We start from the raw sequence: 57,671 nt of genomic DNA on the forward strand, positions 1-57,671 counted from the left end.
AAGTAGTTGTAATAGGTTTGCCCTGACGCAGTTTCGTCGTAGACACAGCTACTTTCCCTATATGCAGCAAGGCTTTGCGCGCAATGTACGAAGACGGTTTCCCCTGTTTGACAGCAAATTTTTCCCAGACGCGTATTTTGGCTTGCGCGCACGCACGATAGCAAGAGATTTTTTCTTTCGCTGCTGGCCGGGGTTGGTGTTGACGTGGCTTTTGAGCGTGCCGTTTTACCCCACCAACTACCGGCGAAGCGCGGCGGCAAGTGAGGGACGAACGCGCACCGTAACCCTGGCCAGTCTTTAAGCTGTCGTTGCATTGTGCTGGCGGAACGCGAGCACACTAGCTGAGATGTGAGCACGGCGACGATGGTTTTTTTGTCGTGGCTGTGCGTTTGCTCTTGCGTGCCACCTGACTACTGGCGAAGCACAGCAGCAAGCGAAGAATGAGCACGCACCAATAACCCTGACTAATTCCTTGCGCATCGAAGCGCACACCTATAGCTTGGCAGACATGCAGGGGCGTAAGAAATAACGCCTCATTACGCGAAGTCGTCACACCAAGTGAAGCGCAGCGTAACGACTGGGGCGATTTTGCGTAATGCCGCGTTATGTTGAATGCCACAGGCATTTACCCCGGAATGGCTGTGCCTTTGACCTTGCGTAGCACTTCACTGACTGCCGGCGCAGCGCGGGTGCAAGCGAGGCATGAGCGCGCCTTCGTCTTCACTGACCAGGTTGTTTGTGTGCCGGAGCTGCACCGTTTGCAGATGGATTAGCGCTAGCCTGGCGCAGTGCTTGCACGTGCGCCCGTGGCTATTCGTTGGCACGGCTGGCAAGGACTGTGACAGGCGGATTAACGGCTTCTTACTCGTCTAATCTTCCGCTTCCTCATCGTCCACCCCGATCGCCTCCAGCAGCGTTTGCGCATCGTCGTCCATCTGATCCTCGGCCACCTTGCCTTGATCGCTTGGTGCCCGCTGCAATCGCGCCGGATGGGTCAAGGCATGCACGGCTTTCAATTTGCCAATCGCGACGTGCGTATAAATCTGCGTCGTCGAGAGTTCGGCATGCCCGAGGATGGCCTGGATGTAGCGGATGTCGGCACCGTTCTCCAGCATGTGGGTCGCCATCGCGTGCCGGAAGGCGTGACAGCCGCCGCTGGCAAATCCGGCGTATTTCATGTGCAGCTTGACCATGTCGGAGAGGCGGTTCTTTTCAAAGGCTTCGCCGTAGTCGGTGATGAACAGGTGCTGTTGCTCTTGGGCTGGCGCGAATTGTGGCCGCACTTCCTGTACGTAACGCGTGACCCAGGCACAGGCGCGTGCACCTATTGGAATGAGGCGGTCTTTGCGTCCTTTGCCTAGTCTTACCATCAGCGTGCCGCGCTCGGTGTCGATGTCATACAGACTTAAATGCATGAGTTCAGCACGGCGTACGCCGCTGCTGTACAGGGTTTCGAGTATCGCCCGGTTGCGGATGCCGGAAGGCGTTGCGATGTCGGCCTGGTTGAGGATGGTTTCAATCTCGGCCACGCTCATGAGGTGTTTGGGCAACTGGCGCGGCGGCTTGGGTAGCACCAGGTCAGACGCCGGATTGTGCAGAATGTGATTGTCCCTGGCTAACCATTTGAAGAAGGCGACCAGCGGATGCAGACGGGTGGCCTGGGTGTTGAAGGATAAGGGCTGGCCGTTGCTCTTGCGGTAGTGGTACAGATGGCTTTGGTAGCGTTGCAGGATAGGCCGGGTGATGTCTTGCGGCTGCTGCAGGCTGCGCTCATCACACCAGAGGATAAAACCATCCAAGGCTTGCTTGCGAATTTTGGCGGTTTGCTCTGACAGGCCGGTGACCAGCGTCCATTCGAGGAAGGCGTTTTGGTAAGCGCGCAAGTGATTGGCGCTAGCCGGATCGGGTACGTGGGGACGTGCTGGCGAGCTTGGTTTTTTGCGTAGTGCGCGCTGTTTCTGGCGGATGCCGCGTTCGCCCTTTTGTGCCATCGCCTTAGCCTGCTAAGGCTGCACTGGCAGCTAAGGGAAATGGTGCGGGCTGCTGGTACGACAAGACTTTGCCGTTAGGCTGTAGGGCGTGTATTTTTTCTTCAGCATCGATCACTTCTTCGCTCACCCGCATGGCTGTTGGCTCTTGTGCCGATTTTGCACTGCGCGAACTGCCCGCATCCGGGGCGCGTTGGCCCCGCGATGGGGGCGCGAACTCGCTTGTTTTACCCCGCGAACTATTCATCGTAGGTGCAGTGCTTGCTGCTGTGTTTGCACTAATCGCCAACTCCAAACTGGCCAGGTCGATCAAGCCCGGCACAAAGGCTTGCGCATCACTGCCCGCGCCGTCATACAGCAATTCATACTCGAAGCTTTGCCCCCGCTGGCCGCGATGTACCAGTAGATATTCCATCTGCACCAGACGCTCTAGGTGCAGGCGCAATTGCGTATCCGACAGGCCGGTGGCGTCCCGCGCTGCCTTGCGCGAGAAGCGCAGATCGGCACGCGCCAGACTTTTATTTTCACATTCGGCGCTGACGTACTGGTGGATCAATTTAAGTAAACGCCTGGTCTGCGGCGGCAATTCATCCAGGCTTCTGCCCAGCACTTCATGCGCGATCTGGTTGGCCAGCGCAATGTCACTGATGGCGACGTCGATGTAACGCACTTCCCGGTCGTTGCGTGTCGATGTCTTGATCTCGCGCTGGTGTTGGTGCAGGAAGGCGATGGTGTCGATTAAGGTGAGGTACTTTTCATGATCACGCCGTAGGCGTGTGCTCTGGTCTGGGAAGCTTAAGAATTGCGCGTAGGGATTGAGGACTTCTAGCGGCATGAGTAGGCGCTGGGCGTTTTGCTGCAAAGTGATCAGCTCTTCTTTCTCCCTTTTGGCGAGCATACCGTCCAGCGTGCGCTTTTGTCGCTGGATCTGGTGAATGGCGCGGGTCTGGTCGCGGCTTTCATCGACCGCCAGGACTAAACAGCGGTTGAGCAGTTCTTCATCAAGATCACGTGCCGTGGTAGTGAGCAGCAAGGCGACCGGGCCTTCTACCCGGTACGGTTGCGTCACCAGGTTACCTGTCACCGGGTCTTTGCCGGTACTGGCCATGGTGAGTTCGCCTTCCGACTGCAACAGCTTTAAGGCGTAGCTGGCACGGCTGGCGCCCTCTTCCTCGACGATGGCCAAGACCTTGTGCTTGAGATTGGTCTCGCCCATGTAAAACAAACTCTGCCCGGTCATGGCGCTGTATTTGATTTTGTCTTCCTTGGGGACGAAGGCTAAGACCGTATCCATCAGGCTGGTCTTGCCTGCGGCGGAAGACGATTGAATCACCACGCCCAGCGGACGCTCTAGCTTGCGCGAGATGCAGGCTAAATAACCGACTAGCTTGTTGGTTTCTTCGCCGATTAAACCGCAGGTGGCATAGTCCGCTAACAGGCGCGCCACTAAATCCGGGGCGCGCAATAAAGCTAAGGCAGCTTCCCGTTCGGCGGCATCCATCGTCACTGCCTCTGGTACTTTGGGCGTTAAGGCGGCCTGTATCTGCTGCTCTTGCAGGTTTTCTAGGGCGAGCAGTACACGCCCGAGGTCAGTCTTGAGGGTGCTCTCCGGCACGCGTAATTCTATCGCCGCTTGCGTGATGTAGCTGTGCCGGGCTCTAGCGTTGTACAGGTCTAAGGTGTCGACGTGGAAGGCGTCGCCGATGGAGGCTAAGAGATTAATTTTAAGCAGGTCATACGCCAGATTCTTGGCCAGGCCGCGCACGCGGTAACGCCGCTCTGCAAAGGCGAGGATGATTTCATTGTCGCGTACGTCGGCTTCCAGATTGGCACTGGGGGCTGGTGGCAAGGCCGCTGCGGGCAAGGCTGTGGCTGGCGGCGTAAGCACTGGTTCAGCAGCGAAAGAAATAAGCGGTGCAGGTGCTGCGCTGTCCGTTGGCGCAATGATCGATTCCGTCGCCACGTCCAGCACTGGCGATGTCTTACGCTCCGGTGCAACACCATTACCGAGCCACGCCGCCTGACGGATTAAGACACCTAAACTTTTAGCCGCTGGCTGCACTTTTAAAGCGTAGTCATTGGCGTCCATGCCTTTGGGGAAGTGGATGCGGTAGCAGGCGATGCCTTCTGCCATTAAGCGTTCGGCCAGCTTGGCACTGGCACGCTCACCCGCTTCATCACGGTCGTAGGCAATCAAGATGCGTTCGATATTATTTTCTTTAAACGCGGCCAGATGCTCATCCGTAAAACCTTCGGTGCCGTAGCTGGCGGTGACGTTGCGGTAACCGGCACACCAGAAAGTCATGGCGTCGATCAGGGCTTCGCACAGGATGATTTCTTTACTTGCTACCAGTGCTTGAACATTGAATACGCCGCGATGCGCCCCGGGCAAATATAAATGCGCGGGCGTGCCTTTGCGCAGGTCGTCGCGGATCTTGCGACCGTACATTTCTGTGACCTTGCCCGCTACATCGAGGATCGGCACCACGAGCGAACCGTTGAAATGTTCGTGGCCGCTTTCACGGTAGATGCCCAAGTTTTCTAGCCGGGTGCGGATCTCGGCACCGGCGACGCGGGTCTTGGCGGGCAGGCGTAAGCCCAGGCTGCGGTTGGCGTAGCCGAGCTGGAAATACGCAATCAAATCGGGATGGCTTAAGCCGCGTGCTTGCAGGTAGGCCAGCGCTTCGGGTGACTGCTTTAAGGTCTCATGGTAGTAGCCCACGGTTTGATTCAGCAGTGCGCAGTCGTCGGCATCGAAGGCGACCGGTGCGGGCAAGCTACGCACGCTGCTGCGGCTGTTGGTGGATTTTGCCGAGGATGCATTCCCAAGCTGAGCAGCTAAAGCAGGATCATCATGCAGCAGTTCCACCGCATGCCTAAAACTGATACCGCGCAGTTGCATGACCCAGGCAATCGGGTCGCCAGCGGCACCGCAGCCAAAGCAGTGCCACAGGTTCTTGGCAGGCGTGACCACCAGCGAGGCAGTGGCATCGTCATGGAACGGGCATAGGCCGATCTTGTCTTTGCCGGACTTCTTGAGCGTGATGCCTGCGGACTCGACCAGACGTTCTACCGAGACCTCATTTTTTAGCCGCTCTATCTCTGTTTCTGGAATGCGTGCCATAAATCGCCTTTGTGCTAAAAACCTGTCAAGGGGGTAAAAATAAAAATAACCAACATTGATAATTACTCTAATATGGAGTAATGTCAACTCTATTTTAAAAAACAGGGGGTATGCTATGAAGCCTAAACAGCTTGATTGGGTCGAATGTATGGCTTTGGGTGATAAAGAATTTTTTGTGGCACTGGGTAAGCGTGTCGCGCAATTGCGCAAGGAACGCGACCTAACACAGCAGGAATTAGCGACATTATTGGGTGTTGCACAACAAACACTCGCCCATTACGAAGGGGCTCGTTTGCGCATACCGGCATCGATGCTGCCGACACTGGCCACCATCTTTAAAATACCCGTGGACGGCTTGCTTAACCGCAATGAAGCCACACCAGGCAGCGGCAAGCGCGGCCCGGCACCGAAATGGCAGCAGCAAATTGAAGCCATTGCGCAACTGCCAAAAGCGCAACAGCGCTTTGTCTCGCAAATGCTAGATACCGTACTAGCCCAGGCGACACGCTGATGATGCAAAAGACGACTTATGAATTTGATTGGGATGACAGCAAGGCAGCATCCAATCTACGCAAACATGCAGTACGCTTTGAAGAGGCGATGGCGGTATTTAAGGCGTTGGTGCACTTAAAAGTTGAAGTAAAAAGTACCCCAACCCCGATCATTTATGCAGGAACTTTCTGACTACGGACGGAGTTTGGGCGTCCAGCAGCGAGCATGCGATTTGACACAGCAACACCGACGGCGGCCTCGGTTTTTTGCGCTTCGAATCTGCGCGCACGCAGTCGAGGACCGATGATCGATTTATAGCGTCCCATGGTCGTTTCGACCAAAGCACGCTGTCCATAACCAGTGGCTTCTTGCCAAGCCAACCGACCCTCTGTATTGATCATGTCAAGATGGCGATTACGCTGACTTGGCGAACGCGATTGAGTACCAGGAACGGCGGTTTTACGGGGTGGGATAACCACCGCAATATCGTCACCATATTGCGCGATCGTTTGATAAGTGGGCGCGCCATCATAGGCACCATCGGCAGTGACTTTGTCGATTTGTTCGTCGACCTGATCCAGTAGTGGCCCCACTTGAGATGGGTCATCCGTATGCTGATCGGTGAGGATCTGCGCGACAATCATGCCTGCATCGACATCGACGGCCAGATGTAGTTTGCGCCAGCTACGGCGCGACTTCGCGCCATGTTTTTCTTCCAGCCATTGTCCTGCCCCAAAGACCTGCAAACCTGTGCTGTCGATGAGCACATGGAGTGGCCCCTTTGGTGCGGATGGTGACTTCGTTACCGTCAGTCCGACCGCCCGTCTGCTGACCGTGGTGTGATCCGGTGCCGTGATTGTCAGGTTCATCAGTGTCAGCACGGAAGCCATTAACCCTTCGGTTTGTCGCAGGGCCATTTTGAAGGCGGAGCGCAGCATCAGACTCGTCTCAATGGCGCTATCCCGATAGCGAGCCTGACCATTTGGCCCTACGCTTTGCCACTGATCTAATGCTGCGTCTTCAATCCACAACGTCAGGCTACCGCGCCGCCGTAATCCTGCTTCATATTCCGGCCAATTCTGAACCTTGAACGACATCTTAGGTATATGATGACGGCGATCGTCGTTGTGTTTGTTGGGCATCGGGGCGATCAGTAAAATTGAGGCCGCATCGTAACATCACCGCTTTTCGAGTTTGAAGTGCACCAACGCCGTGGCGGCCTATTTTTAGATCCGGTCAATCCTATCGAATCAACCATTCTGTCGTCCGAGAAGTCGAATTCCCCATGCAAGTTGAAATGCCGCCATGTGACCACTGATCCGTTGCGGATCGCTTCAATCAATTCAGCTTTGCGCTTCTCATCGGACTCTTCCTCCAGCGCGCGTGTCAGAAAAAGATAGTTCCAACAGATGATCGCATTCTTAATGAGCCGTCGGCAGCCCTCCGCGATTTCCTGATCTTCTTTCTCGCTTTGAATGAACTCATGATTGTGGCCGAAGGAGATGGCCTTGGCAAATTTATGCGAGCCTTCGACCTTGTTGAGTTGCTTCTCAATGGACTGTCTAAGCACCGGGTCGTCAACGTATTTCAAGATAAAATGCGACTTCGGTAATTTTCCAAATTCCTTCAACGCCCGGTACAACGGATGTTGTTTGGAATACGAGTTCAAGCGTTTAAAAAGTTGTGACGCCGTCGCCACTTTCAACCGGATGGTCGCGATGAAACGCAAAACTTCATCCCACTGCGGTTCGATCAACTCATCGCGGATCGCGCGGTGCGGCAGGAGCGCGGCTTGTCCCTGCTCTTCGTAGAATTTACGATTTTTGAACGCGTATAACTGTTGCCGTCCAATGCCCTTGATGCGTGGCGCAAACACGAAGTTCAACAAATACATGGAGGCAAAGATGACTTCGGAATAACCATGCGTGTCGGTTGAATGGATGTCGCTCCTGATCACGTCGTTGTGCATCAAGCCGTCGATCACGTAGGCCGCTTCGCGCTCGGCGGACGTAATCACAGTGGAATGCCACAACAAATGGCGCGTGTCGATAAAACTGATTACGCTAACGCCTTTGTCTTTGCCCAGATATTTGAACGAGTAATTGGAATTTAACGAATCCACCGCGACTTCAAATTTCTGCCCATCACTGGAGGTATGCAGCATGTCGGGATGCTGTCGGTAGAGGTTGGGCAATTCCATCCGGTCGACAAACTGCAAGATGCGATCGTTAGCGCTATGAATATTCGCCAACGAAAAATACCAGTTGACCGCAGTGTCGAGCTCGTTTTCGTTGATCTTTTTCGATATCTGTGCGAGCTTCCTGTGCCCGATGTCGCAACCGTAACCGATGATGCCGGCGAAGAAAACTTTCTTGGGTGGTTTCGCTGGCTGGTATTTTGGTTGCCAGTGATTGAGTTCATCGAGAAAGCCCGTCGCTTGATCCACCGTAGCCAAGACTTCGAGAAGAGAAATGTACTTTCGCTCCGGGAAAAAGGTGGAGAGCGGCAGTGTTTCGACATCATCCAATTTTGGTGTGCTGACATGAAAACTACCGTCAGTGCGAAGGGCAAGCAGTGGATTTTCGCCAGCAGCAAAATGCGCATTGGTTTCCGCGTATTGCGCATCGAGTGCTTCATTGAGCGTTTGAAGCGTGGCGCGACAATCGATAAATTGCTCCAGTTGCGCGCGCCGCAAATACGCATCACGGTTTGCGTCCCAATCTGATTTCGGGATCAGGTAGTCATCCAGCGAGCGGTATTTTTCTGAGTGGAGCAGGTTCAAGGCGCCAGACTTAATCGCATCGGCGATCGCAATATAGAGAAGCACCTTGTAAAGCGAAATACGAAACTTTCCGTTCTGTCCGTTTACCGCCGCGCGCTCTTCACTGGAGAGAAACGTGACCGGTGCATGCTTGTCGATGGCACCGTCTTTCTGCTGGTAGTGCAGCACGGCCTCAAGTAATTCCGGCTTGCGGCAATACGGATCAAATTGCACTTGTCGGGGTCGATTTGTTTTAGGTGCAATAAGTGACGGTAGGAGATCGAGCACTGGCGTGGGGGTAGTTCTGTAAGTCAATGATTTCATTAAGGTTTCAGCTCGTTGTTTTTCATCGGTTATGTGGCGTCAAACTGTCGCCGGTTTTAGCTATTCACTGCATTTATCGTCGGTACCAGTGAAGGCATCAAATCTGCAGCGTAACGCTCCACTGGAAACCTAAAAACTCCCCGTAAATTGATACCGCTTAGGCGCGTCGGAGCGATCTTGGCCATAATGTCTGCCTCAATGATTTGCCGTCGATTTGCCCAGCGATTCACTACTCCCTGCATCTGCATCGTATTCCATGCCATTACGGTGTTGGCTAACAAACTCAAACCGTCGGCCACCGCCTGCATTTCATCTGCTCGCTTGGCCTGTGCCGGGCTGATGCGTCCTGTATAGATGGCACGCTTCAAAGCGTTGACTGCCTCACCACGGTTAAGTACCCGACGCAGTTCTTGCCTGAAGGGAGTATTCACAAAGTAGTCGGCCAGGAAAGCGGTGCGCAGTAATCGTCCGAGTTGAACACCCGCTTCATAGACTGGTTCACCACGGGCAGCAGAACCAAATCGCGCCAATGCCGCCACTGCACTGGCATTCCCATTCATCACCGATGCCGCCAAATGCACCAAAGTATCCCAATGTTTTTCAATTAAATCGATGTCGATGGACGCATCGCATACCGCAGCAATTTCAGCTGGAATATCCATGCCACGCGGCAAAAATAAATGGCGTTGTTTTAATTCTTTCAAACGAGGGCAAAGATCAAAGCCGACCAAGCGCGCCAGCATCATTGCAAAATCAGTGTAGCCGTGGGTATCCACTGCCAACTGACTGGTTTCCATTCGCTCCTGACGTAAGACCCCCTCAATCGCAACCCCAGCCTGACGCTCATTTAACACAAAAGGTTGGGCATACGAAATACCCCATCGGTCGCGCACATGAGAATAAATTCCAATGGAAGGCGTGTTGCGCCGGGGATCAAGTCTGGCTTGCCAAACGCGTTTGGTCGTCTCCATACTCATCATGTCCGAAGATGCCAGGTCTGATCGTCCCCAAGTTGCGGCAATCGGTTGACGTTGCATGAATTCCAGCACTGCGCTACAGGCCTGACTCAACCTGCGTTCGTCGCCTGCCCAGCGCATTGCTTGACGAATGCTGACGGCCGACAACTGCGGTATCATTCGCGCGCATTCGGCCGATGTTAGGCTGGTACCGTGTGCCAAGATGCCGGCGTAGACCATCAGCAGTTCTTCAGTCGAACGTGGTTCGCGTCCCAACATGATCCAGCTGAACCGAACCTGGGCATCCACTTGTAAAATAACCTCAGGTAACTGTACCTCGCCCAGCCGCTTGTCGAGCTGACTACGTAGCTCAATGACTTTAGGATCCTCATCTTCGGCAGGCATTGCCGTGAGATGCAGCTCATCATCAACACGTAGTTTGCCCTCTCTGGCGGCTTGTGCCACAGCCGCCACGCCAGCACGTACTCGGACAAGTAGCGGGGCTAAAAACGTGCTTGCCTTGGGCGGCAAATTTAACCGAGTATAGTGTCGTTTAGACTCCGCTGCCCAGCGTTCTGGTGTAAAAAATAGGCGCGCCCGTCCACGAAAAAGAAGACTGTGATTCACCCATACCGAGCCATTACGGATACAACGACGCAACGAAAATAAGGTGGCGACCTCTAATGCGCGCATCGCCTTGTCTCTGTCTTCACCTGTAATCGCCGATAACCAGACCCGCCCAAGATGAGGTACGTTCATCTCCGCTGGCAGCTCCCGCACTTTGTCAGCATACAATTTGAGAAGCGCGTTGAGAGCAGCGAGAACCGGATTTCCCTCGTCAGCTTGCCAGGGCAACTTACCAATTTCGGCCAACAAAGAGCGTACTGGTCGAATTCCATCAAATAGACGCTCGCGTACCAAGGAAGCACGGCTCGGTGGTTTGGCTTGTTCATTGAGTTGAACCAGTTCTATCACGCGCAAGCGCAACTGGTCATTGGTGAGGTCGCCCTGTGCAGTCAATCCAGCCAAATCTGCGATTAATTTTTTATAGAGCACTGCCCAGTTGACGGTATCAGGCACTTCATCTCTTGCCAAACGCCACAGATCCGTCACTCGGCGTTGAATCATCGAGATAGCCTGATCAGTGGTGGTAAATAAGCAGTAGCGCAGAAAACACGCCACTTCTACGGTCCGTCTGGGTTCTTTAATTCTGGCACCCACCGATGGCGGCCGATTGGCCAATTGACGAGCATACCTGCGCACGATGAGATCACTCAAGTCACCCAAGTGCTTGTGAATATCGAGACTGTAGAGCAGATTGAGCCGTTCAAACACTTGGGAAATCTGTACAGTCGAATGTTTGGCAGGGGCTTCCCATAACCAGCTTTGTTGAATTTGACCATCTGGACGAAATTGGGCCAAACTGTCGTGCCACTTATCCAACAAGGCACAGGGGACGGTTGTCGCAATGGTCGCGCCAGTTTCCGCTTCAAGCAAATTTAGTGCTGCGACGATCTGACTGCGCAATGCGCGGTCATGCTCAATGAGAAAGTGGCGGTCATACAGCCAGCGCCGGGCAAAATTAAGCAGTTGATCTTTGTCACTAAATCGGATGGCTTCATCGCGCAAGGCATGCACAAAGGAACGCCTCTGGTGATCAGTAGGCCAACCAAAGCCTAGCGTTTCTTGAGCGAGCTGTTGATGATCAAAAAATGTCCTGCCACGTCTGTACATGGCTTTAAGTGATGCCACCTCAGGAGGTGGTACGCCAAGCTCTTTGCCCAGGTGAATCCAGAGTGACGCAGGGACAACACGAATCGCATTGAGTGTACGCCCACTCAGACGTAAAAATCCGATATGCAAAGCAAGTCCCAATTTGTGGGTATCGCTTCGGCGCAGATTGATTACTTCGTGTTCTGAACGACTAAAAGTGAAAAACGCTTGTAACTCAAAGGTACTAAGTTCACGCGGAAGGTCCTTCAGACCCAGATACGTTGTTTACCAGCTTTGCATCGTTTGTCTCCTTCAATTTGGTAGGACACAATACGCTGAAAAACGACGAGCTGAAACCTTAATAAAATCATTGACTTACAGAACTACCCCCACGCCAGTGCTCGATCTCCTACCGTCACTTATTGCACCTAAAACAAATCGACCCCATCATACAACGATTCGATATTGATTTTGTAAAAGTGAGCCGTATTGCTAAATAACGGACATTGAACTGCATTGCATTGCGCCTGACGATGTCCGCCTGTCCCATCATCGAAATATTAAATCGAAATATTAATTACGTTACGGAGTAACACCATGGAAACCAAAGATTCACCAGTGCATATTTTTAATAGCCACATTGAAGCAGAGGAAGCCATACAGACACTCAGCAAAGCTGGCTTTGATATGAAAAATCTATCCTTGATCGGTAAGGGCTATCACTCCGAAGAACATCCTCTGGGGTTTTATACCTTAGGCGACCGGGTAAAAACTTGGGGTGGCAATGGCGCATTCTGGGGTGCTATCTGGGGACTGCTGTTGGCTCCTGCGGTGTTCTTTTTACCTGGCCTAGGTGTGATGGCGATGGCAGGTCCAATTGCAGCTGCGCTCGTGGGAGCGCTTGAGGGCGCTGTCGTTGTCGGTGGTGTCTCTGCTCTGGGAGCCGTATTAGTGAACATCGGAGTACCCAACGACCAAATTATTAAATATGAGACTGCGCTCAAAGTGGATAAGTATGTTTTGCTCATTCATGGCGATACCGAAGAAGTGGCAAAAGCGTATTCCATCTTAGCTAATTCCTCTTCCTGGAAAACCGCGTAATACACTGGAGAAGATCTATGCAGTTAGGCATGATTGGCTTGGGTCGCATGGGTAGCGATATGGCATTGCGGTTGATTCAAAAAGATCACCGCTGCGTTGTCTTTGACATACAGTCTGCTACGGTAGAAAAACTACAACGGCAAGGTGCGGTGGCCGCCGACTCGATTGCAACTCTGGTATCGCAATTAGAACAACCCAGAGTGATCTGGTTGATGCTGCCCGCTGGACTGGTTGATCAAGAGCTGGCGAGTCTGACACCATTACTCGACATTGGCGACATTATCATTGATGGCGGCAATTCATATTACCGTGACGATATTCAACGCAGCACTGCCTTGAGTTCACGCGGCATTCATTATGTTGATGTAGGAACTAGTGGCGGTGTGTTTGGCCTAGAGCGTGGCTATTGTCTGATGATCGGAGGCCAGTCTGGCATCGTAAATTATCTCTCCCCTATTTTTGAGTCACTCGCGCCAGGCGCGGCATCACACGACACTGCGAATGACCGGACAAAAAATGGGATATCCGAAGAAGTAGCGATCAACAATGAAAAAACAAAAGTACAGCCGAGCGTGGCTGTCTACATTGCGGATCATATGGTGCTGGCCATATCGTAAAAATGGTACAACGGCATTGAATACAGCTTGATGGCGGCCTATGCAGAGGGCTTAAACATTTGCATAACGCTAATTAGCGTGCCACGAACAATAACTCTACAGCACACCCAAGAACCGCGACAGATGCAGAAACGACGCCATTACTGTTGGCTCGCAAATAATATTGATCAGGGGTACCGTAAAATTTGGACTGGTTTATGCTGAAATCCGTAGGCTCTTTCGGTATTCGTTGGGATTGATTGAATCGAGGGACATCTTGATACGCTTTTCGTTAGACAAGTAGACATAGGCGTCAACGATCAGAATGAATTCCTCAATGGCAACATTCTGCCAGTCCCGCGCATAAAACAACTCTGTTTTCAATCGTGCGAAGAATCCTTCGCAGGCCGCGTTATTCGGTGAACACCCTTTACGTGAGATCGATCGAACCAACTTAGCGTAATGTGCCCTTCAGAGCCATCTAGGCCAGCGATAGTTAGCACCGCGAAATGCTTGCTGCTCAATTGCAAACGCTTTAACTGCGTCTTCAAGCATGTCAGCAACAAGATTGAGCAGATTTGGCTTTCTCCAATTGGAATCGATCAGAGCTTCACCGCCACCTGACTCAACGGCAGGTTGATAACGGTAAAACGTATCACTCGAAGAGCCCATTACTTTGCAGGCTCGGTACACGTTACCTAGTTTGGCATCAAAGTTGAGTAACCCAACCTTGTGTCTAATGACGTTTTGAGAAATAATATTGCTCCTATGTCACTTTCGCGCTGATTTAATAAAGACTCACACCGCTATCAAACCGAGTAATCTCTCGTTTTGCGAGGACCTACTGTAAGGCCAAACCGAGACTAATACACGTAATTTGCTAAAGCTACATGCGATCAAATTCTATTCTGGCTACTTCATAACACTCCCCAGCAATCTCCTCCAACGCTTTTCTATTCAATATTGTGATGTAACCGCGTCGACATTGGAGCAGGCCTGCACTTTGCAATTTTTTGGATGCGTCCGTAATACTTTCTCGGCGTGCACCTAAATTATTGGAGATTGCCTCATGCGTCACTTTCAATTCCTCGGAGGTCGAACGATCAAATCTATCTAAGATAAAACGGCACAGTTGTTATTCAATTGAGTAGTGCCTGCTACAAACGCAGTTTTGCGCCATTTGTGCAAACAAGACTTGCATGTAGCGCATCATAGTCCGTTGTAAAACGCCGCCACGGCGATATTCTTGTTTCATGACAGACGCTTTTAAGCGATATGCATAGCCCGCAGATTGCACGACTGCATTACCTAATGCGGTTTCCCCCATCAGTGCGGAAATACCTACCATACCTTCGTTGCCCGCCACGGAAATTTCTGTTGAGGATCCATCCAGTAAGATAAATAACAGCGATATGATCGCCGTAGTAGGAAAATATACGTGAGCTGAATTACACCCGTATTCAAAAAGACGTTGATGAACTGAGAGTTGGACGAGTTCGAGGTGGGGGGCAAGAACATGCAAATCTTCGTCACCGAGATTTTTCAAGATCTTGTTTTGACGAAACCCATCGATACTTGGTTTCACCATATTACAGCGCCGATCTGTTCGTTTTAATTCAAAAATATTGCGATTGATGAAGGAATTTTCGTCGCTGACAGCTTGTTTCATTTCCTACCTCTTTTCGATCAATTAAAGAACGCAAAAAATCGATGGTCTTTGAAGCCTTATGCTCAATTTATAAAGTTACTTCACTCGATTCTGTCCTGGAATAACGTTAAATTTTCGATTTCAGATGCCAATCTACCAAAAATTCCAGAGCAAATTAATTTGCTTCGCACAAGCGTGTTTGAAAAATTTGTTTGCAGTACTCGTAAATTCAAGATCGTTCTTCGGTGATGCAACTTCTTAGTTATCATTACTTTTGATACAGGGTAAAGGCAAATAAATGTCTTGTCTGTTCGCTAACGCACAGAGCTTTATGACGTGAGAGGGGTGGTTATCAGTAAATGATACGTAGTTAGAGTTCTACAATTCGGGTGTGATTAGCTAATCGCCTTTCTGCAATTTAAACATAACTGAATTCTGAATACTTTCTATCGTTTTGTCTTTGTACATTTTTTGCAGAACAGTAGTCAGACCGGGCACCAATGTTCTATGCTTTTTGTTGAGATAATGAAATACTGAAAAAGTAGTAAGTGGGGGCATTAATATGGTGGCGTTAGTTTGATTCATTTCACGCAGGGCTGCCAATCCAGATACACGATTTGCCACCACAATGTCCGACCTACCTAATAACATCTTCTGAAATGCTTGACGTATTTTAGGAGCAGGTTCTAGTTTCATTCCCACAGCGTTTTGCTCGATAATTTTTATTCCTCGAACATAACCTATTGTGTAGGGACGTAGACTATCCCAACCGTTTACTATGAAACGAATACCGTTAGTGAATATAACAATTTCGTAAGTAAGTAATGGTACCAGTACGACGAGAAGATTAGGGTAGTCGTTTTCCATGCCAAATTTACGATATAGCTCACCATCCATTTCACCGTTATTGGCACTACGGAGCGAGCGCTCGCCGGGTAAATAGTGGACTTTCAAGTTCCAGCCCAAGCTGCGATAAGCGGTTTCAAGAATTTTTTCGGCGACATACGTAGCAGGATCTGCGCAAATCAGAGTAGAAATGTGTAGGGTTCTATCGTCTTGCGCTAAAGCATTGAAATGAACGAACTCTGACAAAGAAATCAGTTGAAGTAAAGCTCGCCGCCGCATCGTCACTCCCCCTCGTTTTTACAAAGACCCTATCGTCTCCTTTAAGCATAGGATAAATTTTGATAAAAGGCATACGTTCGTTTCATCGCCGCTCGATTGCTATCTATAATTAACCCTGAACTATCTAGATTCAGTAGAAGACTCAAACATAAATCTCATCAAATTCAAATAACGAATCTTATCGTTTGATACTCCAACGTTAATTTAAAAGCGAGATTTAGGCAGCAGCTCAAAAGTGATTCCCGATTGGAATCGCTAACATTATCCGTTGTCGCATTCTAAATAAAATGCAAAAATAGATAATACGAATAGGCGGTGTTGAGAAGGTAAATCCATCACATTCATTAGATCAATGAAAGACCCAATTCCAATCTATGTTCGACATCGTACAGACGCCTCAAACTGTTTTACTTACTATCAGCAATAGAGATTATTCACTCTCGTAAAGTCGCCTTTAAAGGTCTATTTAGAAGGAGCGAAATGCAAATTTTCAGTCTTGAACAAACTAAAGTGACCTATCAAATTGATTTCGCTTTTTATGGACTTACATCGTTCGTGCTAGCAGTATCTTTGCTAGCTTTAAGTCCACGAGAACATATAGTCAAATTGGCACTATTAGCGATAATGGGCTTTTTAAGTTGGACATTGATCGAGTATGTGTTGCATCGTTTTGTACTGCATGGTATTCGTCCTTTCAGCACGTGGCATGCTGAGCACCACCAACGACCTACGGCTTTAATTTGTACTCCTACCATACTGAGCGCTACATTAATTTTTGGATTGGTATTTCTACCAATATTAATCTTAACTGATCTGTGGCAAGCGTATGCGTCAACCTTTGGCATTTTAATCGGCTACTTAATTTATACAATTACGCATCATGCGATGCACCACTGGCACACTGAACATATGTGGCTGTTAAAACGGAAACGTCAACATGCATTGCATCATCAACGCTCAAAAAAACTTAGCCAATTTGGTGTAACAAGTGGCTTTTGGGATCATATTTTTTATACCAAATGACGCGGTATAAATTGATAAATAAATAAAACCAAAATTATAAATATCAACAATTTTTAGGCGTCATGCCCGCAGCAATATTCCCTGGATCCACCCCGAGTCCCGCTACCTTGACAGCCTCTTTTAATTGATCTGGTGAACACTTTACTTCGTCATACTGCACGTTAGCTTCGCCGTCTTGGAACGACACTGTTACCTCATTTACGCCGGGAACTGCTTTTAGCGCTTGTGCTACTTTATTGGAGCAATCGTCACAAGTCATTCCTGTTACTTTTAAATTTTCTAAGTGCATACTCGTACCTCTTTTTGAAATTTGGTTAAGTAAATTCGTATTTTTAATTTTCTCTTATCGTCTAACGCAAAAACGAAATAAAATTATGAACTCAAAAAGTAATTGAAATTGTTTGACTCGTTCTAAATTATGGATCTGAAGCAAAAAATGTGTCGCGTTTATCTCCCATCAACATTCGTAAATCTTTGATGCTAATGTTACTAATTTCATGCATGCTGATCATTAACGAAGCACCGACAGATAATTTATGATGCCGAATTTTGCTAATTACAGGAGGTGCTACCTCCAACATTTTAGACAGTTCAGCATCATTTTTTAGATGTAAATGGTCGATGAGCTTATTCAATAAATTATTCGGATCGTACTTAAATTGATCAGAGTTCAAATTTAAAAGATTTGACATCTTGCTTCACTCCTCTAGACGTTTTTCGAAGATTTTCAAGACTGAGCGTTGATAGGTTGAATAGCTTAATGAACAAATAATGCAATCAGAATGACGATAGGAATAGGAATGCCAAGTAGCAAAAGTAAAATTGAACGCATGATTGTCTCCAATGAACTACAAGATTGATTAAAAAATGGATGCTGTTTTTTTCACCTGAAAAAAATACTTAGTCGAGCAGATGAGCTCTGTCTCGTTGACGCCCGCCAAACGTCGCGGCTAGACTGGCAACAAACGCGCCGATCAACAACGCTACAAACATCCACAAAGCAGAGTTAGCAGCCGCCTTGCGTGCCTTGTCAGCAGATTCCTTGATGGTGTTCTTAGCGTCTGTGACAGATTTACTAAATTGTGTATAAATGATGTCAACACGTTTCTCCGCATCAATTTGATTGAGCCCCGTGCGTTTGGATACCATTTTAGATAGGTAATCGCGATCGTTCGGGCTTAAAGTACCGCTTCGAATGTCCATTGATAAAATTTTCCCTACTTCTGCACCTGCACTAACATTTATATCTACAGAACCATCGTCTGAACGCAACAACATATCTGAAAAATAATCTACGGAAGTATTCTTCATATTATTCGCCGTAGTTGCTGTTGCGTTGACTGTACTAGCGCCCACATTTGACACATCGCTGAGAATACTTTGAGTCGCACTTGCGAATAAGCCGACTGTCACTAAGGACGCAACAGCCCATGCAAGAAACCCGTGAGCGGTATCTCTAAAATACACTTCGTTATCGTGCACGTTACTCCATTTACTTCGCAACCTACCTGCTAAATATCCGCCAACTCCGGATGCCGCAAGCTGCATAAACGTAATCCATGCAATCGCTGAGATACCCATTACAGAGGCGTTATAAGACCAAGGCGATATGGTAGACAGACCCAAACCAGCACCTAACATTAATAATATTAATGAAAGCGCCGCGGCCGCCATCGCACCTGCCAAGATGGCAGCCCATGAGACTCCTGAAATTCTTTCACCGGATGAATGATCGTTATCAACTGCAAGCATATTTGCTCCATTAGAATGATTGTGCATGTGCTCTGCATGTATTTCGTCGTTAGTTTTATTTTCATTTGAACGGTAAAGTCTGAGTGAAGCCATATTGGAAATTTAAAGTTGCTCCTTCCGTTCGCTCATTTCTTCACCGAGGGTTACTAGATCTAATCTCGTTTTTCGGACCGAAGGAAACATTTCATCCTCTTCTTCCCTAACATGGTGTTCGATTTGTTCGGAGAGCACTTTCACTTTTGCATCATATAAATCATCATCTGGATCCATGTCCTGAATTTGTTCGATCAACTCTTTAGCACTCGCATGCTCTACCTCCGCTTCATCCATTAACTCATCACTTTCTATTACTTCTTTGACCGCAGGATAGAATATTTCCTCTTCGATCTGTGCATGAATTAGTAGAGCACGACAAATTGCATCCGCAACCTTTTTTTTGCTTACCTTTGATCGGTCACTTAGTTCGTTAAATTGTTCAAATAAAGCCTTTACCGTTTGATGATCTGAGACTAGAAGGCTGATAGCATCTGTAATTTTGAGCGGCATAAATATCTCCAAAAAAAGCGAGGTAACAACAAAGACCAGCCTGAGCATATTGATCATCGACGATGCTGTATGTGCGCTGTCTCACATTTGTTAAAAACTATTTTTACAGAGGGCAAGAAATAATTTCCTAAGAGAAAACTTCATTAATTTCATATTGTTTATTTTTGTGCGGTATCGAACGGACATGAATAAGAAGAAAGTTCAATCTACAATCTCATTCAATTGAGAGGAGAACTAATATGAATTACGAATCACGCGATACCTTGGGTATGTATGCGATAAATGGATCGGGTAATAATAAAGGTCCTGGCCCTGAATTAATGGGAGCTAATACCCTGATTGGCGATAATGTTCATAACGCTGAGGATGAGCATTTAGGGGAAATAAAAGAAATCATGCTTGATGTACGAACAGGTAAAGTGGCTTACGCCGTTCTTGCTCACGGTGGCCTATTTACCATAGGCGCAAAACTCTTTGCAGTTCCATGGAGCGCACTTAAACTAGATACTGAAAATAAGCGGTTTGTATTGAACATACAGAAGGAGCGTTTCGAAAATGCTCCTGGCTTTGATTCAGATCACTGGCCAGACATGGCCGATAGTACTTGGATTGAAAATTTACATAATTTCTATGACACGTCGAGGAGCTCGCAATGAAAAGCCAGTTCTCAAAAAAGTATTCGCGAACTAAATTGAGTGCATTATTGTTAGGCTGTAGTGTATTTCTTAGCGTTAGTTCCGCTTATGCAACTGAAACAAAAGTAAATTTGGTAGGATCAGAAGAAACTCCGGCAGTGCAAACTTCTGCGCAGGGCTCGGGGAGTATCATCGTCAACAAGGACAGAACTGTGAGCGGTATGGTTATGACTACCGGGTTGGCTGGAACGATGGCTCACATACATTTGGGCGCTGAAGGAAGAAAAGGTCCGCCGATTATTACCTTAGTCAAGTCTGGTGATGGCAGTTGGGCAGTGCCATCAGGATCAATACTTACCGAAGAACAGTATGCAAGTTACAAAGCAGGAAATCTTTATGTCAATGTTCATAGCGCAGAAAATAAGGATGGAGAAATCCGGGGACAATTGAAGCCTTAATTAGATAATTCCGTGCTTTGAAATAAAAATGGAGACGATTTTTTAGTCTCCGTTTTTATTATCTTTGTAAAGTGTACCCATTTAATTTAATTCAAATATGTACTTGAGTTAGGCATCTCTCTATTCCATCAAATACGTTCTTTAGATATACTAAAATTAAACACAATTGGCTGTAAGCACATAGCGACCCCATCTTGAGTCCCTGCGTTAAATCACAGAGTATCGTGTCCACGTAATTAATGGACACATGTACACGATGAATGAACCAGATTTAATAGCGCCACAGCGCAGAATTTAAAGCCCAGGTAATCAAGGCATGTCAGCAGCCTGGTGTGTCGATTGCAGCGATTGCGTTGCATTACCGCTTGAACGCCAATATGCTGCGAACTTGGCTGACAGCCCATGAACGGGCGACGGCAATGGAACAACCAGGATCGTCGGCAGTCAGACCAGTAGCGGAATTTATCCCGCTTCAATTGGCGGGGAAACCCGAAACCGTTGCGACGCAGGATATTGTTATCGAAGTCAGGCGAGGCGCAGCAACCATCACGGTTCGCTGGCCGAGTGCCTCTGCTGCTGAATGTGCCGGTTGGCTGCAGAACTGGTTACGATGATCCGGATCGAGTCGATCTGGCTGGCGACCGAACCGATAGATATGCGCGTCGGCATGGACACTGCTCTGGCCAGGGTGGTCAAGGTGTTCGGTGCAGCACGCCCTCATCATGCCTATTTGTTTGCCAACAAACGCTCGACACGCATCAAGGTCTTGGTCTATGACGGATTTGGTATTTGGCTAGCAACACGCCGCCTGAATAAAGGCAGGTTTGTCTGGAACAACGGCACAACAGTTTGTGTCGACCTCAACCACGATCAACTTCGCGCATTGGTGACCGGACTACCATGGGAGAATTTAACCTATGACCATGCGATATCCGTGCTGTAGTGCCGAGGCCACAAAGATGTAAACGTCTGTAAACGTCTTTGATCAAATCACCTCGGGTCTGGCACACTTCCAGACATGAGCTTTGCCGCTACCATCGAACAATACACTAAGGAACAGCTGGTTCAGCTGCTGATTCATCAGCAGGCAATGAACGCCAAACTCACCCATGAGCTGGCCATTCTCAAACGTCAGAAATTTGCCGTGACCAGCGAAGCCTATACCGGCGAACAACAGCGTGAACTGTTTGAAACTCTCGACGTCGACTTGGCCGCTGTCGCTGCCGAAATTGAGCAACTGGCGCTGGCCAATCCCGCGGCAGAACCAACCAAGCAACAACCCAAGCGTGTCCGGCTACCGGCAGAACTGCCGCGCACCGATATTCATCACGAACCGGATTCCACGCTGTGCCGGTGTGGTTGCCAAATGAAACGTATCGGTGAGGACGTGTCCGAGAAACTCGATTACCAACCTGGCGTGTTCACGGTGGAACGTCATGTGCGTGGCAAGTGGGTATGCCATCAATGCGAAACACTGGTGCAGGCACCAGTTCCTGCGCAGATCATCGATAAGGGTATCCCGACCTCCGGATTGCTGGCTCAGGTGTTGGTCGCCAAATATGCTGACCACTTGCCGCTGTATCGTCAGAGCGGCATCTTCGAACGGGCAGGATTGGCCATTCCCGACTCCACGCTGACCGAATGGGTAGGCTGCTGCGGCGTGGCGCTCCAGCCATTGGTGGATGCGCTGAAAGAAGAATTATTGACCCACCCGGTACTGCATGCCGATGAGACGCCGCTTCCAATGCTCAAACCCGGGAACGGCAAGACGCACAAGGCCTATCTGTGGAGTTATTGCAGCACATCACTAAGTAGCATGAAGGCGGTGGTCTTCGACTTTGCCGAAAGCCGGGGTGGCAAGCATGCCGAACAATTCCTGGATCGATGGCGGGGCACCCTCGTCTGCGATGATTTTCCAGGTTACAAAGTGCTGTTCAGATCCGGTATCACGGAGGCAGGATGCATAGCGCACGCGCGGCGCAGATTTCATGAACTATGGGCGAATCACAGCAGTCAGATCGCGGGTGAAGTGCTGGATTTATTTGCCAGTCTATATGGCGTGGAACGGGAAGCAAGCTTGCTCAACGAAGAGCAACGCCTGACCATTCGTCAAACGCAGGCCAAGCCAGTTGCAGATGCACTGCATAAGTGGTTGCTGGTCCAGCGCCAGCGGGTGCCTAGTGGCGGCGCTACCTTCAAGGCAATCGAATACAGTTTGAATCGCTGGCCGGCGTTGACACATTACCTCAACGATCCCCAGGTTCCGATCGATAATAATTGGGTTGAGAACCAGATTCGTCCCATCGCATTAGGACGCAAAAATTGGATGTTCAGTGGAAGTCTGCGCGCCGGCAAACGTGCTGCGGCAATTATGAGTTTGATTCACTCAGCTCGGCTTAACGGCCACGATCCCTACGCTTACATGAAGGACGTCCTGGAAAGGCTTCCGTTACATCCATTCAGTCGCATTGGCGAATTGCTCCCTCATCGCTGGGAACCCGCTCAATAATTTCCATCATCAAGATAATGCCAGGTCAACCTGTGTTGGCCAGGCGCTTACAATTGGCTTCTTTTTTTATATTTTTCTAAAGAAAATATAGCTAGCAAAATCAACTTATCAAAACTATTAAATCGCTGGGTGAAGTGATTTTTCACGGCTCCATTGGCGTGTCTTTGCCGCAGACAAAAAATCTGGTATTTTGTCGATCGATATTACTCCGGCATCCTTTTCTATTCCAGCCGTTTCTAATAAAATTTTACTTCCATCATCAAAAGCAATCGCCTTAAGATGGCTATATGCATCTCTGATGAATGAAGTCGTGGCCATATCTTTTTGTAGTTTTTTCCCAGCTTCTTTGGATAGGATCGTGACGATCGCATCAAACATGACTGATGGATTACCTGCAAGTTGTCCATCAATTTTGGCTTCAGTCGTGTCAGATAAATAGATGCCGTTAATTTTTGGAGCAATAGTCTTGTAAGTTGCGCCTGCTTTAATAACTGCCGTTTGAACAGTTTTTAAAATCTCTACATCAGATCCATCAGAAATCAATATCCCGATGACTCGTCCTGATAACGTCGATTTCATTTTGTCGATTAGCCCAACCGCGGGGGTTAAAGGAAGATCAACAACTGGTGCTGCGATATCAGGCGCTGGTGGTAAATTTTCCATGCCCAAACCATTTGCTACACGCAATGCTAGATCACCGATGATGTGCCTTAGATGACCGACCATTGCTTCTCGAATGTGTGGATGCTCAACTTTTGATAATTCAAAAACAAGGGCAGAGATAATATGCGATTGTTCGTATTTATTTTGACTCAAATAAAATTGGCGCGCCTGGCTATAGTGATCGGCAAAGCTTTCTGGTCGAATCCTCCCTTTGGTTCCACTGAGCTGTTCAGACATACTTTTAAAGCCGGTTGTAGGCTGCTCACGCGGCGACGTCGTCGATAGCGTATTGGGTTCATAAGACACTCTGCCAGTGGGTTGCGCCATTTGCATATGGCCATCACGTTGATGATTCCCAAACGGACATTTAGGCGCATTCACAGGAATTTGATGGAAATTAGGTGAACCTAGTCTGGATAGCTGCGTATCGAGATAAGAAAAAAGACGCCCTTGCAATAAAGGATCGTTTGAGAAATCAATGCCTGGGACAACATGAGATGGACAAAAGGCAACCTGTTCGGTCTCAGCGAAGAAATTATTTGGCCATCTATTGAGAACCATCCGTCCTATTACTTTCAATGGAACTAGCTCTTCAGGAATCAGTTTAGTGGCGTCAAGATGGTCAAATGGGAACTGGTCAGCCTCTTCTTGGGTGAAGAGTTGTACTGCTAATTCCCACTCGGGGAAATTACCCACACTGATGGAATTAAATAGGTCGCGACGATGGAAATCGGGGTCTGCTCCAGCAATTTTAACGGTTTCGTCCCAGATGGTAGATTGAAGTCCTAATTTAGGTCTCCAGTGAAATTTCACAAAAGTTGAATTACCGTCCTGATCAATCAAGCGAAAAGAATGAACCCCAAACCCTTCCATCATGCTTAACGATCGCGGTAGTGTCCGATCTGACATAATCCACATCACCATATGCATTGCTTCCGGTGTAAGCGAAATGAAATCCCAGAACGTGTCATGCGCGGTAGCGGCTTGTGGAAAACCACGATCAGGTTCCATTTTGACTGCATGGATCAGATCCGGAAATTTAATCGCATCTTGAATGAAAAACACCGGAATGTTATTTCCAACTAAATCCCAATTACCCTCGGATGTATAAAACTTGACGGAGAATCCCCGCACATCCCTTGGTGTGTCTGCAGAACCGGATCCACCTGCTACAGTCGAAAATCGCGCAAACAAAGGTGTGCGAGTATTTAATTCAGTAAGAATTTTTGCCGTTGTAAACTTCTGTAGGGAGTGAGTTAATTCAAAAAATCCATGAGCTCCAGTTCCTCTTGCATGCACAATTCGTTCTGGTATCCGTTCATGATCGAAGTGAGTAATCTTTTCTCTCAAAATAAAATCTTCTAACAGCGCAGGACCGTTAACTCCTGCCTTCAACGAATTTTGATTGTCAGAAACGGCTACGCCTTGATTTGTCGTGAGGTCAGATTGTTTTTTTTCCGCGATCTGATGTAACTCCCCGCCATTGCCAGTCGATTTAGAGGTTACCTTACGATTAATGTCAGTTTCTACTTTAGGGATAGATTTCTTAATGTTTGGCATGGTTGGCAACCTCTAAAAAAAGTCGGTTTGAATAAAATAAGTACTGAACAACAATAAAATGTAGATCCATTTATTATTTTTATCACCATAAACCATACATTTGAAATGGTATGTGCGGAATCACACACTACGATTTTTTATTCGATCACTTGTAAAGCCTATGTATTTGTCAAAGAGAAAAAAACTCTAGTATTTCGTAGAGATTTTTAATCAGATTTTCACAGCACACTAGAAAAATTCCGTCAGCTAAAATTCATCACATGCGTTAACTGACAGAACTATTTTTCGAATAAGCTTAGCTAGACAATGAAATAATTCAACCGTTAGTTGTCGAGCTATTAGTTAGGAACTGAAGCTTCAGAGGTCGACTTAATATCTTCGGCGCCAGCGTTTTGAAAAATTTCCTTAACCGTTTTAACTTGTTCGTGATTTTCAGTATGAACCGAAATCAATACATTCCCATTTCTAATCTTTCCGTCAAATAGTTTCGCTTCATACTCGGGAATTCCCATGCCAACCAAAGCACCTATAATACCGCCGGCGGCAGCGCCAACTGCGGCACCACCTAGTGCAGCCATAATTGGTCCAGCGGCGATAAACGGACCCACACCTGGTATTGCTAAGGTACCGATGCCAGCGAGCCAGCCTAGGATAGCGCCAGTTCCCAAACCGGCTATACCTCCAGTGGCAGTTCCTTCTGGTACTTTCGTATTTTGTTCATGGGCGAAATCCCGAGTACCGCTTTGATCAGGGAGAAGGACAGAAATCTCCGCGCTACTAAATCTTGCCGATTTGAGATGATCGACAATTGATTCTGCTTGTGCTCTAGTTTGAGCGATACAATAAACTGCATTTTTCATGATTTTCTCCAAACAAGTAATTGAATTAGTTAGTTTTAACGTCTAGCTGATCATCGATTGATTTGACACCCGGAGTGTCAAGGGTTACTTTTTCTAATTTGACTTTTTCTTCTTTATTTTTAACTGGCCCACGCAATGTAACAACGCCGTCTGAAGTCATAATTTTTATGTTGTGGGCTGACATTGAAAGGGACTTCTCATGGACGATATTGCGTCGCACTAGAGACAATAATTTCCTGTCTCCTGCACTGTTGGATTGATCTTGAGGTGTTGCAGTTACGTTTGATTTATCTCTCACATTCATTTCGGAATTATCAACATTCGATGCGCTTTTCGTTTCAGACCGCATCGGTGCTACAGGCTTATCTGCAGCGAACGATAAGAACGGTGTTGATATAAAAAAAAGTAAAGCGACGCCTTTTAAACTCTTAGATACAGATTTCATTCCTATCTCCTCGTTGATACCCGAGAATGGGTATGTATTGAGCTTAGTCAGTCTGGGTTAGCCTATCTGTGCGGTATCTCACTTTTATCCAATAAAGTAGTGTGATAACCGTAAAAAGTTTTTTTAAAAGTGCATTGGAGTAAGTAGTCCTCGCAACTATCATTTGCAAGTGGCAATAAAATCCAAACACACGTCGTGAATAAAACGATTAAGAAGTTTTCAACTTCTATTTTTAAGGATGAATATCGCAAATAATTGTATCTATCTAAATAATTTTTCTGATTATGTAGACTAATATTTCCATCCAATAAGCCCCAAACGCTATTGGTGTTAATTGCCCTTCGTCTACTTTAGTTTCACAGAAAATAATCAAAATTAAGAGTAGAGCCGCGCGTAGGAAAGTTAGAAATCGAGGGTTTTTATCCACTAAATTAAATTTATTCTTCTACGCTAAATTAGTACTCGTACGTTCTCTAAGGTGAGATATTTCTAGATTTGAATTTTTTCATTTTTCAAAAGATTGCTCTTACTTTTTATAAATTTCTATTAATCTGCGAAGAAAAATCTGTTTGAATTTTATTGCAATGGGTATCCAGAAAAATATCTTTTGATGTTGGATAGCGAACAGATAAACCATTTAATGTGGGCTATGTTGGATCACTTGCTGGGATCACGTTTGTTCTGGCTTGTAGAATGAAATTCAAAAAACTTTCTATTATTGAGGATCAAAAATCATGACTAACACTAAAGAAGCTAGCACCCTACATAAACAAGCCGCGACCGATCATCAAGAGGCAGCAAAAAACCATTTGAAAGCCGCCGAATCTCACGAAAAGAACAAAGTGAGCGACGCGAAGGAGAGCTCAAAAAATGCGATGGGATGTTGCGCTACAGCGCAAAAAAGTACTGAAAAAGCCTGTCACTCTTCGTCAATGTGATTAATAAATTCAGAGTCTAGTTAGGCTTAAATCAAATAAATAGTTTTTGATTTTTGACGAAGCTAAATAAGAAATAAAGGCTAGCCAATCGCTAGCCTGTTTTGATTCGGAAACAAGTTGGACTGACAAAAGTAATTCGTTGGTTCAATCGTCAGTTAATAAAAAAAGGCAGTTCTCTACCAAATCAATTTATTTATCCATAGACACTATTGATCTGTGCGAACTTTGCGAGTTTTAAGGAAATAGTTCAAATTTATATGAGATTTTAATTTTGATTAACTATCTCTCAATTTGTGTTATTCAAAAGGACAGCGGTGTATTTGCTAGAGCGACGCCATCTGTGTTTTTTCGCTCATAAAATTATTGCCTCACATGATAGGCTCTGACCCTTCAGCCAAAATATCCACTTCGCGTAATTGTTCACCGCAAATAGAAACTATTCTTAATGCAGATCCCGCATAACCCCAGACAAAATCATCTTCTAGCTGCATTTCCTTTGGATGAATTTGATCGCCTTTTTGCCCATTTGGAATTGGTCTCTTTATCTGTAGGAGATTTTCTGATTGAAGCAGACAAAGGTTTTAAATTTGCGTACTTTCCAACCACAGCAGTTGTATCCTTTATGTACATATTAGAGGATGGAACAGCTGCAGAAATAGCTTCCGTTGGGAAAGAGGGAGTAATAGGAATTTCCTTAGTTTTGGGTGAAGAAACGACACCAAGGACGGTAGAAGTCCAAATTGCAGGATTTGCCTATCGACTCAAAGGAACAATATTAGCTTCTGAATTCAGTCGTGCTGGTCCAGTATTACATTTGTTGCTTAGGTATAGTCAGGCACTAATCATACAAATGACTCAAATTGCGATATGTAACCGATACCACTCTGTTGACCAACAAATATGCCGATGGTTGTTGCTCAGTTTAGATCGATCAACAAACGATTTGCTATATATGACACAACAAGTCATCGCAAATATGTTAGGCATAAGACGAGAAAGGGTCGTCATGGCTGCCAGAAATTTACAAAAAGACGGACTTATTCATTACAGCAGAGGCACCATAGAAGTTTTGAGCCGTCTAGGATTAGAAAAAACTGTTTGTGAATGCTATGGAGTCATAAGGACAGAATTAGATCGGTTGAAATCTGATGTTCCAATGGATAATATTATTTTGAATGCCTAATGCCACTCGTCAATACTGGAGAAAGAATAGGTAAGTGAAATGATTGGTAATTTTTAGAAATTTATTCTGATGTCGAAATGCTCAAATAATAAAAATAAAACTGAGTATTATGATGGTAAAAAATTTATGTGAGCGATAACGCACAGACAAACTTCTTTTGACGATGTGGTAATCCCCCCAGCAAATAATCGGACTTATAAGTAGAATTTTCTAAATATGATTTTTAGAGGTTTTACATGAAGACATCCCGTTACACCGACAGCCAGATTATCGCAATCCTGAAGCAGGCAGAAGCTGGCTCTCCTATCCCAGAACTTTGTCGTGAACATGGCATGAGTTCCGCTTCGTTCTATAAGTGGCGAGCCAAGTATGGCGGCATGGATGCCTCATTAATGGCGCGTATGAAAGAGTTGGAGGAAGAGAATAAACGTCTCAAGAAGATGTATGCAGAGGAACGACTCAAGGCAGAAATAGTGGCTGAGGCACTCGCAAAAAAGTGGTAGCGCCATCTCAGCGTCGAGAGATGGCGCGCTGGGTGGTTGACCAACGGCGAGCAACAATCAAAGTAGCTTGTTTAGCATTCGGCATTAGCGAAACCTGCTATCGTTACCAAGCTAAGCTTAACATTGAGAATGATGTCATAGCGGACTGGCTAATTCGTCTCACAACAAGTCAGCGTAACTGGGGCTTTGGGCTGTGTTTTTTACATTTACGCAATGTGAAAGGCTTTCGATGGAACCATAAGAGGGTATATCGGATATATCGTGCGCTCGAACTTAATTTTCGGATCAAGCCACGCAAACGTTTAGTAAGAGAGCGTCCACAGCCATTGTCGGTTCCATCTGAGATTAACCAAGTTTGGTCAATGGACTTCATGCACGATCAGCTAAGTGATGGTCGCAGTATTCGTTTATTTAACGTGATTGATGATTTCAATCGCGAAGGGCTTGGAATAGACGTCGACTTTTCATTACCCTCCGAACGCGTCATACGTTCGCTCGACCAGATCATTGAATGGCGCGGGCAGCCTCAGATGATTAGGTGCGACAATGGGCCAGAGTATGTAAGCAACGTCACCCAGGCATGGGCTGAAAAGCGCGGTATTCATATTGAGTTCATTCAACCTGGGCAGCCACAACAGAACGCCTACATTGAACGATACAACCGAACCGTACGCTACGATTGGCTGGCTCATCACCTATTTGATTCACTTGAAGAGATTCAGAATTTTGCAACCAAATGGTTATGGACTTACAATCATGATCGTCCCAATACTGGGATCGGCGGCATTACCCCGAAACAAAAGCTAGCACTTGCCGCTTAGCCTCTACTTATCGGCCGCATTAAAAATGGGGGGATTACCATGTAAGCTATTTGGTGAAAAGCGAATTCCTTAACCTTGCTTTAGCCAGGCTATAGAAAATATATTCTGTTCTTGTAAAATGTGCACTCATTCCATAATACTCAAATGCCATTCTCGAACGGTCCAAAGCAGAACCTTCTGCTCGCAGCATTGCCCCTCGCGGAGTTCAATCGATTACTTGAAGATTTAGAACTTGTCGATATGGGTTTAGGTGAAGTTTTATATAGCCCCGGAAGCATAATGCAGTATGTCTATTTTCCCACTACAGCGGTCGTGTCTCTACTTTACGTTTTAGAGTGCGGGTCATCAGCAGAAATTGCCATTGTTGGTAATGAGGGTATTCTCGGGATTTCTCTTTTTATGGGTGGAGTCACCACCCCCAGCCACGCTGTAGTGCAAAGTGCCGGGCAAGCCTATCGACTAAAAGCAAAATTGTTGAATATTGAATTCAACAGAGGCGGTCCGGTGCTTCGCCTTCTACTTCGATATACTCAAGCTCTGATAACTCAGATGACACAAACTGCAGTTTGCAACCGACATCATTCAATCGAGCAACAACTTTGCCGTTGGCTATTATTAAGCATTGACCGTTTGCCAAGTAATTCGGTGCACATGACTCAAGAACTCATCGCCAATATGTTGGGGGTCCGAAGAGAAGGTGTAACGGAAGCTGCCGGTAAATTACAGAAAAAAGGACTTATTCAATATGCGAGGGGTCAGATTAATGTGATTGATCGGCCTAAGTTAGAACAAGCAGTTTGCGAGTGCTACGTTGTGGTTAAGAAAGAATTTGATCGGTTAATTAGTGACATTCCCAACGGAGATCCTTTGCACATTTTAGGACAATCGGATCGTCGTAAAGTGTTTAAAAGCGTTCGTCAAAAAAATAGTAGCGATCGGAGGGATGAAAGCTGAAAGCGTATTCGGTTTATCTTTGTTTCGCAAATTTCATTTCTCATTTCTTTGGTCTAGCTCGATGACATTACGTCATTCTTTAAACAAATCCTTTGGCGAGAGGAATGCAGCAAAGCAGTCAAATAAAGGCAAAGCTAGAAACTCCTCGCTAATTCGTCTTACAGCGCGCGCAGCAATTTGAATACGGCTTCCCACAAAAAATCGATAATCTCCGTTTATGTGAAACGCTTCTTCGTCTCATCTATTTGCTGAATCGTATTCCCTCTGATTCTCTCAATTACACAAATTTGAGTACACGTCGCCGCTATTCCTTCAATTTGAATAGATATCTAGCAAAATAGCCTAATGCGAACGCGACAGCTAATGTTTGAAGCGGTTGCTCTCCTACATTCTTTCTTAATACTTTATAAATTTGTTTTTGAGACAGATATAGTTTTTCTGAAACATCTCCAAATGTTTTAATACTTACCTCTAAGGCGCATGTAAGTCGATCAACTGAATCAGCTTTCTGGTCTTCTAAATTCTGTGATTTTTCATGAATATTTTTTGTATCAGGTGTCAAACAGCGTGCAATACTTACCAGATTAGGGGTGGAAACAGCGTCCAAAAGTTTCCACCCTAGTGTGTCACCATCCGGTGTTTTAGCCGGGGGTATCTGGAGTGATTTATATGGACATCATTTACGAAATAAGAAGACGTCATTCAGTACAGAAACAATCGATTTCTGCCATTGCGAGAGAAATGGGACTCTCCCGGCCGACCGTACGCAAACATCTCAATACCGTCGAACAGCCTAAATATCAGCGGCTGCTAACGGTTTCACCCCGCCTCGATGAATATAAAGACCAGCTAACCTCCTGGTTAGAAGAAGAATCCAAACTACCCCGATCACGGCGCCGAACAGCGCAACGGCTATTTGAGGGGCTACAGGAACTAGGTTACGGCGGGGCCTACGACAGCATTCAACGATTTGTAAAACAGTGGAAATCCAGCGCACATGGTCCAAAAATCACCGAAGCGTTTATTCCGTTGGTGTTTCTGCCAGCCGATGCCTGCCAGTTTGACTGGAGCCAGGAACAGGTGGAAATCGCTGGCATCATGCAAACGATTAAAGTCGCCCATTTCCGGTTAGCCTATAGCCGCCAAATGTTTGTGGCCGCCTATCCCAGAGAAACGCAGGAAATGGTCTTTGATGCGCACATCTGGGCATTTACCTTCTTTGGCGGTGTGCCTGCCCGTCTGATTTACGATAATCTCAAGACCGTCGTCGACACCGTCTTTGTCGGTAAAGAACGTCAATTTAACCGGCGCTTTTTAACGCTGGCCAATCATTATCTGTTTGAACCAGTGGCCTGCACTCCTGCTTCTGGTTGGGAGAAAGGTCAGGTCGAGAATCAAGTTGGCAATGTACGGGAATGGCTGTTTACCCCGTTGGCCCGCTTTGCTTCCTTTGCGGATTTAAATGCGTGGCTCACAACCCGCTGCCAGGAATTAGCGCAACGTATGCACCCGACACAAAGTCAGCGCACCATTGCAGACTGTTATGCTGATGCGCAGCCTTTGCTTCGACCTGTCAGCGCGCACTTTGATGGCTATGTAGAAAAAATGATGCGTGCCTCGTCCACTTGTCTAGTGAAAGTAGACCGGAATAAGTACAGTGTGCCAGCGCGGTTTGCCGGGCAGGCGGTATCTGTTCGCACGACAGCAAATCTGGTGCGGGTCGTCGCACAGGGCGAAGTGATTGCCGCCCATGCCCGTCAATTCAGTCGTGACCAGTTGATTTGTGATCCCTGGCATTACCTGCCTGTTCTGGAGAAGAAGCCTGGCGCTTTACGCAATGGCGCACCATTCGTTGAATGGACATTACCCAGAGCGGTTGTGCAAGTACGCGACCGGATTCTGAAGCAACCGAAAGGAGACCGAGCCTTCGTAGAATTACTGATGCTTGCCGGTGAAGCAGGACTTGATGCGCTTACTGTGGCATGTGAGTTAACTCTGGAGGGCGGCGTCATCAGTGCGCCTATCGTGATGAATGAATTGCGCCGTCTCATTGCGCCGCATTTACCCGCAGCAGCGATCCACCTGCCAGACACCATTGCTTTGACGATGGAACCTCTGGCGAACTGCCACCGTTATGATTATTTGCTGGGAGCGGCCAATGTCCACTGACCACGCTACCAGTTTAAAAACACTGCAACTCTATGGGATGGCTTTGGCATGGAGTGAGCTGCAGGCAGAAAAGCCCAGGCAAGCACATCGACCTGAAAGCTGGATGGAGCGGTTAATCCATGCAGAACAAACCGATAGGCAACTCAAGAGCTTACGCTATCAACTCAAAACAGCACGCTTCCCGATTCACCGTGACTTAACTGGCATTAACTGGGCAGAGACTCCCTTATCGCAAACAGTGGTTGAGCAATTGGCGACCGCAGGATTTATGGAAACAGCGCACAACCTAATTCTGGTGGGTGGTACTGGCACCGGCAAGTCGCATTTGGCCACTGCCATCGGTGTCGCGGCAATCCATCATGGCAAGCGGGTGCGTTTCTTTAATGCGGTCGATCTGGTCAACCAGTTGGAACGAGAGAAGAGTCAGGGAAAGGTCGGCAATCTGGCGAAACAGCTCTGCCTGATGGACGCTGTCATTTTAGATGAGCTGGGATATTTGCCGTTTCCCGCTTCTGGAGGTGCATTGCTGTTCCATCTGATCAGCCATCTCTATGAAAAAACCTCGCTCATCATTACGACCAATTTGTCATTCGGCGAGTGGGTACAGGTCTTTGGTGATGCAAAAATGACTACCGCTTTGCTTGACCGTGTTACGCACCATTGCGACATCTTGGAAACCGGGAACGATTCTTACCGATTTAAGCACAGCAAAAATCGTTCTGAACAAGCCGATAAAATGGAAAAATTTGGACGCTGACAGGTGGTAAATATTGAACGCTGTTTGACATTGTATCAGGTATTAAACCGTCACTCAATTCAATCATGTCATATTTGTCGGAATCTAACGATGCGCTTGCATTTTCAGCATCATGAATATTTGGTAAATCTAATTTTTGATTACTTGTCATTTTGGTTCCTAATATATCGATGAGTACGAAAAATAAAATTATTAACAGATTTACTAAGTGTCTTTGTATCTATTAAATATCCGTAGGAATTAAAATCTTCAAGTGAGTTTTTCTCTATTTAGGTTTTGATGAAACCTAATGTCGGCAAATTGCCTCCCTCGCCGTCCCACTTAGAAATTTCGTCTTTCTCTAATTTTTTTTCAACTTGCTTTTGACGGGATAGATATTTTCCAACCACGGTTAATATTGTCAATGAGGCTATCGCAGAGGCGATAATTATTGTCTGTTTGTTCTTCATCAAATTCTCCAATTGCAGTTGGTTTTAGTAATTCGAGGCAACATGCGTCTTAGTCCAAGTTACCTACTTTTTACGGAGTTAGTTACTTGAATTACCTAAACTTTGGGTACCGAGCTACGCCAAGTACCTGTTGTGGGGGCGTAATCCTCGATTTGTAGCTTGCTTTCTTTGGCAGATCGTCCCGCCCAATCGGTACGAAAAGCACTCGGTTCTCCTATTGGATCTTTCCTTAGACCATATTGAACTTGATATTCCAAGGTCGTCTGTGCGGTAGTTCGCTTAACCGAAAAAATATTAAACCGATTAAATAGCGTGCTGAAGAGGCCGACACCAACTAAATAAATAGCTGTTAAATATATTTTTTATTGATACATAGTCGTATAAAGAGACCAATAAAAAGTACGAGAATATTGCATTTAATATTAACTTTCGCCAAGGAAGTGGCGACAAGAAGATGACCGAACAAAATATTTTTTGCATACTGTTTTCATTGCTATATAAGACATTTTTAGTAGCGAAAGATCATGAAAAAAATATCCTGAACAACATAAACTTGAACATATAAGTTGGCTGACAGCTGCTGTCCTCGGTGCGAACGAAGGCATCGTCTCCACCTCCAGTTTGATTTTAGGTGTTGCTGCTTCCAATGCGAGCCACACTAGTATTTTGGTTGCTGGCGTGGCGAGTCTGGTCGCGGGTGCAATGTCAATGGCAACCGGAAGAGCTGGTCTGTTGCCGGGATCTCAATCTGTTTTCTGGCGGTTCTTGGTGGACTTGCCGCTTATACTGGCGGTGCCAACGTTGTGAAAGGATCTGTACGAGTGATGGGTTGGAGCGCTTTAACAATGACTCTAACCTATGCTGTGGGCAACGTATTGGGAAGCGTTCAATAATTTAACGTAAAACTGTCATTGCAAATTGTGACCTGTAAATTACCAATGAGAGCCATCAAATCACAATCATTATGAACATGAGCTGATATGGTAACGAATGTATCTTCAAAGCAGGTCATCTACGCCGCATTGATCGGAAATATTTTAATTACTATTATCAAAACTGGCGCTGCTACTTGAACCGATAGTGCCGCTATGTGGAGTGAGGCTATTCATTCGTTTGTGGATACCGGCAATGAATTATTGCTGCTGTATGGCATGCGCCGCGCTGAACAACAGGCCGATATAGAGCACCCAATCGGCTACGGGCGCGAGCTCTATTTTTGGAGTTTTATTGTCGCTTTGCTGGTATTTGCTCTTGGTGCGGGCGTCTCAATTTATGAAGGTGTTTTGCATTTGATGAAGCCTCAGTCAATCACCGACCCCATCGTGAGTTATGTAGTCTTAGGACTAGCCTTTATGTTTGATGGTGCGTCTTGGTTGATCTCACTGAACCAGTTTAAAGCGTCCAAGGGTACACTCGGATATTACGACGCATTTCGTCGAAGCAAGGATCCCGCCTCTTTTATTGTTCTATTTGAAGACAGCGTGGCATTGATCGGGATTGTGACTGCTGTAATTTCCACTTATCTGGCAACTAGTTTAGGTCTACTGGCGTCTGATGGGATCGCTTCTATTTTGATAGGAACAATACTCGCAGGCACCGCAGGCTTGCTGGCACGGGAAAGTAAAAGTTTGTTGATCGGAGAACGTGCAGACCACCAACTAAGTGCTTCATTGCTGAGCATCGCTAATCAACTCTCGCCGTCAGTAACAACTAACGGCGTATTGACGGTACAACTTGCGCCGGATCAAATACTCGCTGCGATGAGTATCGAATTTGCAGATAATCTCAAAACATCACAGATTGAAACTCTGGTCGTCGATATTGAGCGCCTGATTCTTGTAATGCATCCCGAAGTCGTCACCTTTTTTGTCAAACCACAAACTGCTACTGCCTTTAAAGAGTCTTTGCAGCTACGTTTTGGGTTGCTTGATTCTTTGCCAGAAAAAACTAACTAGCAATATCGTCCATACCCTTAAGTTCAAATTAGGATGAGCAAATGTGCCATTCGCATCAGATGCAATTGCCCATTCGCTCTGATTCAATTCTGCTAATTTCCCCCTTTTTTTAATTACGTCACCTGGGTTAGGTAGCGCACAGACAAGCATTGTTTTCGCGCCTACCTTGTTTCCACCTGATGATAAAAAAACAAACCAAAATGAAATCTCCAGGCAGGACATTTACGATTTTTTAGACTGATTCTGATTTTTTACAATGGAGAATGTTAATGGAAATCATTATTTTTGATACTAAAGGGATGACCCGTGGTATTCGCCTAGGGCAAATATATCGCGCGCTTGAAGGGATCGATGGCGTAAGTAATACCGCACTTTCTTTACGTGACGGAAAAGCGATTTTGTCTACTGACCCTGCCTGCGTAACCGCATCACAAGTAGTAGAGGTTATTGAAAGACTCGGTTACCACGCCAACATTCATTTGTCCTAAGCAGTACACCGTACAGATTAGAGTTTTATAACAGCTCAAGCTGATCGTTCTTTTACCTGAATGAAAGTCAAAAATGAATACCGATACACAAATTCAAAAGGACGTTCTTGCTGAGTTGAAATGGGAACCGTCTGTCGATGCTTCTCATATCGTAGTTGAAGTTTCTGATGGAGTAGTCACACTCGCTGGCCAAGTCAGGACCATTACTGAAAAATGGGATGCAGAGCGAGCAGCGCAGCGCGTTTACGGTGTTAAGGCATTGGCGGTCGAAATCGATGTCAGACTTCCAGGGACTAACCAAAGGACAGATAGCGATATTGCACGTACTGCAAAATATACACTTGAATGGTTGACGTATGTACCAAACGACGCGGTTAGCGTCGTTGTTGAGAATGGCTTTATCACCTTAACTGGCGAAGTTGATTGGGAGTATCAGAGGAAAGCGGTGATTGGCGCAGTGCGTAATCTAATGGGAGTTACCGGATTGAGCGATCAAATTATGATTCAACCGAACGTCTCATTGAGTGCGATCAAATCAGATATTGAAGCGGCATTAGAGCGTCGTGCTCATACAGATGTAAAAAAAGTCTTCGTTACCGTTAATGGTAACGAAGTCACTTTGTCTGGAACCGTACATAGTTGGTTGGAACGTGATCTGGCTGTCAATTCAGTTTGGGGAACACAAGGCGTAAAAAATGTGGTTGATCAAACCACTATCCGTGAATAATTATTGTTAAGAGTGGCCTTATTGCTAAGTCGCGAGTATCTGTTTGTATCGTTTGGAGTCCCACCCCGTGGCTTATAGTTCCGTCATCGAAAATGTGGGAGTAGATACCTTAGTAATAATGAATAAACGATAGATTCACTCGTTTCTGCTTTTAATGCCGATATTGGACCAAAGTATTTAGTTAATTTCTCAAACCCTGAGATAGTAATTGAACGTATTGGGAACTTAATACGCCGAGATTTTTGGAGTGCGCCATAGTCCGAAAATATCCCACCCTTCCTGGCAATCTTCAGCAACTTTTTTCATATTGGCTACCATGAAACCTACAACACAACTGCATCAACTTGGACAAAGTCTCTGGCTCGACAATATCACACGTGATCTTTTGAGTAGTGGGATCCTAGCGCACTACTTGGCAGAGTTATCGATCACGGGATTGACTTCGAATCCAACTATTTTTGATCAGGCGATCAGGCATACCGCTGCTTATGATGCAGATATTCATCAAAAGTTGGAAGAGGGAAAGTCTACTGAAGCCATTTTTTTTGAATTGGCGATGAGTGATCTAAGACACGCAGCAACATTACTTCTTCCGATATTTAAGATCACTGACAGCGTGGATGGCTGGGTATCATTGGAGGTGTCTCCATTGTTAGCAAACGATACAGAGGGAACAATTGAAGAAGCTAGGCGTTTGTATAAAGCAGCAAATTGCCCTAATTTATTCATCAAAATTCCGGGCACCCCCGCAGGGCTGAAGGCGATCGAAGAATCGATTTTTGCTGGCATAGCAGTGAACGTGACATTACTATTCTCTGTAAAGCAATATCTTGCAGCAGCAGAAGCTTATCTTTGCGGTATTGAAAGACGAATCTCAGCCGGTCTTGACACGAAAGTGTTTTCGGTAGCGTCCGTTTTTGTCAGCCGCTGGGACACTGGGGTAAAGCAGGAAATCTCACCTCAATACCATAATCAGTTGGGCATTGTGATGGCGATGCTGATTTATAAAAACTATCAAATACTCATGACATCTGTGCGCTGGCAGAAAATCCTGCAATCAGGTGCTTGCCCACAACGGCTATTGTGGGCAAGCACAGGGACTAAAGATCTTACGGCACCAGATACCTTGTATGTCGATGCTTTAGTGGCTCCGGGAAGTATCGTTACCGTTCCTGAAAAAACCTTACTTGCCTTCGCAGATCATGGTAATCCGGAAAGCGTATTACCTATCGACGGCGGACTTGCCTCTGCAGTATTAGAAGAATTCAGACGGGAGGGCGTCGATGACGAAGCTCTGGCGGAGCGACTGCAAGTTGAAGGAGTTGCGTCATTCGTCAAGTCTTGGGAGGCTTTGCTTTCAATAATTAACGAAAAGGGACGAAAGCTTGCGAATGTTGAAATTTCGGAACAGTGGGAAAGTAGCAACTCCGGTGAATAAGCCTACTAAGCGTACTTTTGTGAGCGATCTCATTTTCCAAGCTGCGTCCGATAGCTCTTTAGGATTTCTTACCTGGAGTTTAAATTGAACGAGTCTGAGCAATTTTCTGAGCTGGAAATCGATGAGCGATGTATTAATACCTTACGTACTTTATCAATTGATGCAGTACAAAAAGCCCAGTCAGGTCACCCTGGCACCCCAATGGGCGCAGCGCCAACTGCGTATTGTTTGTGGCAATATTTTTTACGGTATGATCCTGAAGACTCGCAATGGATTAATCGTGATCGTTTTGTCTTATCCGCTGGTCACGCCTGTGCTTTGCTATACAGCTTACTTCATCTGACAGGGATAAAAGCTCAGTCGTCAAGTTATCCACCCGGCGATCGGCTGGCAGTCACTCTGGAGGATTTAAAGAGTTTTCGACAAGCAGGAAGTCGCTGCACCGGACACCCTGAATACGGCTGGACTTCTGGAGTTGAAACTACTACAGGGCCGCTAGGGCAAGGGTTGGCAAGCAGTGTCGGCATGGCGATCTCAGAGCGCTGGTTAGCTGCGACCTACAATCGCCCTGGCTTTGATCTATTCAACCATCATATATATGCTTTATGTGGTGATGGCGACATGATGGAAGGCGTCAGCAGCGAGGCGGCATCGCTGGCGGGGCATCTGAAATTATCTAATCTGTGCTGGATTTATGATGACAACAACATCAGTATTGAAGGAGCGACCTCAATCACTTTTACGGAAAATGTTGCGGCTCGCTTCGTCGCTTATGGTTGGCAGGTACTCAAAGTCAAGAATGCTAATAATTTGACTGCCTTAACAAAGGCTTATCAGATCTTTGCAGATTCAGATAAACGAGAAGAGCATCAGCAACAAACGCATGACGAAAATGAGGACAGACCTACTCTCATCATTGTCGAAAGCCACATTGGCTACGGCGCACCACATAAGCAGGATACGCGCGAAGCCCATGGAGAGCCTTTAGGTGAAGATGAAGTCCGTCTGACAAAACTATTCTATGGATTTAAACCTGATTTACAATTTGATGTACCTGAAGGGGTGATTGATCATTTTAAAAAGCGATTCGCATCGCGTGGTGTATTAGCTCATGCGGCTTGGAACACGTTGATGTTGGCCTATCGCCAGGAATATCCTGCGTTAGCCTCAGAAATTGATCTCATGCAAGAGCGTAATCTGCCTGAAGGCTGGGAGACGGCCTTACCCATTTTTGATGCTGATGAAAAGGGTCTTGCTACGCGTGATTCATCAAGTGTTCTATTGAATGGGCTGGCACGCAAAATACCTTGGCTATTGGGTGGGGCTGCTGATCTGTCGCCGTCGACTAAAACTCAACTCAACTTACTGGCACCGAGTAATTTTCAAGCGATTGGTCAAGCACAGGAAGGCAATTATGCCGGACGTAATTTTCATTTTGGTGTGCGTGAGCATGCAATGTGTGCCATTGGGAATGGGATGAGTTTATACGGCTTGCGTCCGTTTACCTCTAGTTTTCTCATCTTTACTGACTATTGTCGCGCCGCACTTCGACTCAGCGCGATGATGGAGCTACCTTTAATTTATATCTGGACGCATGATTCGATTGGTATGGGAGAGGATGGCCCCACTCATCAACCGATAGAGCAACTCGCCTCGCTTCGCGCCATGCCAGGCATGGTGGTGTTGCGGCCAGCAGATGCGAATGAGGTGGTGGAAGCCTGGCGAGTAATAATGCAGCTAAAACAAACACCTGTTTGTTTGGTATTGACACGGCAAACGGTACCTACCTTGGATCGTTCTATCTATGCCAGCGCGAATGGTCTTGCTCAAGGCGCCTATATTTTGGCGGACGCTCCAGGTGGTCAAGTGGATGTACTGCTGATCGCAACAGGCAGCGAGGTAGGACTTTGTATTAAAGCATACGAACAGTTAAAGAGTGAGGGCATACATGCTCGCGTCATCAGCATGCCATCATGGGAACTATTTGAAAGCCAACCGCAATCCTACAAAGATAAAATACTGCCTCCGTCAATCAAAGCAAGACTCGTTGTAGAGGCGGCCTCAACATTTGGATGGGAGCGCTACGTCGGTTTGGACGGTAGTATTTTAGGCTTGCATACCTTTGGTATCTCTGCCCCGATGAAAGTGTTGTTAAGACAATTTGGACTTGAGACGGAGCATGTCGTCGCCTCTGCCAAAGTACAAATTATTTTAGATCGCAAATGAAAATTACGTCTTATCTTATCTTTTGAGGTGACGTAATCTGGTTTAACTTTGCACTATATTTTTTGTTTTAAGTACGCTGGTTAAATTGGTTGCCTGTTAACGATGCAGTTTGAAACTAGGTAATTTTTTTGCTAATTTTAATTTGTGCTTCACGTCAAATTTGACTACCTCCTCCACTCCCCGTTCTCCGTGCAAATCTGTATCAACTAATCCATTATTTAAATCGACAAAAGCCTGCTTCATTTTTTTATTTGGCTTGCTTGGATGCTGTTCGACACTCTCATCACGTTCATGAGGTAATTGTGGAATAAGTTTCTTGATGGTTAAGTCTTTCCCGTATTCGTTGCCATTTTTTTTAGTCATGATATTTTCCAAAATTAAAGTATCAAATTACTTAAATTTTTTACTGGTTTTTGTTAAAACAGCAGCTTTTAACAAACTTACAAACTCTAGTCTTTCATAACATCTCAAATCAGTTTCCAAATTACGCCAAGTATTATTTTTAATCCGTACGATAGCCAACATAGAGTAATACTTCTTCGCTGAACGTCGTTAGCCTACGTGTTACGGATCCGATAAGGGTAGGGTTGCGCCAGAACTCAATAACACACTAAGTTCATCTGCTAGCATAGGTCGAGCCAAATAAAATCCTTGTCCTTGCTCACATCTTTGAGAAAGTAGATAGTCGTGTTGTTCAGACGTTTCAATTCCCTCTGCAATAACGCACATCTTAAGGGATCTCCCCATATTAATTACAGCGCTTACTAGGGTTCCGTCGTCTGGATCGTTGGTAAGCTGTCGAATGAATGATTGGTCGATTTTAAGATTATTAAAAGGGAATCGTCTCAAGTAGCTAAGACTAGAGTAGCCGGTTCCGAAATCATCGAGTGCTAACTTGATTCCCAAATCAGAAAGCGCTTGCAATACGGAGTAGGCAGAATCAGCATTCTGTATTAATACACTCTCTGTAAGCTCAATTTCCAAATAGCGAGCTTCGACGTTAGTCTCACGCAGTACACACAGTATGTTTTTTAGGAAATCGTCTGCCCGTAACTCAAGGGCCGAAGTGTTTATCGAAATCACGATCGCAGGAAAACCTTCTTTTATCCAAAGTTGCGCCTGACGGCAAGCAGTGTGTAGAACCCATCGACCAATTTGTATTATCAAACCGCATTCTTCTGCGATCGATATGAACTGTCCCGGCAATAAAAAACCTCTTTCGGGATGTTGCCATCGAATAAGCGCCTCAACTCCAACTACGATACCAGTGTTTAAACACACTTTAGGTTGATAATGAAGAATAAATTCGTCTCGTTCTAACGCTCTACGCAAGCTAGTCTCAATCGATTGCCGTTCGATTGCTCTATCGTTCATTCCTTGTTCAAAAAATTTAAAATTATTACGCCCATATTGTTTTGCGTGGTACATCGCAATATCAGCGTTTTTTAAGAGTGTTCGAGTATCGTCCCCATCATCAGGATAAATACCAATACCAATACTTGCGCCAATAAAAATCTCATTTTGCTCAACCAAATGAGGTAATTCGAGTGACATCAAGATTTTTTTTGCACTTAGCGCTGCATATTCCGCATGCTCAATTGAAGGTAGAAGAACAATAAATTCGTCTCCTCCTTGGCGACTGATTGTGTCTGATTGACGTACACAATCTAGCAAGCGTTTTGCGACTGATTTAAGCAAGCCATCACCGGTTGCATGCCCTAAAGAATCATTAATATATTTAAAATGATCAAGATCTATAAACATCACTGCAAGTTGCTTTCCTTGACGATGTGCTAATTCGATCGCTTGAGTGAGTCTGTCTTGCAATAACATGCGATTTGGTAGATCAGTAAGGGCGTCGTGATGGGCTAAATGATTTAACTTTGCTTTAGTATTTTCTATTTTTTCAACCAATTTTTGTGATTCGATTGAGGCTATCACCAAGTGGGCGTTTGCCTGCTGCAAGACTGTTAATTGGTTATCAGTTTCAAACGGATTTATGGATTCAATTAGTATTTTGTTTTCGCGCAGAATTGCTCCTACTTCCCTTATGTTCGCTACGTCCTCGCGTGCTTGTACTGTTCCTTCACGCTGCTGCGCCGCATCTTCACGTAAATGTGCAGTATTTTCTCTTGCCGAAGCCAATTTCTCGCGGCTTAAAACAATTGCCTCATCTTCTTGCAAGGCATGTTCTCGTACGATAATATCTTCCACGGGTACGCTAGTGAGTTTGATGATCGGAACTGTGGGCTCATTTTCGTGATTATCCTGAGCCGCATTTTCTGGTTCGTCCTTATTCATGATTATTCCAGATTCTTGAACCGTCATTGTTGATCGCTAACTGTGGGTGACCAGTAAGTATGCCTTCGTAGGCAGATAATGATTCTCCTAATAGGATGCCGTCGTCGGTAATGTCGAATAAACGAATTTCTTTACTATGATTACTTCCACGTACTTTTACAACGGAGATTGCACGCTTAAATTGACCTTCAAGTTCAATATATCTTTGCATGACGATAGCATCTGCTAAAAATGCGCTGCCAAAGGGACTAAAACGTAAATCGGCATATCGATCTTCTAATTCGGAGGTCATCAAAATGGTTACACCCATACCAGTCAGTTCTGCAATCATTCTATAAAGTGATCCTCTAAAGTCTTCTTGAAATTCCGGTGCCAAGGCTAATTCAAACCCGGACAAAGAATCGATCACAACACGCTTGGCTTGCAATTTTTTAATCATATCTATCAAGTCGTGGAGTGTCTGATCAATAGACAGATCGAGCGACCTTGTGTCGATAACACCTACTTTCATGTCTCTTACTAAAGAATTTAACTGACCACTTAATAGTTGGCTTGGACTTTTCTCGAATGCGGCAATGACCCCTTTCTCGCCATTTCGCACACCCTCAGCCAAAAATTCCGTAGCTAATATTGTTTTCCCCGAGCCCGAGGGTCCGACTACTAAAAGTGAATAGCCCATGGGTAGTCCACCACCCAGCATCACGTCCAAACCTTTGACTCCTACAGAAATTCGCTTATCTGTCACAGAGGAAGTTGTCGACAAACTCACTGTCTCGCCAGGATTAATGATGGCTCGTGGATAAATTTGGATTCCTAGATTACTTATGCGAAATGTATGTAAGCCGGGAGCGTGAGCATGACCACGCAACTTAATTACTTGGATTTTGCGTACGACGGAGTTCCGGTGCAAATTTTGGGATAACCAAATTATTCCGTCTGCAATAGTAAAAACTGGACTGGGCTCAGATCCGGGTACCACATATTCCCCTATCAAAAAGGTAGTTGCTTGCCAACTAGACATTTGTATTCCCAGCTTCTGTACAAACTGCTGTAAAGAGGATGTATGGCTGATATTTTCATTGTCGGAGTCGATGACTGACCTAAAGGAATCAACAAATATCAGACCCGGAGAATAATTTTTTACTTCTTTTTCGATGCGCTTCAGCACGCTGTTAAAACTTTCCTCCATCAGTTCGACCGATAAATTAATAAAGTGAATTGACTCTCTCACTTTCTCTAGATCAAAAAAAGGAAATTGCTGTTGGTATCGAAGCATTTTTATTGCTGGTTCTCCCGATGTCGTAAAGAACAACGCACGATTATCAGGACTAGCTAGTGAAAACATAATTTGGTGTGCAAGAGTGGTTTTCCCACTGCCTGGAGCACCCGCAATGAGATTGAATGAAAACTCAGGGATACCTCCGCCCAGCAAATTGTCGAGCCCTGGTACGCCAGTTTTTAATTGGCGAATATTTACTTTTTCATTCATTTTTTAGCCCTAGGTTAATGTCGCGCAAATTACTATTTACGTACTAAACTCGTAGTATCAGAACTGTTAAATGTTCACCTATTAATGAAGATAAAACGTCAGCCAGCGTCGTCAAAAGCACGATATTTGTTTCGTTTATTTGGGCATTGGTTCTGCCCTGAAAGCTTTTCTCAAGATCGTAGAATCGATTATTTTTGTGATCTTCCGTTAAAGGAACATCACAGGGAATCAATAGTGATTCAATCCTATCCAGATAAATACTTCTTGCGTAAAGAGAGTCAAAACCCGTTTCGCCTATGACTTCAATAATATTAAATGCGATTTGCTCCCATAAAATTACAGTACCGGCTGAACCTTGCTCAGCAATGGAATCTGCCCTATTTTTAATCATTTGGTGCATCGCAGATATATTCGTTTCCATTTGGATCAATTCCGTAATTTAGCTGTAGGTTAATATTGTTGGATGTGTCCTAAGAAATTTGAATTTACGGTTCTACCTTTAAAGTTTTTCCATTAATTTGGGAACAAAAAGTGGTAGGACTCATTAAAAAGTTAGCAAGAGCAAAAAAAGGTACGCGTAAGAACTAAGTCGGTCTGTGCTCTATCGAACAGATAGAGTTGAAATTTAAAAATACTTTTATCCAATTACGCATCGAATTTTTGAATTTTCATATTTAGTAGTCAGAGTGTATGAAAAAATATAGGCATCAATGTGTGGTACTGCACAAATCGAATTGTTTAATTCTTTTATGCTCGATAAATATCTCTATATTGGGAAAAAATCATGCGCCATACAAAAATAGTGACTCCATTTTTTCTACTAATTAGTTTTTTTGGGGGTGAAAGCGTGTTGTCGCAAACAGTCAACGATATGGCACGAATGGGAAGTAACCCGACTTTACCGAAACCCCAAAAGCAACTAATACCCACGGTTAATATCGCACCCGCAATCGGGTGGCCATTAGGCATGAAACCTGTCGCGCCTCCAGGCTTTTCAGTTACTGCTTTCAGCGTCAATCTTGATCACCCACGGTGGCTTTATGTTCTTCCTAATGGTGATGTTCTAGTTGCAGAAACCAATGCACCTCCCAAGCCTGACGATAGCAAAGGTATCAAAGGCTTTGTGATGAAAAAAGTCATGAAAAAAGCCGGCGCTGGAGTGGCCAGTGCAAATCGAATTACATTATTAAGAGGTATTAATAAGGAAGGTGTCGCAGAAATAAAAACAGCATTCTTAGAAGGTTTAAATTCACCCTTCGGTATGGCATTAGTGGGCGAGGATTTGTATATCGCCGACACTGATGCTGTGTTACGTTTTCCGTATAAAGAAGGCGATACAAAAATTACCTCAAAGCCGGTGAAAATCGCTGATCTTCCTGCTGGAACAATTAACCATCATTGGACGAAAAATATTATTGCTAGCCGAGATGGTACTCGTTTATACGTGAGTGTTGGATCGAATAGTAATGTGGGTGAAAACGGCATAGAAGCAGAAACCAATCGCGCTGATATTTTGGAAATCACGATCAAAACAGGGGCAGTTCGAGTGTTCGCCTCTGGATTACGTAATCCAGTGGGGATGGCCTGGCAGCCAGAAAACGGCAGTTTGTGGACTGCTGTTAACGAGCGGGATGAATTGGGAGACGACCTGGTACCTGACTACATGACCTCTGTAAAAGACGGTGCTTTTTATGGCTGGCCATACTGTTATTTTGGACAGAACATCGATACACGGGTGACTCCGCAACGACCTGACTTAGTGGAGAGTGCAATCAAGCCGGATTTTGCATTAGGTGCGCATACGGCATCTTTAGGTCTCACTTTTTATGATGCCAACTTATTTTCTCCTCATTATAAAAACGGAGCATTTATTGGACAACATGGATCTTGGAATAGGAAGTTACATAGTGGCTACAAAGTGATCTTTGTTCCGTTTGTAAATGGTCAACCCACTGGTGCGGTTGAGGACTTCCTGACTGGCTTTCTAAGTAGAAATCATGAAGCGTATGGGCGACCTGTGGGGGTAGCGGTTGATAAAAAAGGGGCGTTACTTGTGGCTGATGATGTAGGTAATGTTATTTGGCGTATCAATAAATGATTCTGGCATGTTTTAACAAAATAAAAAATAGTATGACTTCTGCCAAGCCATGTCGAAAACTATGTGCATTACAGAAATTACTAGCCTTTGGCAAAAAAAGTGATTGTTCGGTTATCCATTAACTACATTGTATTTTCGCCGATCAGAAATTGCCGCCCTCTTATAGAAGGTCAAAATACGGGTCTAAAGTCAATATCAGGTCTAGGTCAATTTATCCCGCTTTTAGCAAAGGTAATATCGCTTTATTCACCGTGACGAGTAGCCTTTCTTCAACCTGTATTGCATGCAGAAAAATATTTATGTGTGAAAGCTAGCATTGGGATAAGCCTCTATCCTAATGATGGGCAAGATGCAGATACGCTGAATAAAAATCCAGACACTACCATGTATTTTGCTAAAACCGGGATCAGGAATACTGACGAATTTTTTCGCAGCAATATGGACACTCAAGTAATTTAGACAGAGCCTTGAATGGGAAGAATTTTGTGAATTTGGGTAGGTATATTTGGACGATATAACAATTTTTAAAAAGATTTTATGAAACTGTCTTTCGCGAGCTAAAGATTTTTCTCTTGACTAACTAAAAATATTTTTCAACCAATATAAGAAGGAATACTTTGATAAGCAACTTTCCCATTGTCTGTATAGGCGGTTCTGCAGGAGGTCTGGATGCCTATATCCGACTACTAAAAAACCTTCCGCCTGACATGGGTGTTGCTATCGTGATCGTGAATCACATGCGAAGCATGCCAACTTAGCTTCACGAAATTCTTCCCAACTTCACCAAAATGCCAGTTAATCTAATTAGTGAAGGCTTACTTGTAGAAAAAAATCATGTTTATGTAATACCGGAAAATAAAGATCTTCACGTAAAAAACGAACAGTTTCACCTAGAGGTAATTTCGAAACCTCGAGGGTGGCCAGACGTCATCACAGTTTTTTTGCGTTCGCTCACACAATATTGGAATGGAAAACTCATCGCAGTAATCGTTTCTGGCTTTGATGGCGATGGCGCTGCAGCACTATGTGGCATTCAGCAAGTAGGTGGTATTACTATCGCCCAGAAATTAGATACCGCTGCGCAACCCGATATGCCTGACGCAGCGATTAGCAGTGGCTGTATCAATTTTGTCTTGTCCCCCGAAGACATAGCAGTTCAAATAATAACTATAGCTCAGGCTGCACTTCAAGATAAACATCAATCGTTTCCATAAATTCCTTTATCTTAATTGGCTTGGTGAGATACTGAAGGAATCCTGCTTTTAAACCAGTTTCAATGTCATTGCGCATTGCGTTGGCGCTAAGCGCGATAATAGGAATATGAGAAGTAGCTGGATTTTTTCTCAAGATATGGAGTACTTCCTTTCCGTTCATGTCAGGTAAGTCGATATCTATCAGAATAATATCGGGGACTATTTGAGTCGCTATTTCGATTCCTTTTAGTCCGTTTGGGGCGCTCACTAGAATAATAGCTGGGCGTCGCGCGACAATCGCTTCGATGAGTTTAAGGTTCGCCAAATTGTCTTCCACGTACAGCAAAGTGTACAACTTGCTTGGGATCACGCATTCATCCGATGTGACAGAATTTGCTTTAAGTTGAGGTTCTTGCAAAACGAAACACCGGAGAGTAATTTTATTGCGAGAAGCGCAAAATAGATGAGAAAGGAGCGGCCATTTCTGGCAAGATGAAAGTGACTAAACAACCATCTGCGCTCCGCTATGAATCCTACACAACGCCTGCTGATAATGCAACGCTGGAATTTACTGCAACACGATTTGCTACCGGAGATAAAACAGCAATGCGGGTCACTGACGCCGAAGCTGGAAAAATTGATTCATGTACTAGACTGGGTGCGCATCGAAGAATTTGTGTCGGACCAATGGCAAGGGATAGGACGCAAACCGCATGACCGTGGTGCATTGGCCAGCGCCTTCATCGCCAAAGCTGTGTTGGGGCTCAATACAACAGCGGCCTTAATAGAACGATTGACGATGGATCGCAGTTTAAAACGGCTGTGCGGCTTTGAGATGTGGAAAGAAGTTCCGAATGAAGCCACTTTTTCGCGCGCCTTTGGCGAATTTGCCCAAGCCAAATTAGCGGAGAAAGTGCACGAAGCGCTGATCAAGAGTTATTTAGGCGACAGCCTCATTGGACACATCAGCCGTGACGGCACGGCGATTGCGGCGCGCGAGAAGCCGAAGAAACACATGAAAGTTGTTTCCGTAGAAAAGGCCCAAAAGCAGCGCCGTGGACGGCCAAAGAAAGGCGAGATAAGGCCGCCAAAGGAAGAGAAAGTGACCAAGATAGGCTGGCAGTTGACGCAAACTTTACCGAGCATCGTCAATGCTTTACCCAAAGAGTGTGACCGCGGCACTAAATGCAATGCGCAAGGTTATAAAGTGAGTTGGAACGGCTACAAGCTGCATATCGACACCGCTGACTGCGGCGTTGCCATCAGTGCGCTATTGACCAGCGCCTCGGTGCACGATAGTCAAACGGCGGTGCCGTTAGCAACGATGACGGCCGCACGAGTAACGAATTTGTACGATTTGATGGATGCAGCGTATTGCAGTGAAGAGTTAAGGGCACACAGCAAAAGTCTTGGCCACGTGCCATTAATTGATCACAACGCACGCGGCGGGGAGAAGAAACCGTTCGCCCCGCATGAACAACAGCGTTATAAAGAACGCACGCAAGCTGAACGTACCAATGGCAGGCTGAAAGACGAATTTGGTGGCACGACAGTACGGGTGCGTGGTAGCGAAAAAGTGATGTCGCATTTGATGTTTGGTTTATTGGTATTGACCGCAGATCAGTTGATGCGTTTATTTACGTAACAGCTTTGCTTTTAAAGAGTCGAAAAAAACAACGTTTCCCAACGTTCATAGGGGCAGTGATGGTCACATAGGGATTGACACGCCATAAAACGATAATCCGGCACAAATTCATGTCACATGTGCCGCTTCAAACAAGAAAACCAATCGCAACAGTGGCCACACCCATGCTCGACTTTACTGGTTTGGGTATTTTGCAAGAAGCTCAGTTTTTCTGAATTGGGCATTGGCAACATATTTTCCGCCGTACTATACGACTGCAACGAGGTGTCTAATTCCACCCAGAAGGAACTGCCCTTACCAAGTACGCTTTCGACCCCGATCGTTCCTCCCATCAATTCAATCAGTCGTTTACAGACTATCAGTCCGATACCTGTTCCCCCTTCATTGCCTGCCTCTTGACCAAGTCGATTAAACGGCTGAAAGAGTTGGTTGAGTTTCGCGGGCGTTAATCCTCCCCCAGTATCATTTACATTAATACGAAGGCGTCCAGAAGTGCTTGTAGAACAAATTATTGCAACCTCTCCGCCCGGCAGATTATATTTAATCGCATTCGAGAGCAAATTGATGAGAATTTGTTTGATGCGCACGGGATCTGCCAATATAAAATCTCGGCTATTTTCAACAGGTACGACTATCTTGATTCCGCGTTGTTGCGCTAGCGGCAGCACCATTGCCTCGCATTCAGTAATGAGTTCCGTTACAGATACTAGCTCAATGGACAAAGTTATCTTCCCGGAGTCGATTACTGCAAGATCGAGGATTTTATTGACTAATTCAAGCAAGTGCCACCCTGCTTTTGAGACTTGATCAATGCTTTGCGATTGTTCTGACGTTGGAGGTGGCAAACCTGAGGCCAATAGTTGACTGAAGCCAAGGATGGCATGCAGGGGTGTCCTTAGCTCATGACTCATACTAGACAAAAAATCAGATTTTGCCCGATTGGCTTTATCTGCGACTATCCGGATGCGATCGAGCTCCCGATTTCTCTCTTCGAGATCTTGCTGTAACTGAGCATTTCTAATTTCTGCCTGTTTACGTTCTGTGACGTCGGAAAGCACCGCACGCAATTCACTCCCGCCTTCAATATCTCGACCGAGCGTGGTAGTGATATGCCCCCAAAATGGCCCGCCATTTTCATTGACCATTCTTAAATCAAAAGATTGAGACTCTCCACTTACAATCAGCTGTTTATGATGTAAGTAATAAATATCCTGATCATCTTTCAATATTAGTCGTGATATCGGTTGATTGATTAGTTTCCCACGCGTCATACTAAATAGGCTGGCAGCAGTCAGATTGGTTTCCTTGATCAATCCAAGTTCACTTATTGTGCAATATCCGACGGGTGCAAGATCATATAAATCAAAATAACGATCTCTAGCCAGAGCCAGTGCCAATTGTGCCTCACGTAGTTCCTCGTTCTGCATTTCAAGCTCAACTTGATGCACTCGGAGTTCATGCAGCAAATGCTGCCCGTTATTAATTTCTTCGAGCCGAGATACCGGATTTAGCCTAATGTGGGCTTCGGCTCGTTCCCTTTGTGAAAGAATGCTATGGTCATTTTCTCCCTCGTCTGAAGGCATTTCTGCCGGCCTGTCGGAACATTGACTATCCTTTTCATGTGAGCTCATGGGAGCATCTTCCCGACAATTCGTTCGGTAGTCGCAATAGCATATATTTCACCATTTTCTTTAATTAAAGCCGTGGACGTAATAGAGACTTCAACTATCTCATCTAGTTTAGTGCGTCTTTGAGTAAGATACGGCTCCAAAATCTCCGCTTGACTGAGTTCTTGCACCTTAGTAAGCGCTTCGGCACGCAAGTTCTCTGGAATACGTTCGGCTGTATTCATCAATAGCGCCTCTGCCTCGGTCCATCCGTACATCCTCACTGCACCCTGATTCCAGGCTAGTATGCGGCCATTCAAGTCTTGCATGGTAATTGCATCGTAGGCATCACGTACTACCACCGCTAGACGGAGCAACTCAGTGGCTTTGTGAAGCGCATCGCGTGTTTGCACGATTTCCGTAATATCGACAAAAGAGACTACAGCTCCTTCGATCACATTATCAAGTGTGCGGTAAGGTTGTATCCGCATGTTGTACCAGCGCCCCATGGTAGTTTGTACGGTAATCTCTTTAACAGCTAGCGTATCAAGTACAGTTTGCGTATCCGATACCAAGCCGTCATAGCCCACCAAATTCGAGACAATATGCGCGACCGGGCGCCCTATATCCGAAGGTATCAAGTTAATGATGGTGCTGGCTGCTGGAGTAAATCGCAAGATGTGTAATTTAAAATCTACAAACACCGTACCAATACCAGTACCAGCCATAAGATTGTTCATATCATTATTTGCACGAGACAAACTCAGAATTTTGGTCTGTAACTCATGATTGACCGTAGCCAATTCTTCATTCACAGATTGTAACTCTTCCTTTGAGGTTTCCAATTCCTCATTCGTACTTTGAAGTTCTTCATTCACAGATTGCATCTCTTCATTTGAAGACTTTAGCTCTTCATTGGAACTCTCTAGTTCTTCGCGAGTACTCTGCAAATATTCGTCCTTCGCTCGCAATTCTTGTTTGAGCAAAGTGATGCGTGACTCTGTATCCACATCCAAATTGATTTTTTCATCTATGGGGGAATCATCGACTGGCAAGGAACGCTCTGAGGAATCGGCTGTCACATCTTCAAGAATAACCAAGTATAAATATGCCTCTGCTGTCGTCGCTGAGCCAGTCGATACCGGGCAAACGATTAAATTAACCAACGTATAGTGGCCGTTAGTTTTTACCAGTAAGCCAGAACAGCGCGCCGTTTCTTTAGTGACAGTGGCTTTTTGCAGTGATAACGTTAAATCACTCCGTAAGCCATCACGTGCCATTTTCAAAATATTATTGGTACCAACTTCACCTGGTGTTGGTTCCAGATATTTTCCGGTGCGGCCATGTAAATAGAGTATGTCACCATGCCAGTTGACAAGTGCGCATACGGGCGCAAGTTGCTGCAAGAGCGCCTGCTCCGTCAGCTCTCGCAATTGTAATTTTGCTGGAAATTCCATTTTCTTTATTCCTGCAATTTGAGTTTGGTTAGCATACGCAGTGGGTGAAATAGTTCGCAGCAAGTTCCAATTATGTCCCTCAAGGCGATCATCCTTGCGCTGAAACAACTTTGCTTTGCGATCTAATATTTTGAACAATTCGATAAAATCACCTATACCCTCGGAAGTGCCTAATAAGAGAATCCCATTTTTCTTTAAAGCATAATGGAATAAGGGAATCAATTTTTTTTGCAAAGGCATTCCTAGGTAAATCAGCAGGTTACGGCAACTTATTAAATCCAGTCGGGAGAAGGGAGGGTCTTTAATTAAATCCTGTTCAGAAAACACTAGCATGTCTCGGATACTTTTATGAATGCGGAAGTAGTTACCATCGGGCTCGAGCGAAAAATAGTGTGCCAGCCTTTCTGGGCTAATGTCTGCAGCGATACTAATCGGATACAAACCTGCACGAGCGATAGCGATTGCGCGGCTGTCGATATCGGTTGCAAAAACTTGCACACTATAATTTTGCTTCAGTTTTTCTATTCGTTCTTGAAGCAAAATGGCGATCGAATATGCTTCCTCACCCGTAGAGCACCCCGTTGACCAAACTCTTATAACGGCACCAGGGGGTTTATCGGCAAATAGTCGCGGAATGATTTCATGCTCTAGAACTTCAAATACGTCAGGGTCGCGGAAAAAATTAGTTACACCTATGAGCAGATCACGAAACAAGGCCACCGCCTCAGGCGGCGTTTTTTGCAGATACTTAACATAACTGTCGATGTCGTTGATCTGATGAACAGCCATGCGGCGCTTAATACGGCGATTGATGGTACTTGGTTTATAGTTGGAAAAATCGTGGTTGGTCTGTGAGCGCAAAAGAATGAAAATCTTCTTTAAAGCGCTTTCTGTATGGGGTGAATCTACCGCAGGATGCCGATGAAGCTTTCCATAGGCATGTTTGACATAGGTGATAAGCTGTGCCGCCATCTCCGCAGATGGTAAAATATAATCAGTCAACCCGGTCGCAATTACACTTCGCGGCATGCCATCAAATTCGCTGGACTCGGGTGTTTGTGACATTAGCATTCCTCCCTCACCTTTGATGGCTCGCGCACCTAAAGTGCCATCACTTCCAGTGCCGGACAATACAATTCCAATCGCGTTTTTACGCTGATCGTTAGCCAGAGAGCGGAAGAAAAAATCAATCGGTAGTCTTTGTCCGCGTGGCGCCGACGGTTCTAGCAAATGCAATACACCGTTTAGAAACGCCATATCGAAATTTGGTGGAATAACATAGACACAGTTTTGGCGAACTTCCATGCCGTCTTCCGCTTCGAACACTTCGAAATGCGTGCAACGCCGTATTAGGTCGGTTAACAGACTTTTATGGTCAGGAGCCAAATGTTGTACCAGGACAAATGCCATCGAAGGTTCCGCATCTGCCGGAAAGCCAGAAAAGAACTGTTCGAAGGACTCTAATCCGCCTGCAGAGGCTCCGATACCAACGATAGGAAAGGCTATATCTGGTGCGGTTGATGTCAAACTAGAGGGCATCTCAGATAGAGCCATCACCTCACTAGTTTCAGTTAAAGTGTCTTTGATAATTTTTTTTGCGGGCACGAGCATCTCCACAACGCCGGGGAGCGTAATCGCTGAGTATAGAGCTTTTAGTTCTTTTTTAATATTTTTTTTAAAGCTCCGCAAAATTTATGATGTTCACACGACACTGTACTTTTTGTAAACGCACATCCACTGGCTTGATACAAAACAAGTCGAATTCTTCTCGCCGGGTGAGACTGCTTCCCTTCGATAAAGTAATCTTGGGCTACTCAGGTATAACTTCTTTTTTCAAAAAAAGATCCTACGGTGTAAGAGGAACTATAGATTTTTTAATTTTTAAATTTGACGATAAAGACCTATACGCAATACATCGGCACGCTATTCATTCCAACCAAAGTTAGTTAGCCAGCTTTCGAATAACACAGAGCAATCAGGCCGCGAAAACCACTATCGCAATCGACTTAACGTCATTGCGTTCCTAAAAAAATGTTGTCGGTAACGCTGCGCGAGGTGATTCAAACGAAGGATCATGGCGGGGGTGCGGATAAAAACTTGGACTGATTTATGTCGTTAAGCCGAGACTCTCGCGATATTCTAGTGGACTGCGAGAGCCAAGGGAAATTTTAATCCGTTTTTCGTTGTACCAACGAATGTTTGAGTCAAGTGCCTGAATAAACTGCTCAATGGTAGTCGCTTGCCATTCCCTAAGATAGAACATTTCTGTTTTCAGCCGCCCGAAGAATCCTTCGCATGCCGCATTATCAGGCGAGCACGCTTTGCGCGACATCGAACGAATCAACTTTGCATCACTGATCCTCGATAGCCACCCAGGCCAGCGATAATGAGCCCCACGATCAGAGTGAACGATGGGCCGGTCGTTGCTATTGACCACCGTCTCGATGGCGGCATCCAACATCGTGTTGACAAGCTTTGCGTCTGGACTCATGCCGATTGACCAACTGATGACCATGCCATCGAAGCAATCAATCATCGGCGATAGATATACCTTGCCGGCCGGGATATGAAATTCCGTGATGTCGGTGAGCCACTTCTCATTGGGGACTGCGGCACGGAAATCGCGATTGATTACATTCTCTGGTGCAGGGCAGATTTCGCCTAGGTAGGAACTATAACGGCGTCGCTTGACCTTGGCGACGATCAAGCGTTCTTGCTTCATCAAACGCTGCACGACCTTTTCCGAGAGGAAGACCTGCTGCTTGCCCAGTGATGCCTGTATCCGACGATAGCCGTAGCAACGGTGATTGAGTTCAAAGATCTCAGTGATGGTGCTACGCACACCACCATATTTGTCAGCAAGCTGCAATCGGGCCCGATGATAAAAGTAGGAGCTGCGTGCCAGACCCAGCTTAGTAAGAAGTTCTGGCAGTGCATAAGTCTCTCTCAGGGCATCAACTAACATCGTCTTCTCCTGATTGCGCAGAAGGTGCAGGTCGATGCCCTGGCTTTTTTTATTATTTCGTTGGCCTTCTTTAAGAGATCATGTTCTAGCTGCAGATGTCGGATGTCAGATGTCGCGTCGAAGCGATTCGATTTGTCGCTCCAGTTCCGCACGTTCAGGTTCTGGCGGTGAGTCTTTATAGCATTTCATGGATGCTAGGGCCTCACGGCTAAGTAGTTGATTTGTCCATTTATATAGCGTCGTCCTGTCTACGTCCAGCTTTTGTGCAACTACTTGCGCGCTTTCTTGTCGTGTGCAAAGTTCAATGACCGCTGCCTGCTTGAACTCTTGGGGATGTAATAGTCCCGAGACTTTGCCAACAATCCGCTTCTCTGTTTCGGGGTGCAGTTCATTGATCCAGTCGCTCAGTGTCTTTCGCCCGGGATAACCCAATGCCTTGACCGTGGCAGCAATGCAGCGACCGTGATTAAAGTAATGTTCAACAACCTCTTTCTTCTGCTGCTCAGAATACGTCGGTTTCCTGCGCGCATAGCTTTCCGGCAAATCACAACATTCTTCGAATTCCCGATGCCAGCTCTTGAGAGCATTCTTTGTCGGGTAACCCAGCTGCAAGATGGTCGGCGCAGTGCGCTTCCCAAATTTGATGTAGAGCTTTACTGCTCTAATACGATCTTCGTATGAATACATGAACTACCTCCAAGTAGTCCAAGTTTTTATCCGCACCCCCGGCTGGTCAATATTGAGTGCGCGCCAACACCTAATACGTGACACCGTGTTTCCCTACCAGAGGCAATTTCGTCTGCAATTCTACAAGTCGCCGTCTCGGTTCAGCAAGTTGACAATAGCCTCATTCAACTGTTACGGCAGGAAATTCCTCTTTAAGCCAAACCACGTGCTGTGAATCCTCGATCGCATACACACCTCTTGCACTGTTCCACACCAAAGTTTTCTTTCGAAGTGCTTCCAGTGCGTACTGGATGGAGGAGTCGTCAACAACAACTTCCGAAGTTGAAAAATTTTTGCACAAGGCGTTATATTTTTGTACGGTGGCTGGCCGAAACGGAGCATAGTCTGCGCCAGTTGTAGCCATCACTACCAAAACAGACGCCTGCAAAGGTGGAAGGCTATTCACCTGGCGCATAAAATTCTGTTTGCTATCCAAGTTAATTGCCGAAAATATAGACCTGAATTCAGAGTCAACATTCCAGTCAGTGACGTTAAACCGAAATGCTAAATCGTCAAGGGCCTTATGCAAGGTTTCGGGTTTGTGGCCAGATGCAATGAATTCCGACTCAACGGTCGCGAGGGACGGCGCAACCAACCCGCCGTACTGTGATAGCTCCCACTCTACGAAGTCTTTCCCTAGGGGCTCCAGATCAAACAGGACAGCATTGAGGAAGGCCTGGTCTTTCCCATTAACTAGCATACTGAGCTTATCTCGGTTCGATCCTGTCGCGATCAACCGAAATCCATTATGAGCAGAACCATTTAGTTGGTCGCGTGCTGCTTTTAGGGCATACAATGCGTTGGCACCGGCCTCCGTTGTGATAGCGTGCTGCGCCTCGTCAATCACTAAAACAATTACCGCTTGAGTAGCATCACTTAACTCTGCAAGTGCCTTTGCCAGTGTTTTTCCTGTGCCAATGCCGACCTTAGCGATATCAACTGAGACTCCACCGACATTGATTTTTTCCAAGCCGCCCTTGCGCGCCCATTGGAGTAGCACGCCCTCGCGCTTTTGTAGGTGTTCCCGAACAGCTTCGGCAATTAAGTCGCCTGGATCGCGGCTTCGATCGCTCCACAAGTCCACGTAAATGACCTCAGCCTTAAGCCCCCTCAGCGACGGAATGATATCCTCAATAATGAAAGTGCTTTTGCCAGTGCGCCGAGGCGCTGAAATGAACACACCAGACCGTCCATTGGCAGACAAGGTTCTTTGGACAATTTGCCGGGCTAACTCTGGCCGGTGAAAAATAGGAATTTCAGTTGTCATGATATAAACGCTTGAACTGTATTACAAAGAATTATA

The 57,671-nt window shown here is 45.9% G+C and carries 50 protein-coding genes and 9 pseudogenes; 29 read left to right on the forward strand and 30 right to left on the reverse strand.

The features are described 5' to 3' along the window. Together RGU72_RS20545 and RGU72_RS20550 are read left to right on the forward strand one after the other, a co-directional pair. On the forward strand, nt 1-301 hold a 301-nt coding region (locus tag RGU72_RS20545; protein ID WP_322121709.1), incomplete at its 5' end, for a hypothetical protein. Between the two features lie 304 nt (nt 302-605). Further along, nucleotides 606-773 carry a hypothetical protein gene (locus tag RGU72_RS20550; RefSeq protein ID WP_322121710.1) on the forward strand — a complete coding sequence of 56 codons (168 nt, stop codon included), beginning with the start codon at nt 606-608 and terminating at the stop codon, nt 771-773. Nucleotides 774-869: 96 nt separating this feature from the next. Here the strand turns inward: RGU72_RS20550 and xerC are convergent, their stop codons facing one another. After that, a complete protein-coding gene (gene xerC / locus RGU72_RS20555) occupies nt 870-1,991 on the reverse strand; it encodes a site-specific tyrosine recombinase XerC (RefSeq protein WP_322121711.1) in 1,122 nt (373 codons plus the stop codon). Nucleotides 1,992-1,995: 4 nt separating this feature from the next. Continuing rightward, nucleotides 1,996-4,710, reverse strand: a complete 2,715-nt coding sequence (locus tag RGU72_RS20560; RefSeq protein ID WP_416200172.1) for a toprim domain-containing protein — start codon at nt 4,708-4,710, stop codon at nt 1,996-1,998. On the opposite strand from RGU72_RS20560, the gene RGU72_RS21445 reads away from it, so the two are divergent. After that, the gene (locus tag RGU72_RS21445) at nt 4,696-4,830 is read left to right on the forward strand and encodes a hypothetical protein (RefSeq protein WP_416200174.1); all 135 of its coding nucleotides are present in this window, start codon (nt 4,696-4,698) and stop codon (nt 4,828-4,830) included. The genes RGU72_RS20560 and RGU72_RS21445 overlap by 15 nt on opposite strands. A gap of 66 nt (nt 4,831-4,896) precedes the next feature. Here the strand turns inward: RGU72_RS21445 and RGU72_RS21450 are convergent. Then, nucleotides 4,897-5,112, reverse strand: a pseudogene (locus RGU72_RS21450) (CHC2 zinc finger domain-containing protein); the annotation flags it as partial. 115 nt (nt 5,113-5,227) lie between these two features. On the opposite strand from RGU72_RS21450, the gene RGU72_RS20565 reads away from it, so the two are divergent. Both RGU72_RS20565 and RGU72_RS20570 read left to right on the forward strand, forming a co-directional pair. Further along, entirely contained in the window at nt 5,228-5,623 is a 396-nt protein-coding gene (locus tag RGU72_RS20565) for a helix-turn-helix transcriptional regulator (protein WP_322121713.1), read from the forward strand. Continuing rightward, nucleotides 5,623-5,796, forward strand: coding sequence for a hypothetical protein (locus RGU72_RS20570; protein WP_322121714.1), 174 nt, complete (start codon nt 5,623-5,625; stop codon nt 5,794-5,796). The genes RGU72_RS20565 and RGU72_RS20570 overlap by 1 nt, the downstream gene beginning before the upstream one ends. Here RGU72_RS20570 and RGU72_RS20575 read toward each other — a convergent pair. The 3 genes from RGU72_RS20575 to RGU72_RS20585 form a co-directional block, all read right to left on the reverse strand. Further along, a complete protein-coding gene (locus tag RGU72_RS20575; protein WP_322121715.1) occupies nt 5,778-6,746 on the reverse strand; it encodes an IS5 family transposase in 969 nt (322 codons plus the stop codon). The two genes, RGU72_RS20570 and RGU72_RS20575, sit on opposite strands and share 19 nt — an antisense overlap. 8 nt (nt 6,747-6,754) lie before the next feature. Continuing rightward, complete coding sequence (locus RGU72_RS20580) at nt 6,755-8,599, reverse strand: Tn3 family transposase (protein WP_322121716.1); 1,845 nt, start codon at nt 8,597-8,599, stop codon at nt 6,755-6,757. A 146-nt stretch (nt 8,600-8,745) separates the two neighbouring features. Next, nucleotides 8,746-11,634 carry a Tn3 family transposase gene (locus RGU72_RS20585; protein ID WP_322121834.1) on the reverse strand — a complete coding sequence of 963 codons (2,889 nt, stop codon included), beginning with the start codon at nt 11,632-11,634 and terminating at the stop codon, nt 8,746-8,748. A 321-nt stretch (nt 11,635-11,955) separates the two neighbouring features. Here RGU72_RS20585 and RGU72_RS20590 point away from each other — a divergent pair, with 321 nt between their 5' ends. Both RGU72_RS20590 and RGU72_RS20595 read left to right on the forward strand, forming a co-directional pair. Next, nucleotides 11,956-12,459 carry a DUF1269 domain-containing protein gene (locus RGU72_RS20590; RefSeq protein WP_322118476.1) on the forward strand — a complete coding sequence of 168 codons (504 nt, stop codon included), beginning with the start codon at nt 11,956-11,958 and terminating at the stop codon, nt 12,457-12,459. A gap of 17 nt (nt 12,460-12,476) precedes the next feature. Next, a pseudogene (locus RGU72_RS20595) lies at nt 12,477-13,136 on the forward strand (NADP-dependent phosphogluconate dehydrogenase); the annotation flags it as partial. 135 nt (nt 13,137-13,271) lie between these two features. Here RGU72_RS20595 and RGU72_RS20600 read toward each other — a convergent pair. The 5 genes and pseudogenes from RGU72_RS20600 to RGU72_RS20620 all read right to left on the reverse strand — a co-directional run. Then, nucleotides 13,272-13,622, reverse strand: a pseudogene (locus RGU72_RS20600) (IS3 family transposase); the annotation flags it as partial. Between the two features lie 12 nt (nt 13,623-13,634). Next, nucleotides 13,635-13,814 (reverse strand): annotated as a pseudogene (locus RGU72_RS20605) (helix-turn-helix domain-containing protein); the annotation flags it as partial. Between the two features lie 127 nt (nt 13,815-13,941). Beyond that, nucleotides 13,942-14,187 carry a helix-turn-helix domain-containing protein gene (locus RGU72_RS20610; protein ID WP_322121835.1) on the reverse strand — a complete coding sequence of 82 codons (246 nt, stop codon included), beginning with the start codon at nt 14,185-14,187 and terminating at the stop codon, nt 13,942-13,944. A gap of 3 nt (nt 14,188-14,190) precedes the next feature. Beyond that, entirely contained in the window at nt 14,191-14,724 is a 534-nt protein-coding gene (locus RGU72_RS20615; RefSeq protein ID WP_322121718.1) for a hypothetical protein, read from the reverse strand. A gap of 378 nt (nt 14,725-15,102) precedes the next feature. Next, entirely contained in the window at nt 15,103-15,795 is a 693-nt protein-coding gene (locus RGU72_RS20620) for a transporter substrate-binding domain-containing protein (RefSeq protein WP_322121719.1), read from the reverse strand. A 513-nt stretch (nt 15,796-16,308) separates the two neighbouring features. On the opposite strand from RGU72_RS20620, the gene RGU72_RS20625 reads away from it, so the two are divergent. Then, on the forward strand, nt 16,309-16,851 hold the full coding sequence (locus RGU72_RS20625; RefSeq protein WP_322121720.1) for a sterol desaturase family protein: 543 nt from the start codon (nt 16,309-16,311) through the stop codon (nt 16,849-16,851). 43 nt (nt 16,852-16,894) lie between these two features. Here RGU72_RS20625 and RGU72_RS20630 read toward each other — a convergent pair whose 3' ends face one another. The 4 genes from RGU72_RS20630 to RGU72_RS20645 all read right to left on the reverse strand — a co-directional run bounded on the left by RGU72_RS20630 (nt 16,895) and on the right by RGU72_RS20645 (nt 19,149). Continuing rightward, on the reverse strand, nt 16,895-17,140 hold the full coding sequence (locus RGU72_RS20630; protein ID WP_322121721.1) for a heavy-metal-associated domain-containing protein: 246 nt from the start codon (nt 17,138-17,140) through the stop codon (nt 16,895-16,897). A 127-nt stretch (nt 17,141-17,267) separates the two neighbouring features. Beyond that, complete coding sequence (locus RGU72_RS20635; protein WP_322121722.1) at nt 17,268-17,543, reverse strand: hypothetical protein; 276 nt, start codon at nt 17,541-17,543, stop codon at nt 17,268-17,270. 208 nt (nt 17,544-17,751) lie between these two features. After that, a complete protein-coding gene (locus RGU72_RS20640; protein ID WP_322121723.1) occupies nt 17,752-18,696 on the reverse strand; it encodes a hypothetical protein in 945 nt (314 codons plus the stop codon). A 9-nt stretch (nt 18,697-18,705) separates the two neighbouring features. Then, a complete protein-coding gene (locus RGU72_RS20645; protein ID WP_322121724.1) occupies nt 18,706-19,149 on the reverse strand; it encodes a hemerythrin domain-containing protein in 444 nt (147 codons plus the stop codon). Between the two features lie 239 nt (nt 19,150-19,388). Here RGU72_RS20645 and RGU72_RS20650 point away from each other — a divergent pair, with 239 nt between their 5' ends. From RGU72_RS20650 to tnpC, 5 genes are all read left to right on the forward strand, one after another. Continuing rightward, a complete protein-coding gene (locus RGU72_RS20650) occupies nt 19,389-19,805 on the forward strand; it encodes a PRC-barrel domain-containing protein (RefSeq protein ID WP_322121725.1) in 417 nt (138 codons plus the stop codon). Next, nucleotides 19,802-20,242 (forward strand): CHRD domain-containing protein, encoded by a 441-nt coding sequence (locus RGU72_RS20655; RefSeq protein WP_322121726.1) that lies wholly within the window; start codon nt 19,802-19,804, stop codon nt 20,240-20,242. The genes RGU72_RS20650 and RGU72_RS20655 overlap by 4 nt, the downstream gene beginning before the upstream one ends. 332 nt (nt 20,243-20,574) lie before the next feature. Beyond that, nucleotides 20,575-20,856, forward strand: a complete 282-nt coding sequence (locus tag RGU72_RS20660; RefSeq protein ID WP_322121727.1) for an IS66 family insertion sequence element accessory protein TnpB — start codon at nt 20,575-20,577, stop codon at nt 20,854-20,856. Then, on the forward strand, nt 20,832-21,185 hold the full coding sequence (gene tnpB, locus RGU72_RS20665) for an IS66 family insertion sequence element accessory protein TnpB (protein ID WP_322121728.1): 354 nt from the start codon (nt 20,832-20,834) through the stop codon (nt 21,183-21,185). The genes RGU72_RS20660 and tnpB overlap by 25 nt, the downstream gene beginning before the upstream one ends. Nucleotides 21,186-21,260: 75 nt before the next feature. Further along, the gene (gene tnpC / locus RGU72_RS20670; RefSeq protein ID WP_322121729.1) at nt 21,261-22,751 is read left to right on the forward strand and encodes an IS66 family transposase; all 1,491 of its coding nucleotides are present in this window, start codon (nt 21,261-21,263) and stop codon (nt 22,749-22,751) included. 117 nt (nt 22,752-22,868) lie between these two features. Here tnpC and RGU72_RS20675 read toward each other — a convergent pair whose 3' ends face one another. The 3 genes from RGU72_RS20675 to RGU72_RS20685 form a co-directional block, all read right to left on the reverse strand. Beyond that, on the reverse strand, nt 22,869-24,974 hold the full coding sequence (locus tag RGU72_RS20675) for a catalase (protein WP_322121730.1): 2,106 nt from the start codon (nt 24,972-24,974) through the stop codon (nt 22,869-22,871). Between the two features lie 338 nt (nt 24,975-25,312). Beyond that, the gene (locus tag RGU72_RS20680) at nt 25,313-25,834 is read right to left on the reverse strand and encodes a hypothetical protein (protein ID WP_322121731.1); all 522 of its coding nucleotides are present in this window, start codon (nt 25,832-25,834) and stop codon (nt 25,313-25,315) included. A 25-nt stretch (nt 25,835-25,859) separates the two neighbouring features. Beyond that, on the reverse strand, nt 25,860-26,279 hold the full coding sequence (locus RGU72_RS20685; RefSeq protein WP_322121732.1) for a BON domain-containing protein: 420 nt from the start codon (nt 26,277-26,279) through the stop codon (nt 25,860-25,862). 734 nt (nt 26,280-27,013) lie between these two features. On the opposite strand from RGU72_RS20685, the gene RGU72_RS20690 reads away from it, so the two are divergent. The 4 genes from RGU72_RS20690 (at nt 27,014) to RGU72_RS20705 (ending at nt 30,678) form a co-directional block, all read left to right on the forward strand. Then, on the forward strand, nt 27,014-27,217 hold the full coding sequence (locus RGU72_RS20690; protein ID WP_322121733.1) for a hypothetical protein: 204 nt from the start codon (nt 27,014-27,016) through the stop codon (nt 27,215-27,217). A gap of 445 nt (nt 27,218-27,662) precedes the next feature. Next, on the forward strand, nt 27,663-28,400 hold the full coding sequence (locus tag RGU72_RS20695; protein WP_322121734.1) for a Crp/Fnr family transcriptional regulator: 738 nt from the start codon (nt 27,663-27,665) through the stop codon (nt 28,398-28,400). Between the two features lie 236 nt (nt 28,401-28,636). Then, a protein-coding gene (locus RGU72_RS20700) for an IS3 family transposase (RefSeq protein ID WP_322121735.1) occupies nt 28,637-29,724 on the forward strand; the annotation gives its coding sequence in 2 pieces (ribosomal slippage) (nt 28,637-28,889 and nt 28,889-29,724; 1,089 coding nt in all). A 144-nt stretch (nt 29,725-29,868) separates the two neighbouring features. Next, nucleotides 29,869-30,678 carry a Crp/Fnr family transcriptional regulator gene (locus RGU72_RS20705; RefSeq protein ID WP_322121736.1) on the forward strand — a complete coding sequence of 270 codons (810 nt, stop codon included), beginning with the start codon at nt 29,869-29,871 and terminating at the stop codon, nt 30,676-30,678. Nucleotides 30,679-30,982: 304 nt separating this feature from the next. On the opposite strand, the gene RGU72_RS20710 is transcribed toward RGU72_RS20705, so the two are convergent. Continuing rightward, nucleotides 30,983-31,285: a hypothetical protein gene (locus RGU72_RS20710; RefSeq protein ID WP_322121737.1), complete on the reverse strand. Its 303-nt coding sequence runs from the start codon at nt 31,283-31,285 to the stop codon at nt 30,983-30,985. A 62-nt stretch (nt 31,286-31,347) separates the two neighbouring features. Between RGU72_RS20710 and istA the strand changes: the two genes are divergently transcribed. Together istA and istB are read left to right on the forward strand one after the other, a co-directional pair. Continuing rightward, nucleotides 31,348-32,847 carry an IS21 family transposase gene (gene istA, locus RGU72_RS20715; RefSeq protein WP_322121738.1) on the forward strand — a complete coding sequence of 500 codons (1,500 nt, stop codon included), beginning with the start codon at nt 31,348-31,350 and terminating at the stop codon, nt 32,845-32,847. Then, complete coding sequence (gene istB / locus RGU72_RS20720) at nt 32,837-33,604, forward strand: IS21-like element helper ATPase IstB (protein ID WP_322121739.1); 768 nt, start codon at nt 32,837-32,839, stop codon at nt 33,602-33,604. Before istA ends, istB begins: the two co-directional genes overlap by 11 nt. Before the next feature lie 269 nt (nt 33,605-33,873). Here the strand turns inward: istB and RGU72_RS20725 are convergent, their stop codons facing one another. Beyond that, nucleotides 33,874-34,053 (reverse strand): hypothetical protein, encoded by a 180-nt coding sequence (locus RGU72_RS20725; RefSeq protein ID WP_322121740.1) that lies wholly within the window; start codon nt 34,051-34,053, stop codon nt 33,874-33,876. A gap of 561 nt (nt 34,054-34,614) precedes the next feature. Between RGU72_RS20725 and RGU72_RS21455 the strand changes: the two are divergent. From RGU72_RS21455 to tkt, 6 genes and pseudogenes are all read left to right on the forward strand, one after another. Then, nucleotides 34,615-34,773: pseudogene (locus RGU72_RS21455) on the forward strand (VIT1/CCC1 transporter family protein); the annotation flags it as partial. Nucleotides 34,774-35,138: 365 nt separating this feature from the next. Beyond that, nucleotides 35,139-36,008: pseudogene (locus tag RGU72_RS20735) on the forward strand (cation diffusion facilitator family transporter); the annotation flags it as partial. A gap of 269 nt (nt 36,009-36,277) precedes the next feature. Then, entirely contained in the window at nt 36,278-36,496 is a 219-nt protein-coding gene (locus RGU72_RS20740) for a heavy metal-associated domain-containing protein (protein WP_322121741.1), read from the forward strand. A gap of 73 nt (nt 36,497-36,569) precedes the next feature. Then, entirely contained in the window at nt 36,570-37,223 is a 654-nt protein-coding gene (locus RGU72_RS20745; RefSeq protein WP_322121742.1) for a BON domain-containing protein, read from the forward strand. 316 nt (nt 37,224-37,539) lie between these two features. Further along, a complete protein-coding gene (gene tal / locus RGU72_RS20750) occupies nt 37,540-38,661 on the forward strand; it encodes a transaldolase (RefSeq protein ID WP_322121743.1) in 1,122 nt (373 codons plus the stop codon). 84 nt (nt 38,662-38,745) lie between these two features. Continuing rightward, nucleotides 38,746-40,887: a transketolase gene (tkt, locus tag RGU72_RS20755; RefSeq protein ID WP_322121744.1), complete on the forward strand. Its 2,142-nt coding sequence runs from the start codon at nt 38,746-38,748 to the stop codon at nt 40,885-40,887. 96 nt (nt 40,888-40,983) lie between these two features. On the opposite strand, the gene RGU72_RS20760 is transcribed toward tkt, so the two are convergent. From RGU72_RS20760 to RGU72_RS20775, 4 genes are all read right to left on the reverse strand, one after another. After that, on the reverse strand, nt 40,984-41,250 hold the full coding sequence (locus RGU72_RS20760; RefSeq protein ID WP_322121745.1) for a hypothetical protein: 267 nt from the start codon (nt 41,248-41,250) through the stop codon (nt 40,984-40,986). Nucleotides 41,251-41,451: 201 nt separating this feature from the next. Continuing rightward, nucleotides 41,452-43,188 carry a putative bifunctional diguanylate cyclase/phosphodiesterase gene (locus RGU72_RS20765; RefSeq protein WP_322121746.1) on the reverse strand — a complete coding sequence of 579 codons (1,737 nt, stop codon included), beginning with the start codon at nt 43,186-43,188 and terminating at the stop codon, nt 41,452-41,454. Beyond that, nucleotides 43,181-44,677 carry an ATPase domain-containing protein gene (locus RGU72_RS20770; RefSeq protein ID WP_322121747.1) on the reverse strand — a complete coding sequence of 499 codons (1,497 nt, stop codon included), beginning with the start codon at nt 44,675-44,677 and terminating at the stop codon, nt 43,181-43,183. The genes RGU72_RS20765 and RGU72_RS20770 overlap by 8 nt, the downstream gene beginning before the upstream one ends. 43 nt (nt 44,678-44,720) lie before the next feature. Further along, nucleotides 44,721-45,098 (reverse strand): hypothetical protein, encoded by a 378-nt coding sequence (locus RGU72_RS20775; RefSeq protein ID WP_322121748.1) that lies wholly within the window; start codon nt 45,096-45,098, stop codon nt 44,721-44,723. Nucleotides 45,099-45,461: 363 nt separating this feature from the next. Between RGU72_RS20775 and RGU72_RS20780 the strand changes: the two genes are divergently transcribed. From RGU72_RS20780 to RGU72_RS20785, 3 genes and pseudogenes are all read left to right on the forward strand, one after another. Further along, nucleotides 45,462-46,775, forward strand: coding sequence for a PQQ-dependent sugar dehydrogenase (locus RGU72_RS20780; RefSeq protein ID WP_416200171.1), 1,314 nt, complete (start codon nt 45,462-45,464; stop codon nt 46,773-46,775). Nucleotides 46,776-47,054: 279 nt separating this feature from the next. Then, a complete protein-coding gene (locus RGU72_RS21460) occupies nt 47,055-47,234 on the forward strand; it encodes a diguanylate cyclase domain-containing protein (RefSeq protein ID WP_354335123.1) in 180 nt (59 codons plus the stop codon). 158 nt (nt 47,235-47,392) lie between these two features. Next, a pseudogene (locus RGU72_RS20785) lies at nt 47,393-47,989 on the forward strand (chemotaxis protein CheB). Here the strand turns inward: RGU72_RS20785 and RGU72_RS20790 are convergent. Further along, entirely contained in the window at nt 47,943-48,293 is a 351-nt protein-coding gene (locus tag RGU72_RS20790) for a response regulator (RefSeq protein ID WP_322121749.1), read from the reverse strand. The pseudogene RGU72_RS20785 and the gene RGU72_RS20790 sit on opposite strands and share 47 nt — an antisense overlap. A gap of 201 nt (nt 48,294-48,494) precedes the next feature. Between RGU72_RS20790 and RGU72_RS20795 the strand changes: the two genes are divergently transcribed. Further along, nucleotides 48,495-49,613, forward strand: coding sequence for a transposase (locus tag RGU72_RS20795; RefSeq protein ID WP_322117783.1), 1,119 nt, complete (start codon nt 48,495-48,497; stop codon nt 49,611-49,613). A gap of 113 nt (nt 49,614-49,726) precedes the next feature. Here RGU72_RS20795 and RGU72_RS21465 read toward each other — a convergent pair whose 3' ends face one another. The 5 genes and pseudogenes from RGU72_RS21465 to RGU72_RS20815 form a co-directional block, all read right to left on the reverse strand. Continuing rightward, entirely contained in the window at nt 49,727-50,200 is a 474-nt protein-coding gene (locus RGU72_RS21465; RefSeq protein ID WP_416200173.1) for a sensor histidine kinase, read from the reverse strand. Nucleotides 50,201-50,356: 156 nt separating this feature from the next. Continuing rightward, a pseudogene (locus RGU72_RS21470) lies at nt 50,357-51,244 on the reverse strand (sensor histidine kinase); the annotation flags it as partial. Further along, nucleotides 51,241-54,282, reverse strand: a complete 3,042-nt coding sequence (locus RGU72_RS20805; protein ID WP_322121751.1) for a chemotaxis protein CheB — start codon at nt 54,280-54,282, stop codon at nt 51,241-51,243. The gene RGU72_RS20805 and the pseudogene RGU72_RS21470, both read right to left, overlap by 4 nt. Nucleotides 54,283-54,784: 502 nt before the next feature. Further along, nucleotides 54,785-56,329: pseudogene (locus tag RGU72_RS20810) on the reverse strand (IS3 family transposase). Between the two features lie 160 nt (nt 56,330-56,489). Beyond that, nucleotides 56,490-57,635, reverse strand: coding sequence for an AAA family ATPase (locus RGU72_RS20815; RefSeq protein WP_322121752.1), 1,146 nt, complete (start codon nt 57,633-57,635; stop codon nt 56,490-56,492). Between the last annotated feature and the right edge of the window lie 36 nt (nt 57,636-57,671).

The sequence above is a fragment of the Undibacterium sp. 5I1 genome (assembly GCF_034314085.1).
Taxonomy (GTDB): domain Bacteria; phylum Pseudomonadota; class Gammaproteobacteria; order Burkholderiales; family Burkholderiaceae_D; genus Undibacterium.

What these genes read in the sequence shown, in the direction of transcription:
- RGU72_RS20695 (WP_322121734.1), top strand. Translation starts at nt 27,663, where the DNA reads ATGCAGATCCCGCATAACCCCAGACAAAATCATCTTCTAGCTGCATTT.
- RGU72_RS20795 (WP_322117783.1), top strand. Translation starts at nt 48,495, where the DNA reads ATGAATCCTACACAACGCCTGCTGATAATGCAACGCTGGAATTTACTG.
- RGU72_RS20725 (WP_322121740.1), bottom strand. Translation starts at nt 34,053, where the DNA reads ATGAAGAACAAACAGACAATAATTATCGCCTCTGCGATAGCCTCATTG.
- RGU72_RS20765 (WP_322121746.1), bottom strand. Translation starts at nt 43,188, where the DNA reads ATGAATAAGGACGAACCAGAAAATGCGGCTCAGGATAATCACGAAAAT.
- RGU72_RS20625 (WP_322121720.1), top strand. Translation starts at nt 16,309, where the DNA reads ATGCAAATTTTCAGTCTTGAACAAACTAAAGTGACCTATCAAATTGAT.
- tal (WP_322121743.1), top strand. Translation starts at nt 37,540, where the DNA reads ATGAAACCTACAACACAACTGCATCAACTTGGACAAAGTCTCTGGCTC.
- RGU72_RS20760 (WP_322121745.1), bottom strand. Translation starts at nt 41,250, where the DNA reads ATGACTAAAAAAAATGGCAACGAATACGGGAAAGACTTAACCATCAAG.
- RGU72_RS20575 (WP_322121715.1), bottom strand. Translation starts at nt 6,746, where the DNA reads ATGCCCAACAAACACAACGACGATCGCCGTCATCATATACCTAAGATG.
- RGU72_RS20770 (WP_322121747.1), bottom strand. Translation starts at nt 44,677, where the DNA reads ATGAATGAAAAAGTAAATATTCGCCAATTAAAAACTGGCGTACCAGGG.
- istB (WP_322121739.1), top strand. Translation starts at nt 32,837, where the DNA reads ATGTCCACTGACCACGCTACCAGTTTAAAAACACTGCAACTCTATGGG.
- RGU72_RS20675 (WP_322121730.1), bottom strand. Translation starts at nt 24,974, where the DNA reads ATGCCAAACATTAAGAAATCTATCCCTAAAGTAGAAACTGACATTAAT.
- RGU72_RS20690 (WP_322121733.1), top strand. Translation starts at nt 27,014, where the DNA reads ATGACTAACACTAAAGAAGCTAGCACCCTACATAAACAAGCCGCGACC.
- RGU72_RS20645 (WP_322121724.1), bottom strand. Translation starts at nt 19,149, where the DNA reads ATGCCGCTCAAAATTACAGATGCTATCAGCCTTCTAGTCTCAGATCAT.
- RGU72_RS20780 (WP_416200171.1), top strand. Translation starts at nt 45,462, where the DNA reads ATGCGCCATACAAAAATAGTGACTCCATTTTTTCTACTAATTAGTTTT.
- RGU72_RS20635 (WP_322121722.1), bottom strand. Translation starts at nt 17,543, where the DNA reads ATGTCAAATCTTTTAAATTTGAACTCTGATCAATTTAAGTACGATCCG.
- RGU72_RS20705 (WP_322121736.1), top strand. Translation starts at nt 29,869, where the DNA reads ATGCCATTCTCGAACGGTCCAAAGCAGAACCTTCTGCTCGCAGCATTG.
- RGU72_RS20570 (WP_322121714.1), top strand. Translation starts at nt 5,623, where the DNA reads ATGATGCAAAAGACGACTTATGAATTTGATTGGGATGACAGCAAGGCA.
- RGU72_RS20685 (WP_322121732.1), bottom strand. Translation starts at nt 26,279, where the DNA reads ATGAAATCTGTATCTAAGAGTTTAAAAGGCGTCGCTTTACTTTTTTTT.
- istA (WP_322121738.1), top strand. Translation starts at nt 31,348, where the DNA reads ATGGACATCATTTACGAAATAAGAAGACGTCATTCAGTACAGAAACAA.
- RGU72_RS20740 (WP_322121741.1), top strand. Translation starts at nt 36,278, where the DNA reads ATGGAAATCATTATTTTTGATACTAAAGGGATGACCCGTGGTATTCGC.
- RGU72_RS20615 (WP_322121718.1), bottom strand. Translation starts at nt 14,724, where the DNA reads ATGAAACAAGCTGTCAGCGACGAAAATTCCTTCATCAATCGCAATATT.
- RGU72_RS20650 (WP_322121725.1), top strand. Translation starts at nt 19,389, where the DNA reads ATGAATTACGAATCACGCGATACCTTGGGTATGTATGCGATAAATGGA.
- RGU72_RS20590 (WP_322118476.1), top strand. Translation starts at nt 11,956, where the DNA reads ATGGAAACCAAAGATTCACCAGTGCATATTTTTAATAGCCACATTGAA.
- RGU72_RS20640 (WP_322121723.1), bottom strand. Translation starts at nt 18,696, where the DNA reads ATGGCTTCACTCAGACTTTACCGTTCAAATGAAAATAAAACTAACGAC.
- RGU72_RS20630 (WP_322121721.1), bottom strand. Translation starts at nt 17,140, where the DNA reads ATGCACTTAGAAAATTTAAAAGTAACAGGAATGACTTGTGACGATTGC.
- tnpC (WP_322121729.1), top strand. Translation starts at nt 21,261, where the DNA reads ATGAGCTTTGCCGCTACCATCGAACAATACACTAAGGAACAGCTGGTT.
- RGU72_RS20680 (WP_322121731.1), bottom strand. Translation starts at nt 25,834, where the DNA reads ATGAAAAATGCAGTTTATTGTATCGCTCAAACTAGAGCACAAGCAGAA.
- RGU72_RS20775 (WP_322121748.1), bottom strand. Translation starts at nt 45,098, where the DNA reads ATGGAAACGAATATATCTGCGATGCACCAAATGATTAAAAATAGGGCA.
- RGU72_RS20550 (WP_322121710.1), top strand. Translation starts at nt 606, where the DNA reads ATGTTGAATGCCACAGGCATTTACCCCGGAATGGCTGTGCCTTTGACC.
- RGU72_RS21445 (WP_416200174.1), top strand. Translation starts at nt 4,696, where the DNA reads ATGGTAGTAGCCCACGGTTTGATTCAGCAGTGCGCAGTCGTCGGCATC.
- RGU72_RS20745 (WP_322121742.1), top strand. Translation starts at nt 36,570, where the DNA reads ATGAATACCGATACACAAATTCAAAAGGACGTTCTTGCTGAGTTGAAA.
- RGU72_RS20815 (WP_322121752.1), bottom strand. Translation starts at nt 57,635, where the DNA reads ATGACAACTGAAATTCCTATTTTTCACCGGCCAGAGTTAGCCCGGCAA.
- RGU72_RS20655 (WP_322121726.1), top strand. Translation starts at nt 19,802, where the DNA reads ATGAAAAGCCAGTTCTCAAAAAAGTATTCGCGAACTAAATTGAGTGCA.
- RGU72_RS20565 (WP_322121713.1), top strand. Translation starts at nt 5,228, where the DNA reads ATGAAGCCTAAACAGCTTGATTGGGTCGAATGTATGGCTTTGGGTGAT.
- xerC (WP_322121711.1), bottom strand. Translation starts at nt 1,991, where the DNA reads ATGGCACAAAAGGGCGAACGCGGCATCCGCCAGAAACAGCGCGCACTA.